Origin of the sequence: Streptomyces sp. NPDC012827 (assembly GCF_042900905.1) — a bacterium.
In the GTDB taxonomy this organism is placed as follows: Bacteria; Actinomycetota; Actinomycetes; order Streptomycetales; family Streptomycetaceae; genus Streptomyces; species Streptomyces gulbargensis.
Window position 1 is genome coordinate 293384 of the sequence record NZ_JBIBBY010000001.1, and the last position, 45444, is coordinate 338827.

At 72.7% G+C, this 45444-nt stretch carries 39 protein-coding genes; 19 read left to right on the forward strand and 20 right to left on the reverse strand.

From position 1 onward, the window contains the following. Positions 1–95: 95 nt before the first annotated feature. Both ACFY60_RS01270 and glgB read left to right on the forward strand, forming a co-directional pair. Entirely contained in the window at positions 96–1448 is a 1353-nt protein-coding gene (locus ACFY60_RS01270; protein ID WP_388607773.1) for a maltokinase, read from the forward strand. A gap of 199 nt (positions 1449–1647) precedes the next feature. Next, a complete protein-coding gene (glgB, locus tag ACFY60_RS01275) occupies positions 1648–3906 on the forward strand; it encodes a 1,4-alpha-glucan branching enzyme (protein ID WP_388607771.1) in 2259 nt (752 codons plus the stop codon). 24 nt (positions 3907–3930) lie between these two features. Here glgB and ACFY60_RS01280 read toward each other — a convergent pair whose 3' ends face one another. From ACFY60_RS01280 to ACFY60_RS01295, 4 genes are all read right to left on the reverse strand, one after another. Continuing rightward, on the reverse strand, positions 3931–6165 hold the full coding sequence (locus tag ACFY60_RS01280) for a HelD family protein (protein ID WP_388608170.1): 2235 nt from the start codon (positions 6163–6165) through the stop codon (positions 3931–3933). Between the two features lie 152 nt (positions 6166–6317). Continuing rightward, positions 6318–6656 (reverse strand): thioredoxin family protein, encoded by a 339-nt coding sequence (locus tag ACFY60_RS01285; RefSeq protein WP_388607769.1) that lies wholly within the window; start codon positions 6654–6656, stop codon positions 6318–6320. After that, positions 6653–7090 carry a MerR family transcriptional regulator gene (locus ACFY60_RS01290; protein ID WP_388607768.1) on the reverse strand — a complete coding sequence of 146 codons (438 nt, stop codon included), beginning with the start codon at positions 7088–7090 and terminating at the stop codon, positions 6653–6655. The genes ACFY60_RS01285 and ACFY60_RS01290 overlap by 4 nt, the downstream gene beginning before the upstream one ends. 54 nt (positions 7091–7144) lie before the next feature. Beyond that, positions 7145–7684, reverse strand: coding sequence for an Lrp/AsnC family transcriptional regulator (locus ACFY60_RS01295; protein ID WP_388607767.1), 540 nt, complete (start codon positions 7682–7684; stop codon positions 7145–7147). A 68-nt stretch (positions 7685–7752) separates the two neighbouring features. Between ACFY60_RS01295 and ACFY60_RS01300 the strand changes: the two genes are divergently transcribed. Beyond that, the gene (locus tag ACFY60_RS01300) at positions 7753–8649 is read left to right on the forward strand and encodes an NAD-dependent epimerase/dehydratase family protein (RefSeq protein WP_388607765.1); all 897 of its coding nucleotides are present in this window, start codon (positions 7753–7755) and stop codon (positions 8647–8649) included. Then, positions 8649–9542 carry an aldo/keto reductase gene (locus ACFY60_RS01305; RefSeq protein WP_388607763.1) on the forward strand — a complete coding sequence of 298 codons (894 nt, stop codon included), beginning with the start codon at positions 8649–8651 and terminating at the stop codon, positions 9540–9542. Before ACFY60_RS01300 ends, ACFY60_RS01305 begins: the two co-directional genes overlap by 1 nt. Positions 9543–9708: 166 nt before the next feature. Here the strand turns inward: ACFY60_RS01305 and ACFY60_RS01310 are convergent, their stop codons facing one another. Next, the gene (locus ACFY60_RS01310) at positions 9709–11061 is read right to left on the reverse strand and encodes a cation:dicarboxylate symporter family transporter (protein WP_388608167.1); all 1353 of its coding nucleotides are present in this window, start codon (positions 11059–11061) and stop codon (positions 9709–9711) included. Positions 11062–11239: 178 nt separating this feature from the next. On the opposite strand from ACFY60_RS01310, the gene ACFY60_RS01315 reads away from it, so the two are divergent. The 3 genes from ACFY60_RS01315 to ACFY60_RS01325 all read left to right on the forward strand — a co-directional run bounded on the left by ACFY60_RS01315 (position 11240) and on the right by ACFY60_RS01325 (position 14428). Next, on the forward strand, positions 11240–12976 hold the full coding sequence (locus ACFY60_RS01315) for an ATP-binding protein (RefSeq protein ID WP_388607761.1): 1737 nt from the start codon (positions 11240–11242) through the stop codon (positions 12974–12976). Continuing rightward, on the forward strand, positions 12973–13674 hold the full coding sequence (locus ACFY60_RS01320; RefSeq protein ID WP_388607760.1) for a response regulator: 702 nt from the start codon (positions 12973–12975) through the stop codon (positions 13672–13674). Before ACFY60_RS01315 ends, ACFY60_RS01320 begins: the two co-directional genes overlap by 4 nt. A gap of 145 nt (positions 13675–13819) precedes the next feature. Then, complete coding sequence (locus tag ACFY60_RS01325) at positions 13820–14428, forward strand: helix-turn-helix domain-containing protein (RefSeq protein WP_388608164.1); 609 nt, start codon at positions 13820–13822, stop codon at positions 14426–14428. A gap of 28 nt (positions 14429–14456) precedes the next feature. On the opposite strand, the gene ACFY60_RS01330 is transcribed toward ACFY60_RS01325, so the two are convergent. Together ACFY60_RS01330 and ACFY60_RS01335 are read right to left on the reverse strand one after the other, a co-directional pair. Further along, positions 14457–15497: an RICIN domain-containing protein gene (locus ACFY60_RS01330; RefSeq protein WP_388607758.1), complete on the reverse strand. Its 1041-nt coding sequence runs from the start codon at positions 15495–15497 to the stop codon at positions 14457–14459. 248 nt (positions 15498–15745) lie between these two features. Beyond that, positions 15746–16771 (reverse strand): ATP-dependent 6-phosphofructokinase, encoded by a 1026-nt coding sequence (locus tag ACFY60_RS01335; RefSeq protein ID WP_388607757.1) that lies wholly within the window; start codon positions 16769–16771, stop codon positions 15746–15748. 333 nt (positions 16772–17104) lie between these two features. Here ACFY60_RS01335 and pta point away from each other — a divergent pair, with 333 nt between their 5' ends. From pta to pyk, 3 genes are all read left to right on the forward strand, one after another. Next, positions 17105–19225 (forward strand): phosphate acetyltransferase, encoded by a 2121-nt coding sequence (gene pta / locus ACFY60_RS01340; RefSeq protein WP_388607754.1) that lies wholly within the window; start codon positions 17105–17107, stop codon positions 19223–19225. Next, on the forward strand, positions 19222–20532 hold the full coding sequence (locus tag ACFY60_RS01345; protein ID WP_388607751.1) for an acetate kinase: 1311 nt from the start codon (positions 19222–19224) through the stop codon (positions 20530–20532). The genes pta and ACFY60_RS01345 overlap by 4 nt, the downstream gene beginning before the upstream one ends. 88 nt (positions 20533–20620) lie before the next feature. Beyond that, the gene (gene pyk / locus ACFY60_RS01350; RefSeq protein ID WP_388607749.1) at positions 20621–22051 is read left to right on the forward strand and encodes a pyruvate kinase; all 1431 of its coding nucleotides are present in this window, start codon (positions 20621–20623) and stop codon (positions 22049–22051) included. A gap of 90 nt (positions 22052–22141) precedes the next feature. On the opposite strand, the gene ACFY60_RS01355 is transcribed toward pyk, so the two are convergent. The 4 genes from ACFY60_RS01355 to ACFY60_RS01370 form a co-directional block, all read right to left on the reverse strand. Continuing rightward, positions 22142–23515, reverse strand: a complete 1374-nt coding sequence (locus tag ACFY60_RS01355; RefSeq protein WP_388607748.1) for a hypothetical protein — start codon at positions 23513–23515, stop codon at positions 22142–22144. Beyond that, positions 23505–24080 (reverse strand): DUF6114 domain-containing protein, encoded by a 576-nt coding sequence (locus ACFY60_RS01360; RefSeq protein WP_388607746.1) that lies wholly within the window; start codon positions 24078–24080, stop codon positions 23505–23507. The genes ACFY60_RS01355 and ACFY60_RS01360 overlap by 11 nt, the downstream gene beginning before the upstream one ends. Positions 24081–24169: 89 nt before the next feature. Further along, positions 24170–24838 carry a DUF6230 family protein gene (locus ACFY60_RS01365; RefSeq protein WP_388607745.1) on the reverse strand — a complete coding sequence of 223 codons (669 nt, stop codon included), beginning with the start codon at positions 24836–24838 and terminating at the stop codon, positions 24170–24172. 589 nt (positions 24839–25427) lie between these two features. Further along, positions 25428–26393 (reverse strand): tetratricopeptide repeat protein, encoded by a 966-nt coding sequence (locus ACFY60_RS01370; protein ID WP_388607743.1) that lies wholly within the window; start codon positions 26391–26393, stop codon positions 25428–25430. 316 nt (positions 26394–26709) lie between these two features. Here ACFY60_RS01370 and ACFY60_RS01375 point away from each other — a divergent pair, with 316 nt between their 5' ends. Both ACFY60_RS01375 and ACFY60_RS01380 read left to right on the forward strand, forming a co-directional pair. Beyond that, the gene (locus ACFY60_RS01375; RefSeq protein WP_388607742.1) at positions 26710–27342 is read left to right on the forward strand and encodes a TetR/AcrR family transcriptional regulator; all 633 of its coding nucleotides are present in this window, start codon (positions 26710–26712) and stop codon (positions 27340–27342) included. A gap of 10 nt (positions 27343–27352) precedes the next feature. Then, on the forward strand, positions 27353–27763 hold the full coding sequence (locus ACFY60_RS01380; RefSeq protein WP_388607740.1) for a PPOX class F420-dependent oxidoreductase: 411 nt from the start codon (positions 27353–27355) through the stop codon (positions 27761–27763). A gap of 65 nt (positions 27764–27828) precedes the next feature. On the opposite strand, the gene ACFY60_RS01385 is transcribed toward ACFY60_RS01380, so the two are convergent. The 3 genes from ACFY60_RS01385 to ACFY60_RS01395 all read right to left on the reverse strand — a co-directional run bounded on the left by ACFY60_RS01385 (position 27829) and on the right by ACFY60_RS01395 (position 30502). Then, the gene (locus ACFY60_RS01385; RefSeq protein WP_388607739.1) at positions 27829–29529 is read right to left on the reverse strand and encodes a methylmalonyl-CoA mutase; all 1701 of its coding nucleotides are present in this window, start codon (positions 29527–29529) and stop codon (positions 27829–27831) included. 75 nt (positions 29530–29604) lie between these two features. Further along, entirely contained in the window at positions 29605–29937 is a 333-nt protein-coding gene (locus ACFY60_RS01390; RefSeq protein WP_345285483.1) for a DUF3817 domain-containing protein, read from the reverse strand. Positions 29938–29992: 55 nt separating this feature from the next. Next, a complete protein-coding gene (locus tag ACFY60_RS01395) occupies positions 29993–30502 on the reverse strand; it encodes a MarR family transcriptional regulator (RefSeq protein WP_345285485.1) in 510 nt (169 codons plus the stop codon). A 219-nt stretch (positions 30503–30721) separates the two neighbouring features. Here ACFY60_RS01395 and ACFY60_RS01400 point away from each other — a divergent pair, with 219 nt between their 5' ends. Then, on the forward strand, positions 30722–31744 hold the full coding sequence (locus tag ACFY60_RS01400) for a glycoside hydrolase family 6 protein (protein WP_388607738.1): 1023 nt from the start codon (positions 30722–30724) through the stop codon (positions 31742–31744). A 24-nt stretch (positions 31745–31768) separates the two neighbouring features. Here ACFY60_RS01400 and ACFY60_RS01405 read toward each other — a convergent pair whose 3' ends face one another. From ACFY60_RS01405 to ACFY60_RS01420, 4 genes are all read right to left on the reverse strand, one after another. After that, the gene (locus ACFY60_RS01405; protein ID WP_388607737.1) at positions 31769–33730 is read right to left on the reverse strand and encodes a galactose oxidase-like domain-containing protein; all 1962 of its coding nucleotides are present in this window, start codon (positions 33728–33730) and stop codon (positions 31769–31771) included. 3 nt (positions 33731–33733) lie between these two features. Further along, on the reverse strand, positions 33734–35560 hold the full coding sequence (locus ACFY60_RS01410; RefSeq protein ID WP_388607735.1) for a glycosyltransferase family 2 protein: 1827 nt from the start codon (positions 35558–35560) through the stop codon (positions 33734–33736). Positions 35561–35713: 153 nt separating this feature from the next. Next, positions 35714–36007, reverse strand: a complete 294-nt coding sequence (locus ACFY60_RS01415; RefSeq protein WP_309051811.1) for an MTH1187 family thiamine-binding protein — start codon at positions 36005–36007, stop codon at positions 35714–35716. After that, positions 36004–36348: a DUF3817 domain-containing protein gene (locus tag ACFY60_RS01420; RefSeq protein ID WP_309051810.1), complete on the reverse strand. Its 345-nt coding sequence runs from the start codon at positions 36346–36348 to the stop codon at positions 36004–36006. The genes ACFY60_RS01415 and ACFY60_RS01420 overlap by 4 nt, the downstream gene beginning before the upstream one ends. Before the next feature lie 107 nt (positions 36349–36455). Between ACFY60_RS01420 and ACFY60_RS01425 the strand changes: the two genes are divergently transcribed. The 4 genes from ACFY60_RS01425 (at position 36456) to ACFY60_RS01440 (ending at position 39120) form a co-directional block, all read left to right on the forward strand. Beyond that, a complete protein-coding gene (locus tag ACFY60_RS01425) occupies positions 36456–37094 on the forward strand; it encodes an AIM24 family protein (protein ID WP_388607734.1) in 639 nt (212 codons plus the stop codon). Further along, entirely contained in the window at positions 37094–37744 is a 651-nt protein-coding gene (locus ACFY60_RS01430; protein ID WP_388607733.1) for an AIM24 family protein, read from the forward strand. Before ACFY60_RS01425 ends, ACFY60_RS01430 begins: the two co-directional genes overlap by 1 nt. Continuing rightward, positions 37741–38526 (forward strand): AIM24 family protein, encoded by a 786-nt coding sequence (locus tag ACFY60_RS01435; protein ID WP_388607732.1) that lies wholly within the window; start codon positions 37741–37743, stop codon positions 38524–38526. The genes ACFY60_RS01430 and ACFY60_RS01435 overlap by 4 nt, the downstream gene beginning before the upstream one ends. A gap of 117 nt (positions 38527–38643) precedes the next feature. Then, positions 38644–39120, forward strand: a complete 477-nt coding sequence (locus ACFY60_RS01440) for a MarR family winged helix-turn-helix transcriptional regulator (protein WP_388607730.1) — start codon at positions 38644–38646, stop codon at positions 39118–39120. 143 nt (positions 39121–39263) lie between these two features. Here ACFY60_RS01440 and meaB read toward each other — a convergent pair whose 3' ends face one another. After that, positions 39264–40223, reverse strand: coding sequence for a methylmalonyl Co-A mutase-associated GTPase MeaB (gene meaB / locus ACFY60_RS01445; RefSeq protein WP_388607729.1), 960 nt, complete (start codon positions 40221–40223; stop codon positions 39264–39266). A gap of 32 nt (positions 40224–40255) precedes the next feature. Next, positions 40256–41458, reverse strand: a complete 1203-nt coding sequence (locus ACFY60_RS01450; RefSeq protein WP_388607728.1) for an acetyl-CoA C-acetyltransferase — start codon at positions 41456–41458, stop codon at positions 40256–40258. Positions 41459–41595: 137 nt separating this feature from the next. Between ACFY60_RS01450 and mce the strand changes: the two genes are divergently transcribed. Further along, positions 41596–42048 carry a methylmalonyl-CoA epimerase gene (gene mce / locus ACFY60_RS01455; protein ID WP_388607726.1) on the forward strand — a complete coding sequence of 151 codons (453 nt, stop codon included), beginning with the start codon at positions 41596–41598 and terminating at the stop codon, positions 42046–42048. Between the two features lie 214 nt (positions 42049–42262). After that, a partial coding sequence (gene scy / locus ACFY60_RS01460) for a polarized growth protein Scy (RefSeq protein WP_389456981.1) occupies positions 42263–45444 on the forward strand: 3182 nt, incomplete at its 3' end.

Sequence of the window (45444 nt, forward strand, 5' to 3'; positions counted from 1 at the left end):
CACATCCGGACAGCCACAGCCGCAATCCGGGACAATCTGCGCATTTGAATACCTACGACAGTCATCTGCGCACCCCGGGGAAAGGACGCGATGCCATGCCGGAGACCGCATCCACGACCCGGGCCACGGACGCCCTCCTGCCGTCCCTCACACCCCTGCTCCACGAATGGCTGCCCCGGCAGCGCTGGTTCGCGGGCAAGGGCCGCCGGGTCACGGGATTCGCCCTGGACACGGCCACCGAGCTGCTGCCCCTGGACGGCGCCGGCCCGGGCCTCCTCCATCTGCTCGTCCGGGTCGAACAGCCCAGCCGCCCGAGCGGCACCCCGGCCGACTGCTACCAGATCCTCCTGGGGGTACGGAGCCAGCTGCCGCCCCGGCTCGCCCCCGCCCTGATCGGCCGCGTCCGGCAGGGTCCGCTCGCCGGACGCGCGGTCTACGAGGCGCTGCGCGACCCCCGGCTCGCCGGACTGCTCTACGAACGGCTGCGCACCCCGGGCCGCATCGGCACCCTGCGCTTCCACGCCACCACCGCCCTGCCCGGGGCCCTCGCCCCCCGAGTCCTGGACGCCGAGCAGTCCAACTCCTCGCTCGTGTACGGGGACTCGTACATCCTGAAGATCTTCCGCCGGGTCAGCCCCGGCGCCAACCCGGACCTGGAACTGCCCCTCGCCCTCGGCCGGGCCGGATGCGCCAGGGTGCCCGCCCCGGTCGCCTGGTTCGAGTCGGGGGCCGCCACCCTCGGCGTGCTCCAGCCCTACCTGGCGGACTCCCGGGACGGCTGGCGCCTCGCCCTCGACGCCCTCGCCTCCGGACAGGACTTCACCCGCCAGGCGCTCGCCCTGGGCCGCGCCACCGCCGAGGTGCACCTCGCCCTCGCCGAGGCCCTGCCCACCGAGCGGCTGCGGCCCTCCGACACCGAGCACCTCGCCTCCGCGATGGACCGCCGGCTGCACACGGCGGCGCAGGCGGTGCCGGCGCTGCTGCCGTACGTACCGGGCCTGCGCGCGGTCTTCGCCGCGGCGAGCGGGGCGGCCGGCGCGGGCATCGTCCAGCGCATCCACGGCGACCTGCACCTCGGGCAGACGCTGCGCGGTTCCGACGGCGCCTGGGCGGTCATCGACTTCGAGGGCGAACCGGCGAAGCCCCTCGACGAACGGCGCCGGCCGCAGCCCACGGTCCGGGACGTGGCCGGCATGCTCCGCTCCTTCGACTACGCGGCCCGCACCCACCGGCCGTGGAACGCCGACTGGGCGGCCCGCTGCCGGGCCGCCTACTGCACCGGCTACGCGCAGGTGTCCGGGACCGACCCCCGGGCCGATCCGGCGCTGCTGCGGGCCTACGAGACGGACAAGGCGGTGTACGAGGTGGTCTACGAGGCACGTCACCGCCCCGACTGGCTGCCGGTGCCGATGTCCGCCATCGAACGCCTGGCCGCCTCCGTCCCGTGACCCGGCCGGACCAGGACTCCCCGTGCCCGCCGGCCGCACCACCCGTTCGGGGCAGCGCGGTGTCCCGCCGTCCGGCCCACCGCCTGCGGTGCGGCCCGCGCGCCCCGTTCGGCCGAGTTTCCCCGGCCCCCCGAGGGCCGTTCAGTACCCGTATCCCCTCACTCCGTCCCCCGTCCCCCGCTCCCCAGGAGGCACCCCTGTGACCGCCCGCCCCGCAGGCAAGACGGCCCCCCGCACGAAGACCCCCGCGCCGGACCGGACCGCCGTACGGAAGGCGCCACCCCTCGACCCCGGCGACCGGGCCCGGCTGCTCGCCGGTGAGCACCACGACCCGCACGCCCTGCTCGGCGCCCACCCGGTCCGCGGCGGCGTGGTGATCCGTGTGCTCCGCCCCTGGGCCCGGGAGGTCACCGTCCTGGCGAAGGGCCGCCGGATCACCCTCCACGACGAGGGCGACGGCCTCTTCTCCGGCCTGCTGCCGCTGCTGCGCAAGGTCCCCGCCTACGAGCTGCGGGTGCGCTACGACGGCGACGAGATCGCCCTCCACGACCCGTACCGCTTCCTGCCGTCCCTCGGCGAGCTGGACCTGCACCTCATCGGGGAGGGCCGGCACGAGGAGCTGTGGACGGCCCTCGGCTCCCGCGTCCTGACGCACGAGGGCGTGGCCGGCACCCGCTTCGCCGTGTGGGCGCCGAACGCCCGCGGCGTGCGGGTCACCGGTGACTTCACGCACTGGGGCACGGGTCTGCCGATGCGCTCGCTCGGCGGGACCGGGGTGTGGGAGCTGTTCGTGCCCGGCCTCGGCGAGGGCACCGTCTACAAGTACGACATCACCCGGCCGGACGGCTCGCACACCCTGCGCGCGGACCCGATGGCCCGACGCACCGAGTGCCCGCCGAACACGGCGTCGATCGTCACCGAGTCGCACTACGCGTGGGGCGACGCCGAGTGGATGGAGCGGCGTGGCCGGCGGCCCCACCACGAGTCGCCGCTCTCCGTGTACGAGGTGCACCTGCCGTCCTGGCGGCCGGGGCTCACCTACCGCCAGCTCGCCGAGCAGCTGCCCGCCTACGTGCGGGACCTCGGCTTCACGCACGTGGAGTTCATGCCGGTCGCCGAGCACCCCTTCGGCGGCTCCTGGGGTTACCAGGTCACCGGCTTCTACGCGCCGACGGCCCGGATGGGCACCCCGGACGACTTCAAGTACCTGGTGGACGCGCTGCACCGGGCCGGGATCGGCGTCCTCATGGACTGGGTGCCGGCGCACTTCCCGAAGGACGACTGGGCGCTCGCCGAGTTCGACGGGCGGCCGCTGTACGAGCACCCGGACCCGCGCCGCTCGCACCACCCGGACTGGGGGACGCTGGAGTTCGACTACGGCCGCAAGGAGGTGCGGAACTTCCTCGTGGCCAACGCCGTCTACTGGTGCCAGGAGTTCCACATCGACGGGCTGCGGGTGGACGCGGTGGCCTCGATGCTCTACCTGGACTACTCGCGCGAGCACGGCGAGTGGGTGCCGAACGAGTACGGCGGCCGGGAGAACCTGGACGCGGTGGCCTTCCTGCAGGAGATGAACGCGACGGTGTACCGGCGCTGCCCGGGGATCATCACCTTCGCGGAGGAGTCCACGGCCTGGGACGGGGTGACCCGGGCGACCGACCAGGTCGGGCCGGGCGGCTTCGGCGGCCTGGGCTTCGGCATGAAGTGGAACATGGGCTGGATGCACGACTCCCTCCAGTACGTCCAGAAGGAGCCGGTGCACCGCAAGTACCACCACCACGAGATGACCTTCTCGATGGTGTACGCGTACAGCGAGAACTACATCCTGCCGATCTCGCACGACGAGGTGGTGCACGGCAAGCGGGCGCTGGTGTCGAAGATGCCGGGCGACTGGTGGCAGCAGCGCGCCAACCACCGGGCCTACCTCGGCTTCATGTGGGCGCATCCCGGCAAGCAGCTGCTCTACATGGGGCAGGAGTTCGCCCAGGGCGCGGAGTGGTCGGCGGACCACGGGCCGGACTGGTGGCTGCTGGACCCGGCGTACGGGGCGGAGCCGGACCACCGGGGCGTGCGGGACCTGGTCCGCGACCTGAACACGGTGTACACGGCGACCCCGGCCCTCTGGGAGCGGGACACCGTCCCGGACGGCTTCGAGTGGGTGGTGGGGGACGCGGCCGACGACAACGTCTTCGCGTTCCTCCGCTTCGACGGCTTCGGCTCCCCGCTGCTGGCCGTCTGCAACTTCTCCCCGGTGGTGCGGCACGACTACCGGCTCGGGGTGCCGGACACGTTCGCCGCCTGGTCGGAGGTCCTGAACACGGACGCGGCCCGGTACGGCGGCTCGGACGTGGTGGGCACCGACCCGGTGAAGACCGAGTCGGTGCCGTGGCACGGCCGCGGGTCGAGCGTGCGGATGACGCTGCCGCCGCTGGCGACCGTGTGGCTCAGGCCGGCCTGACCGGCGGCCCGGGCGGGGGTGTGGTCAGGCCCGCCTGACCACACCCAGACGCTGCGTGGCCCGGGTCAGCGCCACGTACAGGTCGTTGACGCCGTGCGGCCCGCCGGCCCGGATGGCGTCGGGGTCGACCACGAGGACCGTGTCGAACTCCAGGCCCTTCGCCTGCCGCGGGTCGAGGAGGACCACCGGCCGGGTGAGGTCCGGCGCCGGGCCGTGCGAGGCGCCGGGCAGCGCGGCGAGCAGCCCCGGGTGGAGCTCCGGCGGGGCGATGACGGCGAGCCGGCCCTCCTCGCGGAGTTCGGCGGCGACCGCGTCGGCGGTCTCCCGCACCGGGTCGGCTGCCGTCCGCTCCCACGGCTCGACACCGGTGGAGCGGACGGAGCGGGGCGGCTCGAAACCGGGGTCGGTCTCACGGCGCACTCCGGCGGCCACCGCCATGATCTCGGCGGGGGTGCGGTAGTTGACGCCGAGCCGGACCAGCTCCCAGCGGTCCTCCACGTACGGGGAGAGGATCTCCTCCCAGGAGCCGACGCCGGCCGGGTCGCCGGTCTGCGCCGGGTCGCCCACCAGGGTCATGGAGCGGGTGGGGCTGCGGCGCATGAGGAGCCGCCACAGCATGGCGGACAGTTCCTGCGCCTCGTCCACGATGATGTGCCCGAAGGCCCAGGTGCGGTCGGCGGCGGCCCGTTCGGCGGCGGTGCGGTGGTCGGCCTCCTCGTGCCGTTCGGCGAACCGCTCGGCGTCGATGATGTCGTGGGCGGACAGCACCTCGGAGGCGTCCTCGTCGACCTCCTCCTTGTCCTCGAACTCGTAGGTGCGCGAGGCGTAGCTGACGTCGAGGACGCCCTGGGCGTACTGGATGCGCCGCTGGCGTTCGGCCTCCTCGGCGGCGCGGGCGGCCGAGTCGTCGTGGCCGAGGAGTTCGGCGGCCTCGTCCAGGAGCGGTACGTCGGCCGGGGTCCACGGCCCGCCGTCGCGGCGGATCGCGGCGGCGTCCTCCTCGGGGAGGTGGGTGGGGTCGGCGAGGTAGTCGGCGAGGAAGCCCTCGGGGGTGAGGGCCGGCCAGAGGGTGTCGATCGCCGCGTGGACGTCGGGGTTGGCGGCGACGCCCTTGGCGAGGAGCGCGCGGTCGTCGGGTCCGAGGAAGTTGGGGCCGCCGTAGGGGTCGGCGCCGATGCGGTCGGCGAGCTGTTCGGCGAGCGCGTCGAGGATCCGGAACACGAAGGACGGGCGGGCCAGGTTGTGCGGGAGGGCCTGGGCGCGGGCGTGGTGGCGGGCCTCCAGGGCCATGTCCCAGTCGATGACCAGGTCGCCGTCCTCGTGCGGGACGGTGAGCGGTTCGCCGCGCTCGGGGACCCGCTGCCGGTCGCGTACGGCGGCGGCGAGCGCCCCGGCCATGGCGGCGGCGCCCTTCACGGCGGCGGCGCGCGGGGTGTCGGTGCCGGTGGCGCGGACGCCCGGGTACAGCTCGGCGGGGGTGGCGAGCAGGACGCCGGTCTCGCCGAGGGAGGGCAGCACGTTGCCGATGTAGCCGAGGAAGGCCGGGTTGGGGCCGACGATGAGGACGGCGCGGCGGGCGAGCTGCTCGCGGTGGGCGTAGAGGAGGTACGCGGCCCGGTGCAGGGCCACGGCGGTCTTGCCGGTGCCGGGGCCGCCCTCCACGACGAGGACCCCGTGGTGCGGGGAGCGGATGATGGCGTCCTGCTCGGCCTGGATGGTCTGCACGATGTCGTGCATGCGGCCGGTGCGGGCCGCGTCGAGGGCGGCGAGCAGCACCTCGTCGGCGTCGCTGTTCTCGTGGCCGGTGCGGGTGGTGTCCGTGAGGTCGAGGACCTCGTCGTGGAGGGAGACGACCTCGCGGCCCTTGGTGGTGATGTGCCGGCGCCGGCCGAGGCCCATGGGCGCGTGCCCGGTGGCGAGGTAGAAGGGGCGGGCGATCTCGGCACGCCAGTCGACGACGAGGGGCGTGCGGTCGGCGTCGTCCTCGCGGATGCCGATGCGGCCGATGTGGTGGTCGCGGCCGTCGCGGAAGACGAGCCGCCCGAAGCAGAGCCCGCTCTCGCCCGCGTCGAAGGCGGCGAGCAGCCCGGACTGCTCGGCGACCAGGACGTCCCGCTCCAGACGCGACTGGGCGCTTCCGGTCCCGGGCGTGGCCAGCGCCCGGGCGACGCCGGCCTCGGCCTGGTCCCGCAGGTCGTCGAGCCGCGCGTAGAGCGAGGTGATGAATTTCTGCTCATCCCGAATTGGCTCGGTTGACAATTCCACTCCCAGCGCGATACAGTACGTTTATTGAATCCTTCCGCGCCCCCTTCGCAGGCGAGCCGCACGGAGACACGGAATTCATCAATATACGCGACACGAAGCCCCGGACGCCAATTATCTCGTCCGGGGCTTTTCCGTGCCCTTCGGATTCAGCCGAGCACCTCCGCCAGCTCCTCCAGGAGGCGCCGCTTGGGGCGGGCGCCGACGAGCGACGTCACCGGTTCGCCCGCCCGGAAGACCATCAGCGTCGGAGTGGCGAGCACCCCGTAGCGCAGGGCCGTCGCCGGATTGCGGTCCACGTCGATCTCCACGATCCGCAGCCGCTCCGCCTCCTCGGCCGCGAGCGCGCCCAGGACCGGCCTCAGCTGTCGGCAGGGCCCGCACCATTCGGCGGTGAACTTCACCAGGACCGGCCGGTCCGCGCCGAGCACCTCCGCGGCGAAATCCGCGTCCGTGACCTCGTCCACGCCGTGCGCGTACGTCGTCATGCCGTCACTCCTGTCTCGTCGGTCTCCTCGGCACCGCCGGGGTGGGTGCCGAGGGCGCAGCGGGGTTCCGGGCCGTGCGGGAGTTCCGCCTCGGCCCGCAGCAGCTGGGCGCCCACCTGGGCGCGCACGGTCCTGAGCTGTTCGATGAGCCCGTCCAGCTCGTCGAGCTTGCGCCGGTAGACCGCGATCGAGGCCGGGCACGCGTCGCCGGCCGGATGGCCCGCCCGCAGGCACTCCACGAACGGCCGCGTCTCCTCCAGCTCGAACCCGAAGTCCCGCAGGGTCCGGATCTGCCGCAGGAGCCGCAGGTCGGCCTCGTCGTAGGCGCGGTGTCCCTGTTCCGTACGCCGGGCGGTCAGGAGACCACGGGACTCGTAGTACCGCAGGGTCCGCGTGGTCGTTCCGGCCCGCTCGGCCAGCTCTCCGATGCGCATGTCCCGACCGTAGGCCTTGACGTCGACGTCAGGGCAAGCCCGGAGGGGGCGGGGTCAGGCGGAGGCGCCCGCTCCGGGCCCGGGCGGCAGAATCGTCCTGCGCTCGACCGGCGAGGAGAGGACGACGGAGGTCGTCGTCCGGCCGAGCCGCGAGGTCTGCTCCAGGATCTCCTCCAGGTGCGCGGTGTCCGTGACGGCGACCTTGAGGATCCAGCAGTCCTCGCCGACCACGTGGTGCGCCTCCAGGATCTCCGGGCGGCCGGTCAGCTCCAGGGCCCGCGGGTGCCGCAGGCTGTAACCGGCGTGCGGGTTGACCCGGACGAAGGCCTGGATCCCGTAGCCGAGCCGGGCCGGGGAGACGTGGGCGCCGTAGCCGGTGATCGCCCCGCACGCCTCCAGGCGGCGCAGCCGTTCCGTGACGGCCGCGGGGCTGAGGCGGACCCGGCGGCCGAGTTCGCTCAGCTTGATCCGTCCGTCGGTCTGCACGATGCCGAGGATCTGCCGGTCGATCGCGTCCACGGCGCCCACCGGCGTTTCCACGGCGGCGGACCGCTGATGCCGTGGTTCTTTCGGCGCGGCGGCCCGAACTCCCATGTCTCCCCCTTCAAGCGGCGAGCGGTCAACGTAACACTTGAGGCACCGCACAAGGGAGTTGGAATTTCATGGACGTACTGGTCATCGGCGGGAACCGCTATTTCGGAAAGCGGCTCGTCACGCTTCTCGGGAATTCCGGGCACCGGGTCACGGTGCTCAACCGGGGTTCTTCCGGAACACCGGAGGGAGCGGAACTCCTCGTCGCCGACCGCGACGACGAGGCGTCCTTGCGTTCCGCTCTCACGGGCCGTTTCTTCGACGTCGTCCTGGACCAGGTCTGCTACACACCGCGCCAGGCGGAGATCGCCCGGCGGGTCTTCGCCACCCGGACCCGCCGCTACGTGATGACCTCGACGGTGGAGGTGTACGAGTACGAGGACTCGGCGGTTCCGGTCACCGAGGACGTGCTCGACCTGCGCGCGGTCGCGGTGGACACGCGGCTGCCCTGGGAGGACCCGGAGTTCCGGGACGCGCACTACGGGGAGGGGAAGCGGCAGGCGGAGGCGGTCTTCGCGGACGGGACGGCGTTCGCCTGGGCCTCGGTGCGGGTGGCCCACGTGCTGGGCGGGGCGGACGACTTCACCGGCCGGCTCGATCACTACGTGCGGCGCGTGCGGGCCGGGGAGCCGATCGCCGTCCCGGTGGTGAACCACCCGGCGACCTATGTGCACGTGGAGGAGATCGCCGCGTTCCTCGCCTGGGCGGCGGAGGCGGAATTCACCGGCCCGGTGAACGCGCATTCCCACGGCCCCCTCACCACCGCCGACCTCTGCGCGGAGATCGAGCGCCGGGTGGGCGGCCGGACCGTCTTCCAGGAGGTGGAGGTCGGCGAGGTCTCGCCGTTCTCCTTCGCCCGCTCCTACGCCATGGACAACTCCCGGGCCACGGCCCTCGGTTATGCCTTCTCGCATTCCTCCGACTGGCTCCCCCAGGCCGTTTCCGAGACCGTCGGGGGGATCCGCTGATGCGTCACCGCATGCTGGGGGACGTCCGGGTCGGGGCCGTCGGCCTCGGCACCATGCCGCTCTCCATCGAGGGCCGGCCCGACGAGGCGCGGGCCTTCGCCACCGTCCACGCGGCCCTGGACGCGGGCGTCACGCTCCTCGACACCGCCGACTCCTACCACCCGCCGGGCGGCGACCCCGGCGAGGGCGAGGTGCTCGTGGCCCGCGCCCTCGCCGCGTACGGCGGGAACACCGACGACGTCCTGGTCGCCACGAAGGGCGGCCGGGGCCGCACGGACGACGGCGGCTGGACGGTCGACGGCCGGCCCGGGCACCTGCGGCGGGCGGCTCAGGCCTCGGCCCGGCGCCTGGGCGGCGGGGCGATCGGCCTCTACCAGCTGCACAAACCGGACCCGGCCGTACCGTACGCGGAATCGCTCGGCGCGATCCGGGAGCTGCTGGACGCCGGCACCGTCCGGCTCGCCGGGATCTCGAACGTGGACACCGGACAGATCCTGCTCGCCCGGGAGATCCTCGGCGACCGGCTGGTCTCCGTGCAGAACCGCTACTCCCCCGCCGTCCGGGACAGCGAGCCCGAGCTGCGGCTCTGCGCCGAACTCGGCCTGGCGTTCCTGCCGTGGAGCCCGCTGGGCGGCATCTCGCGCAGCTCTCTGGACGGCGCCTCGGCCCAGGGGGAGGACCCGGCGTTCGGGGCCTTCCACCGGGTGGCCCGGGCCCGGGGGGTGAGCCCGCAGCGGGTGGCGCTGGCCTGGCACCTGTCCCGCTCCGCGACGGTCCTGCCGATCCCGGGCGCCGGCCGCCCGGAGAGCGCCCGCGACTCGGCGGGCGCGGCGGCCCTGGTGCTGTCGGCGGAGGAGCTGAGCGCCCTGGAGGACTCGCTGCCGGTGGGGTGAGGGCGTACGGGCGAGGGGTGTGCCGGGCGGTGGGCGAGGGCCCCGAGCCGTGGGCGTACGGCCGCGGCGCCCGGCGTCGCACCAGGAAGCCGGGCGGGCCGTCCTCCCGGGCCCGGATCCGGCTCAAGGCCCGGGAACGGGAGGACGGCGGGCACGGCCCGGCGGGTCAGACGCCCGCGCGGGCCCGCTCCTCGCCCTCCTCGGCCGCCCGGTCCGCGGCCGGCGCCGGGGCGTGGTCGTCGACGAGGGTCTTCTCGTCGAAGGGGGCACGGCCGGCCAGCACCTCGGCCACCCGCTCCTTGTCGATCTCCTTCGTCCAGGTGCCGACCAGCACCGTGGCGACCGCGTTGCCCGCGAAGTTGGTGAGGGCGCGGGCCTCGCTCATGAAGCGGTCGATGCCGACGATCAGGCCCACGCCGTCCACGAGCTCGGGCCGGTGCGACTGGAGGCCGCCCGCGAGGGTGGCGAGCCCGGCGCCGGTGACACCGGCCGCGCCCTTCGACGCGATGATCATGAAGACGAGGAGGGAGATCTGCTCGCCGACGGAGAGCGGGTCCCCCATGGCCTCGGCGACGAAGAGGGAGGCCATGGTCAGGTAGATCGCGGTGCCGTCGAGGTTGAAGGAGTAGCCGGTCGGCACGGTGATGCCGACGACCGGCTTGCTGACGCCCAGGTGTTCCATCTTCGCGATGAGGCGGGGCAGCGCCGACTCGGACGAGGAGGTGGAGAGGATCAGCAGGAACTCGCGGCCCAGGTACTTCAGGAGCGTCCAGATGTTGATCCCGGCGACCAGCCTGAGCAGCGCGCCGAGCACCACGAAGACGAAGAGGCCGCAGGTCAGGTAGAAGCCGATCATGATCACGGCGAGGGACTTGAGGGCGTCGAGACCGGTCGCGCCGACCACGGCCGCGATCGCGCCGAAGGCACCCACCGGGGCCGCCCACATGATCATGCCGAGGATGCGGAAGACGAGCCGCTGGATGTGCCCGATGCCGCGCAGCACCGGCTCGCCGCTCTCGCCCATGGCCTGGAGCGCGAAGCCGGCGAGCAGGGCGACGAGCAGGGTCTGGAGGACCTCGCCCTCGGTGAACGCCGACACGAGGGTGGTGGGGATGATCCCGAGGAGGAAGTCGGCCGTGGACTCGCTCGCGCCCTCCGCCTGCTTGGCGCCGGCCTCGGCCAGCTCCTTGGTCAGGTGGAGGCCGGAGCCGGGCTCCAGGAGGTTGCCGACGACCAGGCCGATCGCGAGGGCGACGGTCGACATGACGAGGAAGTAGCCGAGGGCGAGGCCGCCCACGGCGCCGACCTTCGCCGCCTTCCGGACCGAGCCGACCCCGAGCACGATGGTGCAGAAGATGATCGGGGAGATCATCATCTTGATCAGGTTGACGAAGCCGGTGCCCAGTGGCTTCAGCTCCACGGCGACGCCCGGCGCCAGGAAGCCGACCGCGATGCCGAGCAGGACGGCGCCGATGACGGCCAGATACAGATAGTGGGTACGGTCCCGTCGTGCGGCCACGGGCTCCTCCTCGTGCTGATGGGTGTCCACGTCCCGGTGGATCCCCGCGACTATCCACCAGCCTGTGACCCGGGTCACGCTTACGTACGTTTCGTTCACGGCCGGACCGTCTCCGGGGAAGAGAACGATTCGGGAACGCGGGGCGGTGGCGCGAATCCGTGCGTGCAGACTGGACCGCATGCGTTTCCCCCTCCCCCGTCCGCGCAGCCTCGCCGGCCAGCTGTTCGCCATGCAGGTCGTGCTGGTGGCCGCCGTGGTGGCGGGGTGCGCGGTCTTCGCGTACGTCACCGACCGGGCGCAGGCCGAGGAGACCGCGCGCCGCCAGTCGACGGCGACCGCCACGGCCGTCGCCCACTCCCCCTCCGTGCTCGCCGCCGTGCGCTCCACCGACCCGTCGGCGGCGCTCCAGCCGTACACGGAGGCGCTGCGGCGGGGGGCCGGGGTCACGTTCGTGGTGGTGATGGCGCCGGACGGCACCCGCTGGACCCACCCGGAACCGGCCGAGATAGGCCGCACGTACCGCGGGCACATCGAGGCGGCGGTGCGCGGCGAGACCTTCTCCGAGACCCACCTGGGCGTGCTCGGCCCGTCCGTCCGCACGGTGGCGCCGGTGCCTGACGAGCGCGGCCGGGTCGTCGCCCTGGTCAGCGCGGGCATCACGATCGACCGGATCAGCGAACAGGTACGGGAGCAGGTGACCGCCCTCCTCGGCATGGCGGGCGCGGCCCTCGCGCTCGGCGGGGCCGGCACGTACGTGATCAACGCCCGGCTGCGCCGGCACACCCACGGCATGAACGCGACCGAGCTGAGCCGGATGCACGACTACCACGAGGCCGCGCTGCACGCGGTGCGCGAGGGTCTGGTGATGCTCGACGGGCAGCGGCGGATCGCGCTGATCAACGACGGGGCGCGGGAGTTGCTCGGGCTCGACGGGAAGGTCGTCGGCCGCCCGGCCGTGGACCTCGGTCTGCCGGCCCCGCTGACGGGGGCGCTGCTCTCCTCCGAGCCCCGGGTCGACGAGACGCACCTGACCGACGAGCGGGTCCTCGTCGTCAACACCCGTCCGGTGGTGGGCGGGGAGCGCCGCGGCACGGTGGTGACGCTGCGGGACCGGACCGAACTCCAGGCGCTCTCCGGCGAGCTGGACTCGGAGCGGGGCTTCACCGAGGCGCTGCGCTCACAGGCGCACGAGGCGGCGAACCGGCTCCACACGGTCGTGTCGCTCGTCGAACTGGGCCGCGTGGAGGAGGCGGTGGAGTTCGCGACGGCGGAGCTGGAGCTGGCGCAGGCCCTCACGGACCGGGTCGTGGACGCGGTCGGCGAACCGGTCCTGGCCGCGCTGCTGCTCGGCAAGGCGGCGCAGGCGAACGAGCGGGGCGTGGAGCTGGTGCTCACCGAGGACAGCCGCATCGACGACGGGGTGGTGCCGGCGGCGCTGCCCGCCCGGGACCTGGTCACCGTCCTCGGCAACCTCGTCGACAACGCGGTGGAGGCGGTGAGCGGCACCCCGCAGGCCCGGGTCACCGTCACGGTCGCCGCCCGCGCGGGCGAGGGCGAACTGCTGCTCCGCGTCACCGACAACGGGCCCGGTGTCCGGCCGGCCGACCGGGACGCCGTCCTCGGCCGCGGCTGGTCCACCCGGGGCCCCGGGCGCGGCCTCGGCCTCGCCCTGGTCGCCCAGGCCGTCAGCCGCGCCCACGGCACCCTCGCCCTCACCTCCCCACCCGGCGGCGGCGCGCGCTTCACGGTGCGCCTGCCCCTGCCGGAGGGCGGGGCGGGGACGGCCAACGCCCCGGCGGGGGGTGCCCCGGCGGAGCCGGCGGGCCCGGCACCCGGCTTCGTCCCGGACTCCGCCCCCGCCGTCGTTCCGGCGGGTCGCGCCGGGGTGACCGGCAGCGGGGAGGGGCGCGCGTGAGTACCGGCCCCGCTCCCCTCCGGGTGCTCGTCGTCGAGGACGACCCCGTCGCCGCCGACGCGCACGCCCTGTACGCCGGACGCGTGGCGGGCTTCGAGGTCGTCGGGGTGGCCCACTCGCGGGCCGCCGCCGTCCGGCTGCTCGAGCGGCGGCAGGTGGACCTGATCCTGCTCGACCTGTACCTGCCCGACGGGCACGGGCTCGGGCTGCTCCGGGCCCTGCGCGCGGCCGGGTACTCCGCCGACGTCATCGCCGTCACCTCGGCGCGCGACCTGGCGATCGTCCGCGAGGGCGTGTCGCTGGGCGTCGTCCAGTACGTCCTGAAGCCCTTCACCTTCGCCACGCTCCGGGACCGTCTCGGGCGGTACGCCGAGTTCCGCGCGGCCGCCGGTGAGGCCTCCGGGCAGGACGAGGTGGACCGGGCCCTCGCCACCCTCCGCGCCCCGCACCCGGCTGCCCTGCCGAAGGGGCTGAGCGCCCCCACCCTGGAGGCGGTGACCCGTACGCTCCGGGAAGCGCCGGACGGGCTCACCGCCGCGGAGGCCGGGGCCGCCGTCGGCATCTCGCGGATCACCGCCCGCCGCTATCTGGAGCACCTGGTGGCCCAGGGCCGGGCGGGGCGGGCCCCGCAGTACGGGCAGATCGGCCGCCCGGAACTGCAGTACCGGTGGTTCGGCTCGGGGGGCCGCGGTTACTGATCGGTTCCCATGTTCCTACGACCTGCCATGTCGGATGAACACACCGTAGCCAGCCGTCACCCTCCGCACCTACCGTGGCCGGGTGCACCAACCCTCCCCACCCTTCAACGCCCCGGCCGCGCGACGACTGCGCGAGGGCCTCGGCATGACCCACGGCCACGTCGCGTACGGGCTGCGCGCCCAGTACGGCATGTTCGTCACCCCCGACGCGGTCGCCGCCTGGGAACGCGGCCGGCTCGCCCCCACCGAACAGGAGCTGACCGCCCTCGCCGGCGTCCTGTGGTGTTCCCCCGCCGATCTGATCGCCGCCGCCACCACCCTCCGTGAGCACCGGATGGCCCGTGGCCTGTCCGCCGAGGAGCTCGCGCGGCGCGTGGGCGTACCCGACCAGGCGTACCGGCGCATGGAGGACGAGGGCCGCTGGCGCGGCACCGAGCGGCAGACCGCCGCCCTCGCGGAGTGCCTCGGGCTCGGTCCGCGGGCGCTGATCACCGCGACCGGCGGCGACGAACGGCTCGCCGCGCTGCTGCGGGACGCCGCCACCACCCGGTGGCAGGCGTACGTGAAACCGGCGGTGAAGATGCTGCCGCTGTCCAAGGCCGTCGTGGAGTCCGCTCTCCAGCGGCTGCACGCCGAGTACCACGCGCGGATGGCGGCCACCAGCAGCTGGGGCGCCTCCGGGGCGACCGGCGACGCGGGCCGCGCCTACCTGGAGGAGATCAACGAGCACTTCTGGGCGGCCGTCGGCGCGTAAGGGCGGGGCGGCTTCGTCGGCCCGCCCGTCAGCGGCGGTCGAAGGCGAACAGCTGACCCGCGGCGCCGGGGGCGCACGGCGCCTGGGCCAGCCTCGCCCCGGCGGCGGTGCGGTCGCCGACGACGGTGACGCAGCTGCCGGGCGTCGCCGAGCCGGCCGGCACGATGCGGTGGCCCCGTACCGGGCTCCCGTACGGCTCCAGGGTGAAGCTCTCCACCCGGCTCGGGTCGCCGCACTCGGAGTCCTCGAACGCGGCGTCCGGTATCCGGCCGCCCGAGGGGATGCCGGAACAGCCGATGCCCAGGTCGGCGTGGTCCGAGACGATCCGCCACCGTCCGCCGCCCAGATCCTTCAGCGAGTAGCGCGGCACCTCCACCTCCGCGCAGGGCAGCTGGTGGATCTGGCCGCTGCGCGTACCGCGCCGCTCCCCCAGACAGAGGTCCGGGCCGACCACCCGGATGGTCACGTCACCGGCGGCGGGTGCGGGACCGGGCCCCGACCGGGGCGGATGGGCGCCGCCGCCGTCCCGTACGAACGTGATCACGCTGAGGGCGGCGAGCACCAGCCCGGCGAGGGCGACGGCTCCGACGAGCACCCGGGCCATCCGGGCGCGGGCCGGCGCCGCCCCCTCCCCGGTCCCGCCGCTCTCCCCTGTCTTCACGGCCGCCCCGGCCTCGCCGGTCTCAGGGGTCGGACCCTCCCGGGCCTCGGAGGTCCCGGAGTCCTCCCGGGCCCCGGGGGCGTCGGCGGCCGGCGGCTCCTGGGGCCGGGGCTCGTACACCCCGCGTACCGCCAGCTCCTTCCGTACCGCCACCCAGTCCTCCAGGGCGCCGGACGGCGCTCCGCAGGCGCGGACGAAGACCGTGAGGAGCTCCTCGCGGGGCAGGGTGGCGCGGGCCAGCATGTTGGCGACCGTGGAGCGGGGCAGCACGTCCCCGCGCTCCCCGGCCCGGGCGGACAGCTCACGGTAGGTGAGACCGGACCAGTCCTTGAGCGCCTGGAGCCGGGCGAGGAACTCGGTGGTGCTGCGTGCCTCCCGCGGGTCGGGAGCCCGTTCCCCCGAGGTCATGCGCCTCTCCCCCTTCCGCCGGACAGGGTTGGGACATGTCCGGGACAAGCCCCAAGCCTTGTTGATCGGGGGCGCGGGCTCAAGAGTGGAATCAGGTGTTTCCGGCCGGCCCGGAAGTGCCGTCCGGAAAGCGGAGTGGCCCCGACCGTCCACGGGGGTACGGTCGGGGCCACTCGACGCGGAGGTACCGGAGGGCCGGCGGGCTCGGGGCGCCGGGGCGCACGGGGTCTCCGCCGCGGGGCCGTCCGTCAGAAGACCGACTCGGCCTCGCGCATGCGGTCCTCGGGGACCGTCTTCAGGCGGGTCACGGCCTCCGCCAGCGGCACCATCACCACGTCCGTGCCGCGCAGGGCCGTCATCCTGCCGAAGTCGCCGCGGTGCGCGGCCTCCACCGCGTGCCAGCCGAAGCGGGTCGCGAGGACGCGGTCGTACGGCGTGGGCGTGCCGCCGCGCTGCACGTGACCGAGGATGACCGGCCGGGCCTCCTTGCCGAGGCGCTTCTCCAGTTCGACGGCGAGGCGGTTGCCGATGCCCTGGAAGCGCTCGTGGCCGTACTGGTCGATCTCGCCCTTCTGGTAGTCCATCGAGCCCTCGACCGGGTGGGCGCCCTCGGCGACGCAGATGACGGCGAACTTCTTGCCGCGCGCGAAGCGTTCCTCGACCATCTTGACGAGGTCGTCGACCTCGAAGGGGCGCTCCGGGAGGCAGATGCCGTGGGCGCCGCCGGCCATGCCGGACTCCAGCGCGATCCAGCCGGCGTGGCGGCCCATCACCTCGACGACCATCACGCGCTGGTGGGACTCGGCGGTGGTCTTGAGGCGGTCCATGGCCTCGGTGGCGACGCCGACGGCGGTGTCGAAGCCGAAGGTGCGGTCGGTGGAGGAGATGTCGTTGTCGATGGTCTTCGGGACGCCGACGACGGGCATGCCGGCGTCGGACAGCATCCGGGCGGCGGTCAGGGTGCCCTCGCCGCCGATCGGGATGAGGACGTCGATGCCGTAGGTGCGGGCCAGGTCGGGTGCGGACTCGGCGGCCTCGCGGAGCCGGTTGCGCTCCAAGCGGGCGGAGCCGAGGATCGTGCCGCCGCGGGCGAGGATGCCGCTGACCGCGTTGAGGTCGAGGGGCCGGTAGTGGCCGTCGAGGAGCCCCTTGAACCCGTCCTCGAAGCCGATGACCTCGTCGCCGTGGCCGGTCAGCGCCCGGTGCACGACCGACCGGATCACTGCGTTCAGGCCGGGGCAGTCGCCGCCTGCGGTGAGAACTCCGATGCGCATCGTGCTGTGTCTCCTGCTCGGTCGCGGTCCTTTGAGCCATCGCAATTCTCACACGCCGGGCCTGACGGCCGCTTTCGGCGCGTCGGCGCGCGCCCCCCGCCGCCGCCCTCGTGGCGCCCCCGCCGCGTCCCCGTCGCGGCCCCCTCACCCTTCCGTGGCGGGGGCGCGAAGGCCTGGTGGCCCGGGGTTCAGGACCTTTCGTCCGGCGGGCGTCGTACCGAGCTGCGGGGGTATTGTCAAGGGGGTAATGCCGCCCTATCGGTGTGTTCTGCGCACCGGAGATTGACCCAGGGGACGAGCCCCGTACCGCAGGACTGGACAGGAGACCACGGCGTGACGCGCAGCGTGTACGTGACCGGGATCGACCGCGGTGACGGCCGCCAGGTCGTCGAGCTGGGAGTCATGGAGCTCCTCACCCGCCAGGTGGACCGGGTGGGGGTGTTCCGGCCGCTCGTGCACGACGGACCCGACCGCCTGTTCGAGCTGCTGCGGGCGCGCTACCGGCTCTCCCAGGACCCCGCGACCGTCTACGGCATGGACTACCACGAGGCCTCCGCGCTCCAGGCCGAGCGGGGCACCGACGAACTGGTCTCCCGTCTCGTCGACCGCTTCCACGCGGTGGCCCGCGACTACGAGGTCGTCCTCGTCCTCGGTACGGACTTCGCGGCCACCCAGCTCCCCGACGAGCTGGCGCTCAACGCCCGCCTGGCCAACGAGTTCGGCGCCTCGGTCATCCCCGTGGTGGGCGGCAAGGGCCAGCCGGCCGAGTCCGTACGGGCCGAGGCGCGCAACGCCTTCCGGGCGTACGACGGCCTCGGCTGCGACGTGCTCGCGATGGTCGTCAACCGGGTGGCGGCCGAGGACCGGGAGGCCCTCGCCGAGCGGCTCGGCACCCGGTTGCCCGTCCCCTGTTACGTCCTGCCGGACGAGCCCGCGCTCGCCGCGCCCACCGTCGCCCAGATCACCCACGCGCTCGGCGCCACCGTCGTCCTCGGCGACGACGCGGGACTCGCCCGGGACGCCCTGGACTTCGTCTTCGGCGGCGCGATGCTGCCGAACTTCCTGAACGCCCTGACCCCGGGTTGCCTCGTGGTGACCCCCGGGGACCGGGCCGACCTGGTCGTCGGCGCGCTCGCCGCCCACTCGGCCGGCACCCCGCCCATCGCCGGCGTGCTGCTCACGCTCAACGAGCGGCCGAGCGAGGAGATCCTGACCCTGGCGGCCCGGCTCGCGCCGGGCACGCCGGTCATCTCCGTGCCCGGCAACAGTTTTCCGACCGCCGCCGAGCTCTTCGCGCTCGAGGGCAAGCTGAACGCGGCCACCCCGCGCAAGGCGGAGACCGCGCTCGGCCTGTTCGAGCGCCACGTGGACACCGCCGACCTGCTCAAGCGGGTCTCGGTGGCCCGCAGCGGCCGCGTCACCCCGATGATGTTCGAGCACGAGCTGCTGGAGCAGGCGCGCGCCGACCGCCGCCGGGTGGTGCTCCCCGAGGGGACCGAGGAGCGGGTGCTGCGCGCCGCCGACGTCCTCATCCGCCGGGACGTCTGCGACCTGACGCTGCTCGGTGACGTGGAGACCATCCGCAGGAAGGCCGCCGACCTGAGCGTGAACCTGGGCGACACGCAGCTGATCGACCCGCAGACCTCGGAGCTGCGGGACGCGTTCGCCGAGAAGTACGCGGCGCTGCGCGCCCACAAGGGCGTGAGTGTGGAGCTCGCGTACGACGTCGTCTCGGACGTGAACTACTTCGGCACGCTCATGGTGCAGGAGGGGCTGGCCGACGGCATGGTCTCCGGCTCCGTGCATTCCACGGCGGCGACCATCCGGCCCGCCTTCGAGATCATCAAGACGAAGCCGGACGCGTCGATCGTCTCCTCCGTCTTCTTCATGTGCCTCGCCGACAAGGTGCTGGTGTACGGCGACTGCGCGGTCAACCCCGACCCGGACGCGGAGCAGCTCGCCGACATCGCCGTCCAGTCGGCGGCGACCGCGGCCCGCTTCGGCGTGGAGCCGAGGATCGCCATGCTGTCCTACTCGACGGGCACCTCCGGCTCGGGCGCCGACGTCGACAAGGTGCGGGAGGCGACCAAGCTGGTCCGGGAGTCCCGGCCGGACCTGCGGATCGAGGGCCCGATCCAGTACGACGCGGCGGTCGAGCCGTCCGTCGCCGCGACCAAGCTGCCGGAGTCGGAGGTGGCGGGACAGGCGACCGTGCTGATCTTCCCGGACCTGAACACCGGCAACAACACGTACAAGGCGGTGCAGCGGTCGGCCGGCGCCGTGGCCGTGGGCCCGGTCCTGCAGGGTCTGCGCAAGCCGGTGAACGACCTCTCGCGCGGCGCGCTCGTCAGCGACATCGTGAACACCGTCGCCATCACGGCGATCCAGTCCCAGGCTCCCGCCGCGTCCGCCCCGTCCGTGTCCTCCGTCCAGGGTCAGGAGCTTCCCGCATGACCGCCCCCACCCCCGCCGCGTCCCCCTCCCCCGCCGGTTCCGCCGCGGATTCCTCCCCCGCCTCTTCCCCCTCTTCCTCCGCTTCCTCCTCCGCGTCCGCTCCCTCGCGGGTCCTCGTCCTCAACTCCGGCTCCTCGTCGGTGAAGTACCAGCTGCTCGACATGGAGGACGGCGCGCGGCTCGCGGCCGGCCTGGTGGAGCGCATCGGCGAGGAGACCTCGCGGCTCGCGCACACCCCGCTGCGGGAGGGCGGCGAGCGGCGTGAGCGGACCGGTCCGATCGCCGACCACGCGGCCGCGCTCAAGGCGGTCGCCGAGGAGCTGGCGGCGGACGGGCTCGGCCTGGACTCCCCCGAGCTGGCGGCGATCGGCCACCGGGTGGTGCACGGCGGGCTGCGGTTCACCGAGCCGACGGTCATCGACGACGCGGTGCTCGCCGAGATCGAGCGTCTGGTGCCGGTGGCGCCGCTGCACAACCCGGCGAACCTGGTCGGCATCCGTACGGCGCGGGACCTGCGCCCCGACCTGCCGCAGGTGGCGGTCTTCGACACCGCCTTCCACACGACGATGCCGGAGTCGGCGGCCCGGTATGCGATCGACGTCGAGACGGCGGACGCGCACCGCATCCGGCGGTACGGCTTCCACGGCACCTCGCACGCGTACGTCTCGCGGGAGACGGCCCGCCTGCTCGGCAAGGCGCCGGAGGAGGTGAACGTGATCGTGCTGCACCTGGGCAACGGCGCGTCCGCGTCCGCCGTGCGCGGCGGCCGGTGCGTCGACACCTCCATGGGCCTGACCCCGCTGGAGGGCCTGGTCATGGGGACCCGCTCGGGCGACATCGACCCGGCGGTCACCTTCCACCTGAAGCGGGTGGCCGGCATGTCCGAGGACGAGGTCGACGTCCTCCTCAACAAGCGGTCCGGGCTGCTCGGCCTCTGCGGCGACAACGACATGCGGGAGATCCGCCGCCGGGTCGAGGAGGGCGACGAGCGGGCGGCGCTCGCGTTCGACATCTACATCCACCGCCTGAAGAAGTACATCGGCGCCTACTACGCGGTGCTCGGCCGGGTGGACGCGGTGGTGTTCACGGCGGGGGTCGGTGAGAACGCGGCCGCGGTACGGGAGGCTGCCGTCGCGGGCCTGGAGGAGCTGGGGCTCGCGGTGGACGCGGACCTCAACGCCGTGCGCTCCGGCGGGGCGCGGATCATCTCGCCGGAGTACGCGCGGGTGGCGGTCGCCGTGGTGCCGACGGACGAGGAGCTGGAGATCGCCCGGCAGACCTTCGCTCTGGTGGCGCCCGCGCCGTAGAAGTGAACGCCTGAGCGGGATCGCGCCCATTTGTACTTTCCGCCAGTCGGAATATTCCGCAGTGAAACAAACCGATAGGATCCGCCTCATGCGCCGTTCCAAAATCGTCTGCACGCTGGGCCCCGCCGTCGACTCGTATGAGCAGCTGAAGGCTCTCATCGAGGCCGGCATGAACGTGGCCCGCTTCAACATGAGCCACGGAACCCAGGCAGAGCACCAGGAGCGGTACGACCGCCTCCGCAGGGCGGTGGCCGACACCGGCCGCGCCGTCGGTGTGCTCGCCGACCTCCAGGGCCCCAAGATCCGTCTGGAGACCTTCGCGGAGGGTCCGGTCGAGCTGGTGCGCGGTGACGAGTTCACCATCACCACCGAGGACGTCCCGGGCGACAAGTCCATCTGCGGAACCACCTACAAGGGCCTGCCCGGGGACGTCTCCAAGGGCGACCAGGTCCTGATCAACGACGGCAACGTTGAACTGCGGGTCGTCGAGGTCGAGGGCCCCCGGGTCAGGACGATCGTGGTCGAGGGCGGTGTCATCTCCGACCACAAGGGCATCAACCTGCCCGGCGCGGCGGTCAACGTCCCGGCCCTCTCCGAGAAGGACGTCGAGGACCTCCGCTTCGCGCTGCGCATGGGCTGCGACATGGTCGCGCTCTCCTTCGTCCGCAACGCCGACGACGTCAAGGACGTCCACAAGGTGATGGACGAGGAGGGCCGCCGGGTCCCCGTCATCGCCAAGGTGGAGAAGCCGCAGGCCGTCGAGAACATGGTGGACGTCGTCGCCGCCTTCGACGCGGTCATGGTGGCCCGTGGTGACCTCGCCGTGGAGTACCCGCTGGAGCGCGTCCCGATGGTGCAGAAGCGCCTGGTCGAGATGTGCCGCCGCAACGCCAAGCCGGTCATCGTCGCCACCCAGATGATGGAGTCGATGATCACCAACTCGCGGCCGACCCGCGCCGAGGCGAGCGACGTCGCCAACGCGATCCTGGACGGCGCGGACGCGGTCATGCTCTCGGCCGAGTCCTCGGTCGGCGCGTACCCGATCGAGACCGTCAAGACGATGTCGAAGATCGTCGCGGCGGCCGAGGAGGAGCTGCTCTCCAAGGGCCTCCAGCCCCTGGTCCCCGGCAAGAAGCCCCGCACCCAGGGCGGCTCCGTCGCCCGCGCGGCCTGCGAGATCGCGGACTTCCTGGACGGCAAGGCCCTGGTCGCCTTCACCAAGTCCGGTGACACGGCCCGCCGCCTGTCCCGCTACCGCGCCGCCCAGCCGATCCTCGCCTTCACGACGGACGAGTCGACCCGCAACCAGCTCACCCTGAGCTGGGGCGTCGAGTCCTTCCTCGCCCCCTTCGTGGAGACCACCGACGCGATGGTCGACCACGTCGACGCCGAGCTCCTGAAGCTCCAGCGCTACAACGAGGGCGACCTGATGGTCATCACCGCCGGCTCCCCGCCCGGCGTCCCGGGCACCACCAACATGGTCCGCGTCCACCACCTGGGCGGCGGCAAGCGCGACTGACGCCCGCGAGGCCGGACAGCGGTGGGCCGCACCCCTTCGTGGGGGGTGCGGCCCACCGGCGTTTCCGGCTCGACCGGCGTCGTACGGGGATCAGCTGGGCTCGATCGTGTTGTGGAGACCCTTGATCGCGAGGGTGCCGCCGAACTGGCCCGCCTGGATGACCGTCACGTCGGTGAACATGGCGTACGAGACGTCCAGCGGGGGCGGGGTCTGGGGGCTGAAGGTGACCGGGAAGATGCCGAAGAGGTTTCCCTTCAGCTCCTCGGTGTACATGGTCACCGTGCCCCCGGTGATGGTCGAGTCCGAGTCCCGCTCCGAGCGGACGTGGCCGGTGAAGCCCGGCGAATGGACCGTCAGCTGGTGCAGGTCCCTGATCACGACGCCGTTGCTCGCGGTGAACTTCAGCGCCTTCTTGATCTTGCCGCTGCCGGTCTTCACCTCCACGATGCCGTGGTACTTGAGGCCCTTGAGGGTGAGCTTGGTGCTCTCCAGGCGCCAGGGGTCGTCCGGGAGCAGCGGGATCCCCGGCTCCAGTTCGGCCGCGGCGAGCGCCTCCGGGTCCGGCACGGGGCACGGGAACCGGGGCTTGGCGCCGTCGGGGATGTCCTCGTCCTTCCTGGGGGCGAGGCCCTTGGCGCTCTCCGGGAGCTCCTGCACGGTGGCGCCCGCCTCCCTGGCCGCCTTCTCGATGCCGTCCCTGACCGCGCCGGCCGCCGGGTCTGCGGTCCGCGTCGGCCGGGGGGCGGTCGTGGCGGGAGCGGTGGCCACGGGAGCCGTCGTGGCCAGGGCGTCGGGTTCGACGACCGGTCGCACGGCGGGCGGAGCGGTCGTCGCCGGGGCCGTGGTCGTCGGCGCCGCCGGGGCGGTGGCCGCCGGCTCGGTCCCCGGGCCGTCGAGAAGGTCCTTCAAGGCGTCGCCGACGCCCAGCGGGTCGAGCGGGTTGACCGACTTCGTCGGAGTCGGAGTCGAAGTCGGCGTCGGGGTGGGCGTGGCGGCCGGGACCGTCGTGGCGGTGGGCGCCGGGGCCGTCGTGGCGGGTGCCCGCTCCCCCGCCCCCTGCGGCGTCACCGGTCCGGTGCCTGCCGGCAACGGGGTGACGGAGGGTGCCGTCGTCGGCTCGGCGGACGGGGTCGCCGTCGCCGTCGCCGTGGGTCCGGTCGTCGGGGTGGCGGTCGGCGAGGGCCGCGTGCTCTCCGTCGGCTTCGCCGACGGCGTGGCGGTCGTCCCCTCGGGAGTCGGTTCGTCGGAGCGGGTCACGCACGGGCCGGGCGCGAAGGGGATGTCCTTCTCGTCGGCGAGGGCGAGCTTGGGCGTGAGGCCCATGCCCACGAGCACCGCGGTCGGCATGGCGGCCAGCGCCATCGCCTTGCCCGCCGGGCCCTGGATCCTGTTCAGCAGCGTCTTGCGAGGGGCCGCGTGCCGCGGACCTTTCGCGAGCGCCGGCTGGGTCTCGTCACCCCGCACTGTTCCTCCCGCCGTTGGCGTCGATCGTCGTGTCGGTCACCGGCTCGCCGTACGCCTCGCGCTGCTCCGGGACACCGGCCGCCACCACGGCCTGGGTCTCGGACCCGGACGCGTGGGCGGCCTCCGCGGAGACCTCCGGCCGGCCGTCGTACTCCGCGTCGGCGGACTCCTCGATCGGCGGGGCGGGGGCCCAGGCCACGGACATGCCGCCACCGATGAGGGCGAACAGGAACCCGATGACGAGACCGCCGAAGTTCGACACGGGAATGGAGACCAGCCCCAGGACGATCGTCGCGACACCCGCGAAGACCCGGACGATGGGCTGGTACCACATCGTGAGGCCGAGCGTGATGAGGAGGACGCCGATGATCAGCGCGCCGGATCCGGCGGTCGTCTTCATGGCGAGGGTGACGTTGCCGAGCCGCATGTCCCCGTAGGGGAGATAGGCGATCGGCAGGCCACCGAGGATGGTGAACAGTCCCGCCCAGAAGGGCCGGGTCTGCCGCCAGACCTTGAACCGGTTCTCCTTGGGGACTTCGCGGGAAGCGGGGATCTCGGCGCTCATGGAAACAGCTCCCTGGAAGCGATGTTGCTGAGAAAGAAAAGGGGAGAAGCGGGTGCGGGCCGCCGGAGCGGCCCGCACCTCAGGACCGGTCAGTCCTGGAAGCACTCCTTGGAGGTGCCCCGGTGCAGGGACAGGCTCAGGTCCGGGAGCTTGAAGGTGGCGGCCGTGGTGGCCCACGCCTTCTGCTTGACCTTGGTCAGCTCGACGGAGTCGGCGCGCTGGGCGAAGCCGAACTCGTTCGCCTGGGTGCCGGGCTGGATGCCCTGTCCACCCTCCCGCTTGGGCAGCTGGCCGGCCGCGACGCCGATGTCGATGCTCTTGAAGTCGGCGTCCGCCTTGAGCTGGGAGACGTCGAGGTAGATGTCCTTGGCGGCGACCTTGTCCTCGTCGGCGCCGGACTTGGCCGCCTGCGTGCCGGCCTCCAGGCGGAGGGTGATGTCACCGAGCCCCGGAACCGGGGTGACGACCGACTGGCACATGTTGGTGATCTTGGCCGTGTCGAAGCCGGAGACCGCGACCGGCGCGGCGAACGGCTTGCCGTCCAGGGTGTTGCCCTTGGCGATGCTGCCGTACTGGACGAACTCGGTGCCCTCCAGCCGGTCGGTGGTGACCTTGAACTCCTGGCCGGAGATCGCGAACGACGCCGCCAGCGCACCCTGCGCCAGACCGACACCGATCGCTGCCGTCGCCGCCACGCTGGGCACCATCACGACGGCGAAACGCTTCCATCTGGTCCCGCCACGAACCTGGGACTTCATGAGAATCCTCCTTCTCGGACGTACATCTCCGGGCGGGCCGGGGCCCGTCCTGGGATGGGAGAAGTGCTACGTCCTCGGGAAGGAGAGCGCCGAGGCATCAGGCGGCGCGACGCGCGTCCGAATCACCGGCGATCACCCCCGAGCGACAACCACGGGCCGCGCGGGGCGCGCGACCTGATTGGACAGGCCCTGCCCGGTGGGAGCAGGAACCCCCCTGTCCACGACCGGCGCCCGGGGCGCCGGCCCGCCCGGTGGGGACCCTCTCCGCGGGCCCGGTGGGTGCCGGGGGTGCGGTTCGGACCGAGCGTGGCCGATCGTGGTGCATTCGCGGGCGCCGCACAAGGGGGTTCGTTACTGACTAGTAACGGGTGGATAACCGGGCCATGGCAGGGCGGTACCGAACGGGTACGCAGGGTGGGGGCACGTCGCGCCCGATAGTGGAGGATTGCCGGGTGAATGCGGACAGAATCCCCGGATTGATTTACTGCAAGTAACAGCGGCCCCGCATTACCAAGTTTTGGTAAAGCGGAGCCGCTGTCCGTCGCTCTGTCGCCAAATCGTCAAGCGATCCGGCCATGCCGGGTACGGCTCAGAAAAGGACGCGCGCGAGAGCCTGGCGGGCCGCCGTCACACGGGGGTCGTCGCCGCCGATGACCTCGAACAGCTCCAGGAGCCGCACCCGCGCCGCGTCCCGGTCCTCGCCCGCCGTGCGGCGGACCGTCTCGATCAGACGGCCGAAGGCGTCCTGGACGTGACCGCCCACCAGGTCGAGGTCGGCCGCGGCGATCTGGGCGGCGACGTCGTCCGGCTTGTCGGCGGCGTTCTTGCGGACGGCCTGCGGGTCCAGGCCCTGCACGCGGCTCAGGAGCTCGGCCTGCGCGAGGCCCAGCTTGGCCTCGGGGTGGGCCGGGTCGTCGGCGAGCACGTTCTTGTACGCCTGGACGGCGCCGGCCAGGTCGCCCGCGTCGAGCGCGGACATGGCCGCCTCCAGCAGGCTGTCGTACGGACCGGCGGGACGCTGCGCGGGAGCGGCGCCGTCGGCGTCGCCGTCCACGGTGAGACCGGTGAGACCGAAGCGCTCCTCGCCGACCTGGATCAGCTGGTCGAGGGTCTGCCGGATCTGGGCCTCGGGCGCGGCGCCCTGGAACAGCGGCAGCGCCTGGCCGGCGACCACCGCGAAAACGGCCGGAATTCCCTGGATGCCGAATTGCTGCATCAGCATCTGGTTGGCGTCGACGTCGATCTTGGCCAGCAGGAAGCGGCCGTTGTACTCGACGGCAAGGCGCTCCAGGAGGGGGCCGAGCTGCTTGCACGGCTCGCACCACTCGGCCCAGAAGTCGAGGACGACCGGGACTTCGGCGGAACGCTGGATGACCTCGTGCTCGAAGCCGGCCTCGTCGACGTCGATCACCAGGGCGGAGGGCGGGACCGCCGCGGAACCACCCTGCCGGGCGGCCTCGGCGCGCGCCTGCTCCGCCTTCGCCTTGGCCTCTCCGGCCGCCTTCACCGCGGCGAGGTCGACGACGCCGCTCATGGACATGTTTCGGGGCTGCATGGGTACATCCTCCCCCTTCCGCGCGCGTAACCGGTAAGCCATGGCTGAACCGTGCCGCCCGCCGTCTCCCGCCGGTGTTCGAGACGCGCGGGCACTGGCACGGTTTGTCCTCTTCGGCGACCGGGTCCCCACCCGGCGCCTCGCACCGGGTCCCCACCCGGTGCCTTTCACTGGTTGTCGCTCAGGCCGCTCAATGCCTTTCGCTACGGGTCGTAGCGTAATGGCAGAGGGTGGGCCGGGTCGAGATCCGGACGGTGAACTGCCTCACATCGCCGCCCTCTGGCGCCGTACCTACCGGCGGGTATGGTCGACGTCCATGTGTAGCCGCACCAGCCCCCGCACCAGCCGTACCGGTCGCCCCCGCTCCACGGAGGCCGACGCGGCCATCCTGGAGGCGACCCGTGCCGCCCTGGTCGAGCTCGGCTGGTCGAAGCTCACCATGGGGGACGTCGCCGCGCGCGCCGGGGTTGCCAAGACCACCCTCTACCGCCGGTGGGCCAACAAGAACGAGCTCGTCGTGGACGCGGTCGCCGTCCTCTTCGACGAACTCCAACTGCCCGACCGCGGTTCCCTGCGCGCCGACATCGAGCACGTGGTGCTCCAGTTCGCCGCCCTCCTCGAACGTCCCGAGACCAAGACCGCCCTCATGGCGGTGGTCGCCGAGTCCACCCGCGACGAGCCGCTGCGCGAGCGCATCCGTTCCTCGATCGTCGACCGCCAGAAGCGGCTCGTCCTGGACGGCCGCCGGCGGGCGCAGGAACGGGGCGAACTGCCGGCGGAGCGCGACCCGCTGACCGTGGAAGCCATCGACGACATGATCTTCGATGTCGTCGCGGGCGCGGTCGTGCACCGCTCCCTGGTGAGCGCGGAGCCGGTGGACCAGGCCTGGGTCGGCCGGCTCTCCGCGCTCCTCATCGGAGGTCTGGGCGCGGTGGGCGCGCTCGGCTAGCGTGGCGGGCGTGACCATGGAACTGAGCGCCTCCGTACGTGCGTTGCTCGACGACGTCAACCCGGCCGTGCTGGCCACGATCCAGCCCGACGGCTCCCCCCAGACCTCGGTGGTGTGGGTCGGCCGGGACGGCGACGAGCTGCTGATCTCGAGTCAGGCGGGCCGTCGCAAGATCAGGAACATCGAGGCGGACCCGCGCGTCAGCCTCACCGTCCACGACCGCCACGACTCGCTGCTGTACGCGGAGATACGGGGCACGGCGACGGTCGCCGAGGACGAGGGCCGGGCGCTCGCCGTCGCGCTCGCGGAGCGGTACGAGGGCGAGGGCGCCGGTCAGGAGTATCTGGAGCTGCCGCCGGAGAAGGTCCGGGTGGTCGTGCGGATCACCCCGGCGAAGGTGGTCGGCACGGCCGCGCGGTAAGTCGCCCCGGCACGCGGGAGGGGCGGTACGGGAGATCCCGTACCGCCCCTTCGGCCGGTGGCCGGTCAGAAGCCCGGAGGCTCCGTGTAGACGCCCCACTCGTCCCGCAGCGCGTCGCAGATCTCGCCGAGGGTGGCCTCGGCGCGTACGGCCTCCAGCATCGGGCCGATCATGTTCGAGCCGTCCCGGGCCGCCGCCAGCATGGCGTCGAGGGAGGCGCGCACCTTGGCGTCGTCACGGTGGGCCTTGCGCTCGGTGAGCGCGCGGACCTGCTCGCGCTCGACCTCGTGGCTGACCCGCAGGATCTCCAGGTCGCCGGTGACGGAGCCGTGGTGGACGTTGACGCCGACGACCCTCTTCTCGCCCTTCTCCAGCGCCTGCTGGTAGCGGAAGGCGGACTCGGCGATCTCCCCGGTGAACCAGCCGTCCTCGATGCCGCGGAGGATGCCGGAGGTCATCGGGCCGATGGGGTGCCGGCCGTCCGGGTGGGCGCGGCGGCCGCGCTCCCTGATCTGGTCGAAGATCTTCTCGGCGTCGGCCTCGATCCGGTCGGTGAGCTGCTCGACGTACCAGGAACCGCCCAGCGGGTCGGCGACGTTGGCGACGCCGGTCTCCTCCATGAGGACCTGCTGGGTGCGGAGCGCGATCTCGGCGGCCTGCTCGCTGGGGAGGGCGAGGGTCTCGTCGAGGGCGTTGGTGTGGAGCGAGTTGGTGCCGCCGAGGACCGCGGAGAGGGCCTCGACCGCGGTGCGCACGACGTTGTTGTACGGCTGCTGGGCGGTGAGGGAGACGCCGGCGGTCTGGGTGTGGAAGCGGAGCCACTGGGCCTTGTCGGTCTTCGCGCCGTAGACCTCCTTCATCCAGCGGGCCCAGATGCGGCGGGCGGCGCGGAACTTGGCGATCTCCTCGAAGAAGTCGAGGTGCGCGTCGAAGAAGAAGGAGAGGCCGGGGGCGAAGACGTCGACGTCCAGGCCGCGGGAGAGGCCGAGCTCCACGTAGCCGAAGCCGTCGGCGAGGGTGTAGGCGAGTTCCTGCGCGGCCGTCGCCCCGGCCTCGCGGATGTGGTAGCCGGAGACGGAGAGCGGCTTGTACGCCGGGATCTTCGCCGCGCAGTGCTCCATGAGGTCGCCGATGAGGCGCAGGTGGGGCTCGGGCTCGAACAGCCACTCCTTCTGCGCGATGTACTCCTTGAAGATGTCGGTCTGGAGCGTGCCGTTGAGGACGCCCGGGTCGACGCCCTGGCGCTCGGCGGCGACGAGGTACATGCAGAAGACGGGGACGGCCGGGCCGGAGATCGTCATCGAGGTGGTGACGTCGCCGAGCGGGATGTCCTTGAAGAGGACCTCCATGTCGGCGGCGGAGTCGATGGCGACGCCGCAGTGGCCGACCTCGCCGAGCGAGCGGGGGTCGTCGGAGTCGCGGCCCATGAGGGTGGGCATGTCGAAGGCGACCGAGAGGCCGCCGCCGCCCGCCGCGAGGATCATCTTGTAGCGCTCGTTGGTCTGCTCGGCGTTGCCGAAGCCGGCGAACTGGCGGATGGTCCAGGTCCGGCCGCGGTAGCCGGTGGGGTGCAGGCCGCGGGTGAAGGGGTACTCGCCGGGCCAGCCGATCCGCTCGAAGCCCTCGTACGTGTCCCCGGGCCGGGGGCCGTAGACGGGCTCGACCGGGTCCCCGGACAGCGTCGTGAAGTCGGCGTCGCGCTTGCGGGCCTTGTCGTAACGGGCCTGCCAGCGGCGGCGGCCCTCCTCGATCGCGTCAGCGTCCATACGATCGAATTTACTAGGACGTCCTAGTAAATGTCGATGGGCAACCGCCGCGCGCGCCGCGCGCGGCGGTGTGGATCACGCCTTGGCGGGCTCCGCGGCGGTGTTCCGGACCAGCGGCAGGGTCTCCGCGACGATCTTGCGCTCGACGAAGAAGGCGGCGAAGGGGATCGTCCCCGACAGCAGGACCCACAGGAGCTTGCCGAACGGCCACTTCGCCTTGGAGCCCAGGTCAAAGGCGAAGATCAGGTACAGGATGTAGAGGACGCCGTGGAGCTGGGAGACCGCGAAGGTCACGTCCTCGCCCGTGTCGAAGCCGTACTTGGCCACCATGCACCCGCACAGGACGAGGAGCATGACGGCGGTCACGTAGGCCATGACGCGGTAGCGGGTCAGCACGCTGGATTTCATGAAGTCGAGCGTAACCGCCCCTTCGGGGCGATCTTCGGGAGGGCCCGGGGAGGGCTCAGGACTCCTCGAAGTCGTGCGCGGCCACGCGCAGCGGCCGGAGCATCGCGAAGATCTCGGCGCACTCCTCGGCGTCGTAGGCGCCGAGCCCGAAGTCCATGTCCATCAGGTCCCGGGTGGCGGCCTCGACGACCTCGCGGCCCTTCTCGGTGATGGAGGCGAGGGTCCCCCGGCCGTCGTTCGGGTTGGGCCGCTTGGCGACGAGGCCGGACTTCACGAGCCGGTCGACCGTGTTCGTCACGGAGGTGGGGTGGACCATCAGCCGCTCGCCGATCTTCGACATCGGCAGCTCGCCCGCCTTGGAGAAGGTGAGCAGGACCAGGGCCTCGTACCGCGCGAAGGTCAGCCCGTACGGCTTGACGACGGCGTCGACCTCCGCGAGCAGGATCTGGTGGGCCCGCATGATCGAGGTGATCGCGGCCATCGAGGGGACCGGGCCCCACCGCTTCTGCCAGAGTTCGTCGGCGCGGGCGATGGGGTCGAAGGGGAGACTGAGCGGCTTCGGCACGCGTCGACCTTACCGACTGGTCATATGGCGGTCAGCCCCGTCTCGCCCTTCGGTCGCGGGTGGCCGCGCGGTGTCGCAACCGGAGAGTGACCGGCGGCTGTGCCACGATGACCCGGTATGTCACGGATTGTGACGCATCGCTGCTCCGTTCGTGACGCACTGTCCCCGTTGCCCGTCCGGACCGTCCCGCACCGTCCCGTACCCGACCCTGGGGGCCGGATGTCCCGCCGCTCCGCCGTCACCGCCGCCGCCCTGGCGCTCGTCTCCGCGCTGCTGCTGCCCGGCTGCTCCCCCGGCGAGGAGCCCCGCCGGACGCCCGTCGGGCCGCCGTCCGCCCCCGCCCGGTCGGCGGCGCCGGCGAGCGGCTCGCCGTTCTGGGTGGACCCGGAGAGCGACGCGGCCCGGCAGGTGCGGGCGTTCGAGGCGGAGGGGAGGGCCGAGGACGCCCGGGTCCTGCGGCGGATCGCCGAACGGCCGGTGGCGGTGTGGCCGGCGGGTGACGACCCGGTGCCGGAGATCGCACGGGCGGTGCGCGGCGCCGCGGCCGGGAACCGTACGGCCGTCTTCGTCGCGTACAACATCCCGCACCGCGACTGCGGGATGTACTCGGCGGGCGGCGCGCACGACGGGCAGGCCTACCGGGACTGGATCGACGCCTTCGCCTCCGCGATCGGGGACGCGCGGGCGATCGTCGTCCTGGAGCCGGACGCGGTGCCGCACGTGGTGGACGGCTGCACCCCGGCGCAGTACCACGACGAGCGGTACGGGCTGCTCGCGGACGCGATCGTGCGGCTCAAGCGGCAGCCGGGCGTCCGGGTCTATCTGGACGCGGGCAATCCGGCCTGGATCGAGGATCCGGGCAAGCTGGTGGAGCCCCTGCGGCGGGCGGGGGTGGCGCGGGCCGACGGCTTCGCGCTCAACGTGTCGAACTTCCAGACGAACGAGGCGGTCCGGAGCTTCGGCGCGACCCTTTCGGGGCTCCTCGGGGGCCTCCACTTCACGGTGGACACGAGCAGGAACGGCGCCGGCCCCCTCCCGGGCGACCGGGCGGAGGCCTGGTGCAATCCGCCGGGCCGGTCGCTCGGCGTGCCGCCGACGGACCGGACCGGGGACGCGCTGATCGACGCCTACCTGTGGATCAAGCGTCCCGGCGAGTCGGACGGTCAGTGCCGGGGCGGGCCGGCGGCCGGGACGTGGTGGCCGGACTACGCGCTGGGCCTGGCGCGGCGGGCGGCGTCCTGAACCGCCCGCCGTGCCCGCCCCGCCTCAGTCCACCTGGAGCCACTTCGCCTCGGACGGGGTGCCGTCCCGGTCGGTGACGAACAGCATGTACCAGCCGGGCGGGACGAGGGTGCGGTCGTCCGGGACGTCGACGGTGACCGAGGCCCCGTCCCGCCCCCTGGTCAGGCCGAGCTCGACCGAGCGCTGCTCGACGTCGGTGGTGTGGGTGACGGCGCTCGGGCGCATCAGGCGGGCCTTGGCGATCCGGCCGGCGTCACGGGTCCTGAAGGTGGCCCGGCCGTTGCGGTCGAGCTCCTTCGGTCCTTCCCCGAGGGCGGGCCGGCCGGCGCCGGCCTTGTGCAGGTAGGGCGGGGTGAAGACCTCGATGCGCTGCTCGAAGGTGCCGAGCTTGGTGTTGTCCTTGTCGTCGAAGAGGGGGTCGGAGCCGAAGGTGGCGACCCGGCCGTCGGGCAGCAGCAGTGCCTCGGAGTGGTAGTTGCGGCCCACGGTCGGCTCGGCGGCCTCGCGGAAGGCGTTGGCCTTCGGGTCGTAGAACTGGGCCTTGAGGATGTCGCTGCCGCTGCGGCCCCGGTAGTCCCCGGAGCCGCCGGTGGTGAAGACGGTGTCGTCGGGCAGCAGGACGCTGCTGAGGTAGCGGGTGCCCTGCGGGAGGGCGGGGCCGTCCCGGAAGGCGGGGCTGTCCTTCGACAGGTCGATGATCGAGGTGCGGGCGGTGGACTTGGGCGACTCGCCGACCCCGCCGCCGCCGAGGACCATGACCTTCTGCTCCTGGGCGGGCGGCAGGATCAGGGAGGCGGAGGTCTCCAGCTGGTCGGGGTCGGTGAGGCCGGGCAGCCGGGTGAAGGCGTTCTTCCCGAGGTCCCACAGGCCCGGCTCGCGGCCCTTGTCGGCGGGGCCGTAGCCGGCGTTGGAGCCGGTGTAGAGGAGCTTGCCGCCCTTGGTGAGGAAGAGGGAGGGGTAGGTGGGGAAGTACCGGAAGGGGCCCTTGGACCACTTCTTGGTGACGGGGTCGTAGATCTCGTTGTCGCCGGGGACGACGTCGCCCACGTCGTTGAGGCCGGAGACGGCGAGGACCTTGCCGTCCTGGAGGGTGACGAGCGTCGGGTACCAGCGGGCGTCCTTCATGGGGGCGACCGGGATGTACTTCTCGGCCCTGGGATCGAACTCGTAGGCGGCCTTGATGCCCTGGAAGTCCTGCTTCTCGGTGGTGAGCTTCTGGGCGATGCCGTAGACGTTGTCGGCGTCCTCGCCCTTGAGCCCGACGATCTCGTACTGGGCGGCCTCGGTGGTGAGGGCCTGGGGGCCTTCCTTCCTGGCCTCGACGAAGACCCGGGCCTCGGCGGCGGTCACCTTGGTCTTCCAGGGCTTCATCTGCCCGCTCTCGAAGTACGAGATCTCGAAGTCGCGCTTGGCCTTCGGGACGGTGACGTCGGTGGTGGAGACGTACTCGACCCCGGACGGGGAGCGGAAGACGGTGCCCTTCTTCAGGGTCACGGCCTTGTCGGGGCTCTCGTTCTTCACCCGCATGCCGCCGCCGGCCCGCCGGACCTCGCCGTCGAGGACCTCGTAGCGGGCGGTTCCGCCGGCCACCAGGAGGCGGCCGTCGGGCAGCTGGGTGTGGCCGGAGCAGAAGAAGTCCTCGGGGGTGGGGATCTTCTTGAAGGTGTTCTTCGCCGGGTCCCACAGGACGGTCTCGAAGGTGCCGGCGTCGAAGTTCTTCTGGCTGTTGCCCGAGCCGGCGATGAGCAGCACCTTGCCGGTGTGCAGGAGGGCGGCGTGGATGGCGTTGACCCGGTACTCGCCGGGGACGTCGACCTGCGCCCAGGAGCCGTAGGCCTTCTTGTAGCCGGGCTGGGCGATCTTGTACGCGTGGTACTTCTCCTCGGCGAAGGAGACGGCCGCGGGGGCGTTGAGGGCCGCGAGGACCAGGACGGCACCGCTGCCGAGCAGGGTCTTCTTGAATTTCTTCGACGGCCGGTAGGCCATGGATCAGTTCCCTCCGGTCGTCGTCGGCGCGGGGGCGGCCGACGCGGGCGGATGCGGGGGCAGCGGCGGTACGGGCACCACCTCGACGCCCTCGCGGGCGTGGACGCGCCCGCGGGCGCGGGCCCGGGCCCGGGCGTGCGCGCGGAGCCGGAGCAGGCGCCGCTCCCTCAGGGCCGTCCAGGCCCAGACGGTGACCGGGGCGAGGGCGATGACCAGGGCCAGCACCGCCCAGGTGCGCATGGCCGCGTGGGTGTGGTCGAAGTGGGCGGAGGCCACGAGGGAGACGGCGAGGACCGCCGCCCAGAAGAGGTGGATGCGGAAGGTGAGGACCCGGTCGGGGCTGGCCGCGCCGCCCTTGGGCGTGACGACGAAGCGGCCCCGGGTGCGGAGGACCGCCGAGCCGAGGGACTTGAGGTAGATGGGCGCGGAGAGCGCGGACATCACCATGCCGGCGAGGCCACCGGAGCCCTCGGGTTCGTGCGGGGAGACGTTGTGGCGCCGGTTCCAGAGGTAGAGGCCGATCTGGAGGGCGACGGCGTCGCTGTAGATCATCATCCACACCTGGGAGGAGACCTGGGTGCCGGAGGCGCCGAGCCAGAGGTAGAGGACGCAACTGAGGATGCCGAGCAGCCAGTTGACGGCCGTCATGGGGTAGTAGACGACCATCAGGGTGTAGTTGAGGAAGCGGCCCGGCGGCATCCTGAAGGGAGCCTTCCAGTACTGCTTGAGGACCGTCTCGTAGGTGCCGCGGGACCAGCGCAGCTGCTGGGTGAAGAAGTCGGTCCAGGAGGCGGGGCCCTCGCCGACGGCGAGCACGTCGGGGGTGTAGACGGAGCGCCAGTAGCGGCCGGTGGCGGGGTTCTTGGTGCGGTGCAGTTCGAAGCCGGTGGCCATGTCCTCGGTGATGGAGTCGTACAGGCCGCCGACCTGCTTGACGGCGGTGATCCGTACGACGTTGTTGGTGCCGACGAACATGGGGGCGTGGTAGCGGTTCCCGGCGCGCTGGATGAGCGCGTGGAAGAGGAACTGCTGGGATTCGGCGGCCTTGGTGACGGCGCCGGTGTAGTTGCCGTACACCTGCGGGCCGACGACGAAGGCGACGTCCGGGTCGCGGAAGTAGCCGAGCATCCGCTCCAGGAAGTTGGGGAGCGGGACGTGGTCGGTGTCGACGGAGGCGAAGAAGTCGTAGTCGTCGCCGTGCCGGGCGATCCAGGCGTTGTAGTTGCCGTGCTTGGTCTTCGCCTTGTGGGGGCCCTTGGCGCGGTTCCACTCGGGGACGCCGGCGCGGGTGAAGTGGCGGACGCCGAGTTCGGCGCAGAGCGCCTTGGCCTCGGCGCTGTCGCCCTCGTCGAGGAGCCAGATGTCCAGGGGGCCGTCGTGGCGGAGGCGTACGGCGCCTTCGAGGGTGCCGCGGACCATGGTGAGCGGTTCCTTGCCCGGGACGTACGTGGTCAGGAAGGCGACGCGGGTGCCGCGCCGGGGGCGCACGGGGACGGGGTCGCGGGCGACCATGGTGGCGTGGGCGATGGAGGCGACGTTCACCAGCATGAAGAAGCAGATGAGCCCGATCGACACGAGCATCACGGTGTCGAAGCGGACCAGCCAGCGGTCGCCGCCCTCGCGGACGGTCCAGTGGGTGGGCCAGACGAGGTAGGCCAGGAGCAGCGCCGAGAGGACCGGCGCGAGACCCATGAGGAGGACGGCGCGTATTCGGTGCGGCTCCTTCGCGAGCAGACTCCGGTACTGCACCGTGTAGGCCGCCGTGTCCGGCTCCGTGAGGGGACCGGCGAGTCGGCTGTAGGTGTCGTAGTCGTAGCCTCCCGGCCGCACGGTGCCTCCAGCTGTCGTCGAACGGGTCGATACCCCTACAAAAGGGGACAGCGTTCGGTGTGTCGACCGGAGTCGTCCGAGTGAGTTGTTCTCGGCGCCGTACGGGTGAGCCCCCGGACCAGGAGGTTCGGGGGCTCGGTGGAGGGGGCGGGGTCACTGCGCCAAGTGGCGCTCCACGGTGGCCACTTTGGCGGTGAGCCCGTCGGTGACGCCGGGCCGGATGTCGGCCTTGAGGACGAGGGAGACGCGCGGGGCGCGCGCCTCGACGGCGGCGACGGCCCGCTTCACGACGTCCATCACCTCGTCCCACTCCCCCTCGACGGAGGTGAACATGGCGTCGGTGCGGTTCGGCAGTCCGGACTCGCGGACGACCCGGACGGCGTCGGCGACGTACTCGCCGACCTCCTCGCCCACGCCGAGGGGAGTGACGGAGAAGGCGACGATCACGCGTTCACCGTGCCTTCGCGGCGGGCGCGGGAGGCGATGACGGCGGCCTCGGCCTCGCGCTTCAGCTTGCGGTCGGCGTAGAAGCCGCCGAAGGGCAGGACGGAGAGGACGAAGTAGAGGGCCGCGGTCGTGAAGGACCACTTGGTGCGGTTCCAGGCGTCGAGCCAGAACAGGACGTAGAGGACGAAGAGGATGCCGTGGATCGCGCCCATGACCGGCACCGCGTTGAAGTCCGTGGTCCGCTTGAGGACCGAGCAGACGAGCAGGAGCAGGAACGACACGGCTTCGGGTCCGGAGACCAGGCGGAGCCGGTGCAGCGAGGAGGCGGTCTTGATGTCCACGACGGGGTCACCTTCGTTCGATCTTGTGAACGGATGCACAAGGGCCGTCCCATTGTGCACTCCGACTTTGCAGTCCCTTTAACCGGGTCCCCAGTACCGTCGAGGCCGTGGCAACGTTCCGACTCCAAGGCAGCAAGGTGCTCGCCGTCTCCCTGACCGGTGACGCCGTGAAGGCGAAGAACGGCTCGATGGTCGCCTACGACGGCCGGATGGCGTTCAAGAAGATGAGCGGCGGCGGTGAGGGCCTGCGCGGCATGGTGACCCGCCGGCTCACCGGCGAGCAGATGGAGGTGATGGAGGTACGCGGCGAGGGGACCTGCTGGTTCGCCGACCGGGCCTCCGAGATCAACCTCGTCTCGCTGCGCGGCGAGAAGCTGTGGGTGGAGGCGAGCAACCTCCTCTGCGCGGACGAGGGGCTGCGCACCGGGACGACCTTCACGGGGCTGCGCGGCGGCGCCACGGGCAACGGCCTCTTCACCACGACGGTGGAGGGTACGGGGCAGGCCGCGCTCCTGTCCGACGGCCCGGCGGTGGTGCTGCGGGTGACCCCGCAGTACCCGCTGTCCGTCGACCCCGGCGCGTACATCGCCCACCAGGGCAACCTCCAGCAGAGCTTCCAGTCCGGTGTGACCTTCCGCACGTTCATGGGCGAGGGCGGCGGCGAGGCGTTCCAGATCCGCTTCGAGGGCGACGGGCTCGTCTACGTGCAGCCGAGCGAGCGGAACACGATCGGTGGGGATGTCTGATGCCGTTCCGGGAGATCAACTCCAAGATGGTCGAGGCCCAGGTCGTCCCCGGACAGCGACTCTTCAGCCAGCGCGGCGCGATGCTGGCCTACCGCGGCGAGGTCTCTTTCACGCCGAACCTGAGCGGCGGCCAGGGCGGCCTGATGTCGATGATCGGGCGCCGGGTGGCCGGCGAGGCGACCCCGCTGATGACGGTCGAGGGCAGCGGCACGGTGCTGTTCGGGCACGGCGGCCACCATGTGCAGGTGATCACGCTGGCGGGCGACACCCTCTACGTGGAGGCGGACCGGCTGCTCGCCTTCGACGGCACCCTGGAGCAGGGCACGATGTTCATGGGCTCGCAGGGCGGGGTCATGGGCATGGTGCGAGGCCAGGTGACGGGCCAGGGCCTGTTCACCACCACCCTGAAGGGGCACGGCTCGGTGGCCGTCATGGCGCACGGCGGGGTGATCGAGCTGCCGATCGCGCCGGGACGCCCGGTCCACGTGGACCCGCAGGCGTACGTGGCGCACCGCGGCGACGTACGGAACAAGCTGTCCACCGCGCTGGGCTGGCGCGACATGGTGGGCCGCGGCTCGGGCGAGGCGTTCCAGCTGGAGCTGAGCGGCAGCGGCGTGGTCTACGTCCAGGCCTCGGAGGAGAAGCTGTGAGCACCCCTGTCATCCACGACCCGCACACGCTGCCGTCGGACGACAACGTCGATCCGTACACCTTCTGCGTGGAGCTCAAGGGCTCCCAGTGGTTCCTGCAGAAGGGGAAGATGATCGCCTACTACGGGCGGATCGAGTTCAACGGCATCGGGCACGGCCGGCTGGACCGGCTGGTCCGCACCTCCTTCCACTCGCCGCTGCACGCGAGCGACTGGGTGGTGGCGGAGGGCAGCGGGAAGATGCTGCTCGCGGACCGGGCGTTCGACGTGAACTCCTACGACTTGGACGAGGGCAACCTGACGATCCGCTCCGGGAACCTGCTCGCGTACCAGCCGTCGCTGGCGCTGAAGCAGTCGATCGTGCCGGGCTTCGTGACGCTGATCGGCACGGGCAAGTTCGTGGCGGCGTCGAACGGCCCGGTGGTCTTCATGGAGCCGCCGCTGCGGGTGGACCCGCAGGCGCTGGTGGGCTGGGCGGACTGCCCGTCCCCGTGCCACCACTACGACCACGGGTACATGACGGGCGTCATGGGCGGGCTGCGCGCCCTGACGGGGATCGGGGGCACCTCGGGCGAGGAGCACCAGTTCGAGTTCGTGGGCGCGGGCACGGTGCTGCTCCAGTCGACGGAGCTGCTGATGCCGGAGCGGGACGCGGGCGCGACGCCGGCGCAGCCCGGGGTCCCCGGCGGCACGGGAGGGCACGGTTCCGGCCAGGGTCAGCACGGTTCGGTGCCGCGCCTTCCCGGACAGCTCGGGGACCTCCAGCGTCGCTTCGGGCTGTGAGCGGTAGTCTGCGGAGTGTGACGCCCCTCGAAGGCGTGTCCGTGCAGGGGCAGCGGGTGCGTCGCGTCACACTCCCCGATTTCGTCAAGTATTCAACTTCTTAGGTAGAATCCATACATGGAGACCGAGACAGCCACCCCCTGGCTCACCGACGCCGAGCAGTGCGCCTGGCGCACGTACCTGGACGTCAACAGAATGCTGACGCACCAGTTGGAGAGGGACCTCCAGCCCTTCGGTCTGACGATGAACGACTACGAGATCCTCGTGAACCTCTCGGAGTCGGCCGAGCGGCGGCTGCGCATGAGCGACCTGGCCGCGGCCACCCTCCAGTCCAAGAGCCGCCTCTCCCACCAGATCACCCGCATGGAGAACGCGGGTCTCGTCGAGCGCGCCCACTGCGAGTCCGACCGGCGCGGCCTCTACGCCGTCCTCACCGACCACGGCATGGAGACCATGCGCAAGGTCGCCCCGCACCACGTCGAATCGGTTCGCCGGCACTTCATCGACCGGTTGAGCCCCGAAGCCCTCGCCGACCTCCACGACTCGCTGAAGCCGGTCGCGGAGGAGCTGCGCGGGCTGCGCGGCAAGCCCTGACGGCGCCCCCCGGCGCCCCCGACCTGACATATCCGCGCCGGGCCGCACCAGCGGCGCGAAAGGGCCTTCCCGGCCGTCCGGGAAGGCCCTTTCGCGTCACCGCGTCCCGTGGCCCGGCCGTACGGCCGGGACCGTACGGAGACTCAGGCGGTGCCCGTCAGGCTCGCCACGAGCTCGTCGGAGGCCGCGTACGGATCCAGCTCGCCCGCGGTGATCCGCTCCGCGAGCGCGTCCAGGCGCCGGTCGCCGCGCAGGTCGCCGATCCGCTCCCGCAGCGCCGTGATGGTGATGGTCTCCACCTCGCGCGCCGCACGGGACCGCCGGCGCTCCGCGAGCACCCCGTGCTCCTCCATCCACGCCCGGTGCTTCTCCAGGGCCTCCACGACCTCGTCGACGCCCTCGCCGCGCGCCGCGACCGTCTTCACGATCGGCGGCCGCCAGTCGCCCGGCGCGCGCGCCTCACCGAGGCCCAGCATGTGGTTGAGCTCCCGGGCCGTGGCGTCCGCCCCGTCCCGGTCCGCCTTGTTCACCACGTACACGTCGCCGATCTCCAGGATGCCCGCCTTCGCGGCCTGGATGCCGTCGCCCATGCCGGGCGCCAGGAGGACGACGGAGGTGTCGGCCTGGGAGGCGATCTCCACCTCCGACTGTCCGACGCCGACCGTCTCCACCAGGATCACCTCGCAGCCGGCCGCGTCGAGCACGCGGATGGCCTGCGGGGCCGCCCAGGCGAGACCGCCCAGATGGCCGCGGGTGGCCATGGAACGGATGTAGACGCCCGGGTCGGAGGCGTGCTCCGACATCCGCACCCGGTCACCGAGCAGCGCTCCCCCGCTGAACGGGGAGGACGGGTCGACGGCAAGCACGCCGACCCGCCTGCCCGCCCTGCGGTACGCCGAGACCAGCGCGGAGGTGGACGTGGACTTGCCCACGCCCGGCGAGCCCGTCAGGCCCACCACGTACGCGCCGCCCGTCAGCGGCGCCAGCGTCGCCATCACCTCGCGCAGCTGCGGGGACGCCCCCTCCACGAGCGAGATCAACCGGGCCACGGCACGCGGCCGGCCCTCCCGTGCCTGGGCGACCAGAGCGGGGACGTCCACCATCAGTCGAGCTCCTTGCGCTTTACGTGGGTGACTTACTTGCCCGGGACCTTGATGATCAGCGCGTCGCCCTGACCGCCGCCGCCGCACAGCGCGGCCGCGCCGACGCCGCCGCCGCGCCGCTTGAGCTCCAGGGCCAGGTGCAGCACCACCCGGGCACCGGACATGCCGATGGGGTGGCCGAGCGCGATGGCGCCACCGTTGACGTTCACCTTTTCGGGGGTGACGCCGAGGTCCTTCATGGACTGGTGGGCGACCGCGGCGAAGGCCTCGTTGATCTCGATCAGGTCGAGGTCCTCGACCTGGAGGCCCTCCTTCTTCAGGGCGTGGCGGATCGCGTTGGACGGCTGGGACTGGAGCGAGTTGTCCGGGCCGGCCACGTTGCCGTGGGCGCCGATCTCGGCGATCCACTCCAGGCCCAGCTCCTGGGCCTTGGCCTTGCTCATCACGACCACGGCGGCGGCGCCGTCGGAGATCTGCGAGGAGGTGCCGGCGGTGATCGTGCCGTCCTTGGCGAAGGCCGGGCGGAGCTTGGCGAGGGACTCGGCCGTGGTCTCGCCGCGGATGCCCTCGTCCTGGGAGAAGACGACCGGCTCGCCCTTGCGCTGCGGGATCTCGACCGGGGTGATCTCGGCCTCGAAGATGCCGTTCTTCTGGGCGGCGGCGGCCCGCTGGTGCGAGAGGGCGGCGATCTCGTCCTGCACCTCGCGCGCGATGGCCAGGCGGGTGTTGTGCTTCTCCGTGGACTCGCCCATGGCGATGCCCTCGAAGGCGTCGGTGAGGCCGTCGTAGGCCATCGCGTCGAGCATCTCGACGGCGCCGTACTTGTAGCCCTCACGGGACTTCGGCAGCAGGTGCGGGGCGTTGGTCATCGACTCCTGGCCGCCGGCGACGACCACGTCGAACTCACCCGCGCGGATGAGCTGGTCGGCGAGGGCGATGGCGTCGAGGCCGGAGAGACACACCTTGTTGACGGTGAGGGCCGGGACGTTCATCGGGATGCCGGCCTTTACGGCGGCCTGGCGGGCGGGGATCTGCCCGGCACCCGCCTGGAGCACCTGCCCCATGATCACGTACTGGACCTGGTCGCCGCCGATGCCGGCCCGGTCCAGGGCGGCCTTGATGGCGAAGCCGCCGAGGTCGGCGCCCGAGAAGGACTTGAGCGAGCCGAGCAGACGACCCATGGGCGTGCGGGCGCCCGCGACGATCACTGAGGTGGTACCGGTCGTTCCAGACATGAGGCACAGCCCCTTGGGATGAGGAGTGAACGAGGGTTTACCGCCAATGTACTGAGCGGTGCGGTGCCGGGTCACCGGCCGGTCGGTGTGATCGCGCGCACGTTGCGTAACCACCGCCGCGGCGCTGCACTGGACACATGCTGACGCGTATCGACCACATCGGGATCGCCTGTTTCGACCTGGACAGGACCGTCGAGTTCTACCGTGCCACGTACGGTTTCGAGGTCTTCCACACCGAGGTCAACGAGGAGCAGGGCGTCCGCGAGGCCATGCTCAAGATCAACGGGACCTCCGACGGCGGGGCCTCCTACCTCCAGCTCCTGGAGCCCACCCGCGAGGACTCCGCGGTGGGCAAGTGGCTGGCCAAGAACGGCGAGGGCGTGCACCACATCGCCTTCGGCACCGCCGACGTCGACGGCGACGCCGAGGCCATCCGCGGCAAGGGCGTCCGGGTCCTCTACGACGAGCCGCGGATCGGCTCCATGGGCTCCCGCATCACCTTCCTCCACCCCAAGGACTGCCACGGCGTCCTGACGGAACTGGTCACTTCGGCGAAGCCCTCGGCTGACCACTCCTCAGCGGAGCACTGACCTCCGGATTCCCGGCCCGGTAGAGTGGGCGACTCCGGGCCGGGGCCGGTCGGAGCCGTGCGCGCACGGCACCGAAGTCGGGATGTCGGGGTCGTCCGATCTGCCACGATTCCCCGGGGGTCCGTCCTCGGCCGAGAGGACGTGCTCGTTGGAGTTGCGGGCAGGGTTGGGGTCTCCCCTGCTCGGAGAGCTCGGGGAAGGATGGGACCGCGCAGTGCGGGGCTACGAACGCCAGGAGAGCCACCGAGCTGAAGACGACCATCTCGCCCGGTTCGAGGCCGAGATGGAGCGGCTGAAGACCGAGCGGGAGAAGGCCGTCCAGCACGCCGAGGACCTCGGCTACCAGGTGGAGGTCTTGCGCGCCAAGCTCCACGAGGCGCGCCGTACCATCGCGTCCCGGCCCGCCTACGACAGCGCGGACATCGGATACCAGGCCGAGCAGTTGCTGCGCAATGCCCAGGTGCAGGCCGAGCAGCTGCGCCAGGACGCCGAGCGCGAACTGCGCGAGGCCCGGGCCCAGACGCAGCGCATCCTCCAGGAGCACGCCGAGCACCAGGCCCGGCTCCAGGCCGAGCTGCACAACGAGGCCGTGCAGCGCCGCCAGCAGCTCGACCAGGAGCTGAACGAGCGCCGCCGGACCGTCGAGGCGCACGTCAACGAGAACGTCGCCTGGGCCGAGCAGCTGCGCGCCCGCACCGAGGCGCAGGCCCGCCGGCTCATGGAGGAGTCCCGCGCCGAGGCCGAGCAGGCGCTCGCCGCCGCCCGCGCCGAGGCCGCCCGGCTCACCGAGGAGACCGGCCGCCGCGTCGGCGCCGAGGCGGAGTCCGCCCGTGCCGAGGCCGAAGCGATTCTGCTGCGCGCCCGCAAGGACGCCGAGCGGCTCCTCGCCGCCGCCTCCAGCCAGGCGCAGGAGGCCACCAGCCACGCCGAGCAGCTCCGTACCACCACCACCGCCGAGACCGACCAGGCCCGCCGCCAGGCCACCGAGCTCTCCCGCGCCGCCGAGCAGCGGATGCAGGAGGCCGAGGAGAAGCTCCGCCTGGCCCGCGCCGAGGCCGAGCGGACCCTCGACGAGGCCAAGGAGGCGGCCGCCCGGCAGCTCGCCTCCGCCGAGTCCGTCAACGAGCAGCGCACCCGCACCGCCAAGACCGAGATCGCCCGGCTCGTCGGCGAGGCCACCAAGGAGGCGGAGGCCCTCAAGGCCGAGGCCGAGGAGAAGCTCCGCGAGGCCACCGAGCGCGCCGAGAAGCTGGTCGCCGAGGCCACCGAGAAGGCCCGTACGGCGGCGGCCGAGGACTCCGCCGCGGCGCTCGCCAAGGCCGCCCGCAGCGCCGAGGAGATCCTCGGCAAGGCCTCCGAGAGCGCGCAGGAGACCACCCGCAAGGCCGCCGAGGAGGCGGAGCGGATCCGCCGCGAGGCGGAGACCGAGGCCGACCGGCTGCGGTCGCGCGCCGAGGAGCAGGCCGACGAGCTGCTCGGTTCCGCGAAGGACGACACCAAGGAGTACCGGGCCAAGACGGTCGAGCTCCAGGAGGAGGCCCGCCGGCTGCGCGGCGAGGCCGAGCAGCTGCGTGCCGAGGCGATCGCCGAGGGCGAGCGGATCCGCGGCGAGGCCCGCCGCGAGGCCGTCCAGCAGATCGAGGAGGCGGCCAGGACCGCCGAGGAGCTCCTCGCCAAGGCCCGTACCGACGCCGACGAGCTGCGCGCCAAGGCCGGCACGGAGAGCGAGCGGGTCAGGACCGAGGCGATGGAGCGGGCCCAGACGCTCCGCGCCCAGGCCGAGGAGACCCTGGAGCGGACCCGTGCCGAGGCCGAGCGGCTGCGTGCCGAGGCCGAGGAGCAGGCGGAGTCCGTACGGGAGGCGGCCGAGAAGGCCGCCGCCGAGCTGCGCGCGGACGCCGAGCGGGCCGCCGAGGCCCGGCGCGCCCAGGCCGCCGAGGAGCTGGCCCGGCTGCACACCGACGCCGAGGCGAAGGTCACCGCCGCCGGGCAGGAGCTCACCGACGCCCGGGCCGAGAGCGAGCGGATCCGCCGCGAGGCCGCCGAGGAGACCGAGCGGCTGCGCACCGAGGCCGCCGAGCGCATCCGTACCCTCCGGGAGCAGGCCGAGCAGGAGGCCGAGCGGCTGCGGACCGAGGCCGCGGCCGACGCGTCCACGGCGCGCGCCGAGGCCGAGGCGACGGCGGTACGGCTCCGCACGGAGGCCGCCACCGAGGCCGAGCGCCTGAAGTCGGAGGCCCAGGAGACCGCCGACCGGGTGCGGGCCGAGGCCGCCGCGGCGGCCGAGCGGGTCGCCGCGGAGGCCGCGGAGGCGCTGGCCGCCGCACAGGAGGAGGCCAACCGGCGCCGCCGGGAGGCCGAGGAGACCCTGGAATCGGCGCGCTCCGAGGCGGGCCGGGAGCGCGAGCTGGCCCGCGAGCAGTCGGAGGAACTCCTCGCCGCCGCCCGCAAGCGGGTGGAGGAGGCGCAGACCGAGGCGCAGCGCCTGGTCGAGGAGGCGGACGCCCGGGCGACCGAGATGGTCACCGCCGCCGAGCAGACCGCCCAGGAGGTGCGGGACTCGGTGGCCGGGCTGCGCGAGCAGGCCGAGGAGGAGATCACCGGGCTGCGGTCCGCCGCCGAGCACGTGGCGGAGCGGACCCGTACCGAGGCGCAGGAGGAGGCGGACCGGGTCCGCGCCGACGCCCACGAGGAGCGGGAGCGCGCGACCGAGGACGCGGCCCGGGTCCGGGCGCGCGCCCAGGAGGAGTCGGAGGCCGCGAAGGCGCTGGCCGAGCGGACGGTCGCGGACGCGATCACCGAGTCGGAGAAGCTGCGCGCGGACACCGCCGAGTACGCGCAGCGGGTACGGACCGAGGTCACGGACTCGCTCGCCGCGGCCGAGCAGGACGCGGCCCGCACCCGGGCGGACGCCCGGGAGGACGCCAACCGGATCCGTTCCGAGGCGGCCGAGCGCGCCGATTCGGTGGTCGGCGAGGCGCGGGCGGAGGCCGAGCGGATCGGCGCCGAGGCGGCCGGGCTGCGGGCCGAGGCGGAGCGGATCAAGGCGGAGGGCGAGGCGCAGGCGGAGGCGCTGCGCGCCGCTGCCCGCGCGGACGGCGAGCGGGTCCTCGACGAGGCCCGCAAGGCCGCCGACAAGCGGCGCGCCGACGCCGCCGCACAGGCCGACACCCTCATCGGCGAGGCGACCGCCGAGGCGGAGCGGCTCACCACCGAGGCCGCCGAGCTGCTGGAGACGGCGGAGCGGGACGCCGAGCGGCTCCGTACCGAGGCCGAGCAGGTCAAGGCGGAGGGCGAGGCACAGGCGGAGGCGCTGCGCGCCGCTGCCCGCGCGGACGGCGAGCGGGTCCTCGACGAGGCCCGCAAGGCCGCCGACAAGCGGCGCGCCGACGCCGC

Coding starts and splice junctions, on each gene's coding strand:
- ACFY60_RS01270 (WP_388607773.1), top strand. CDS start 96: ATGCCGGAGACCGCATCCACGACCCGGGCCACGGACGCCCTCCTGCCG.
- ACFY60_RS01285 (WP_388607769.1), bottom strand. CDS start 6,656: ATGACGACGTACGCGCACGGCGTGGACGAGGTCACGGACGCGGATTTC.
- ACFY60_RS01290 (WP_388607768.1), bottom strand. CDS start 7,090: ATGCGCATCGGAGAGCTGGCCGAGCGGGCCGGAACGACCACGCGGACC.
- ACFY60_RS01295 (WP_388607767.1), bottom strand. CDS start 7,684: ATGGGAGTTCGGGCCGCCGCGCCGAAAGAACCACGGCATCAGCGGTCC.
- ACFY60_RS01300 (WP_388607765.1), top strand. CDS start 7,753: ATGGACGTACTGGTCATCGGCGGGAACCGCTATTTCGGAAAGCGGCTC.
- ACFY60_RS01305 (WP_388607763.1), top strand. CDS start 8,649: ATGCGTCACCGCATGCTGGGGGACGTCCGGGTCGGGGCCGTCGGCCTC.
- ACFY60_RS01315 (WP_388607761.1), top strand. CDS start 11,240: ATGCGTTTCCCCCTCCCCCGTCCGCGCAGCCTCGCCGGCCAGCTGTTC.
- ACFY60_RS01325 (WP_388608164.1), top strand. CDS start 13,820: ATGACCCACGGCCACGTCGCGTACGGGCTGCGCGCCCAGTACGGCATG.
- ACFY60_RS01330 (WP_388607758.1), bottom strand. CDS start 15,497: ATGACCTCGGGGGAACGGGCTCCCGACCCGCGGGAGGCACGCAGCACC.
- ACFY60_RS01335 (WP_388607757.1), bottom strand. CDS start 16,771: ATGCGCATCGGAGTTCTCACCGCAGGCGGCGACTGCCCCGGCCTGAAC.
- ACFY60_RS01345 (WP_388607751.1), top strand. CDS start 19,222: ATGACCGCCCCCACCCCCGCCGCGTCCCCCTCCCCCGCCGGTTCCGCC.
- pyk (WP_388607749.1), top strand. CDS start 20,621: ATGCGCCGTTCCAAAATCGTCTGCACGCTGGGCCCCGCCGTCGACTCG.
- ACFY60_RS01360 (WP_388607746.1), bottom strand. CDS start 24,080: ATGAGCGCCGAGATCCCCGCTTCCCGCGAAGTCCCCAAGGAGAACCGG.
- ACFY60_RS01365 (WP_388607745.1), bottom strand. CDS start 24,838: ATGAAGTCCCAGGTTCGTGGCGGGACCAGATGGAAGCGTTTCGCCGTC.
- ACFY60_RS01370 (WP_388607743.1), bottom strand. CDS start 26,393: ATGCAGCCCCGAAACATGTCCATGAGCGGCGTCGTCGACCTCGCCGCG.
- ACFY60_RS01375 (WP_388607742.1), top strand. CDS start 26,710: ATGTGTAGCCGCACCAGCCCCCGCACCAGCCGTACCGGTCGCCCCCGC.
- ACFY60_RS01385 (WP_388607739.1), bottom strand. CDS start 29,529: ATGGACGCTGACGCGATCGAGGAGGGCCGCCGCCGCTGGCAGGCCCGT.
- ACFY60_RS01390 (WP_345285483.1), bottom strand. CDS start 29,937: ATGAAATCCAGCGTGCTGACCCGCTACCGCGTCATGGCCTACGTGACC.
- ACFY60_RS01400 (WP_388607738.1), top strand. CDS start 30,722: ATGTCCCGCCGCTCCGCCGTCACCGCCGCCGCCCTGGCGCTCGTCTCC.
- ACFY60_RS01405 (WP_388607737.1), bottom strand. CDS start 33,730: ATGGCCTACCGGCCGTCGAAGAAATTCAAGAAGACCCTGCTCGGCAGC.
- ACFY60_RS01430 (WP_388607733.1), top strand. CDS start 37,094: ATGCCGTTCCGGGAGATCAACTCCAAGATGGTCGAGGCCCAGGTCGTC.
- ACFY60_RS01440 (WP_388607730.1), top strand. CDS start 38,644: ATGGAGACCGAGACAGCCACCCCCTGGCTCACCGACGCCGAGCAGTGC.
- meaB (WP_388607729.1), bottom strand. CDS start 40,223: ATGGTGGACGTCCCCGCTCTGGTCGCCCAGGCACGGGAGGGCCGGCCG.
- ACFY60_RS01450 (WP_388607728.1), bottom strand. CDS start 41,458: ATGTCTGGAACGACCGGTACCACCTCAGTGATCGTCGCGGGCGCCCGC.
- mce (WP_388607726.1), top strand. CDS start 41,596: ATGCTGACGCGTATCGACCACATCGGGATCGCCTGTTTCGACCTGGAC.